54 protein-coding genes and 1 pseudogene (2 of these 55 running past the window's edge) are annotated in these 55,291 nt (G+C 68.1%); 27 read left to right on the top strand and 28 right to left on the bottom strand.

Translation table 11 applies throughout. The features are described from left to right. The 5 genes from OOT46_RS11235 to OOT46_RS11215 all read left to right on the top strand — a co-directional run. A protein-coding gene (locus OOT46_RS11235; RefSeq protein WP_265403689.1) for a ribonuclease P protein component crosses the window boundary here: on the top strand, window positions 1-510 show its 3' portion. It extends 30 nt beyond the left edge of the window; the window shows 510 of its 540 coding nt (coding positions 31-540); the start codon falls outside the window, past its left edge; the stop codon is at window positions 508-510. Between the two features lie 35 nt (window positions 511-545). After that, window positions 546-845, top strand: coding sequence for a membrane protein insertion efficiency factor YidD (gene yidD, locus OOT46_RS11230; protein WP_265403688.1), 300 nt, complete (start codon window positions 546-548; stop codon window positions 843-845). Continuing rightward, the gene (yidC, locus tag OOT46_RS11225) at window positions 842-2,524 is read left to right on the top strand and encodes a membrane protein insertase YidC (RefSeq protein ID WP_265403687.1); all 1,683 of its coding nucleotides are present in this window, start codon (window positions 842-844) and stop codon (window positions 2,522-2,524) included. The genes yidD and yidC overlap by 4 nt, the downstream gene beginning before the upstream one ends. 118 nt (window positions 2,525-2,642) lie before the next feature. Beyond that, window positions 2,643-4,031, top strand: coding sequence for a tRNA uridine-5-carboxymethylaminomethyl(34) synthesis GTPase MnmE (mnmE, locus tag OOT46_RS11220; protein ID WP_265403686.1), 1,389 nt, complete (start codon window positions 2,643-2,645; stop codon window positions 4,029-4,031). Window positions 4,032-4,188: 157 nt separating this feature from the next. Continuing rightward, complete coding sequence (locus tag OOT46_RS11215; protein WP_265403685.1) at window positions 4,189-4,656, top strand: cyclic nucleotide-binding domain-containing protein; 468 nt, start codon at window positions 4,189-4,191, stop codon at window positions 4,654-4,656. A 64-nt stretch (window positions 4,657-4,720) separates the two neighbouring features. On the opposite strand, the gene OOT46_RS11210 is transcribed toward OOT46_RS11215, so the two are convergent. Both OOT46_RS11210 and OOT46_RS11205 read right to left on the bottom strand, forming a co-directional pair. Continuing rightward, complete coding sequence (locus OOT46_RS11210) at window positions 4,721-5,260, bottom strand: adenine phosphoribosyltransferase (RefSeq protein WP_265403684.1); 540 nt, start codon at window positions 5,258-5,260, stop codon at window positions 4,721-4,723. Between the two features lie 194 nt (window positions 5,261-5,454). Beyond that, the gene (locus OOT46_RS11205) at window positions 5,455-7,452 is read right to left on the bottom strand and encodes a monovalent cation:proton antiporter family protein (protein ID WP_265403683.1); all 1,998 of its coding nucleotides are present in this window, start codon (window positions 7,450-7,452) and stop codon (window positions 5,455-5,457) included. Window positions 7,453-7,580: 128 nt separating this feature from the next. On the opposite strand from OOT46_RS11205, the gene OOT46_RS11200 reads away from it, so the two are divergent. The 5 genes from OOT46_RS11200 to OOT46_RS11180 all read left to right on the top strand — a co-directional run bounded on the left by OOT46_RS11200 (window position 7,581) and on the right by OOT46_RS11180 (window position 11,343). Then, entirely contained in the window at window positions 7,581-8,558 is a 978-nt protein-coding gene (locus OOT46_RS11200) for a KpsF/GutQ family sugar-phosphate isomerase (protein ID WP_416136179.1), read from the top strand. 4 nt (window positions 8,559-8,562) lie between these two features. Continuing rightward, window positions 8,563-9,141 carry a KdsC family phosphatase gene (locus OOT46_RS11195; protein ID WP_265403682.1) on the top strand — a complete coding sequence of 193 codons (579 nt, stop codon included), beginning with the start codon at window positions 8,563-8,565 and terminating at the stop codon, window positions 9,139-9,141. Beyond that, window positions 9,138-9,806 carry an LPS export ABC transporter periplasmic protein LptC gene (lptC, locus tag OOT46_RS11190; protein WP_265403681.1) on the top strand — a complete coding sequence of 223 codons (669 nt, stop codon included), beginning with the start codon at window positions 9,138-9,140 and terminating at the stop codon, window positions 9,804-9,806. The genes OOT46_RS11195 and lptC overlap by 4 nt, the downstream gene beginning before the upstream one ends. Before the next feature lie 40 nt (window positions 9,807-9,846). Then, entirely contained in the window at window positions 9,847-10,623 is a 777-nt protein-coding gene (locus tag OOT46_RS11185) for an SDR family oxidoreductase (RefSeq protein WP_265403680.1), read from the top strand. Between the two features lie 75 nt (window positions 10,624-10,698). Then, window positions 10,699-11,343 (top strand): DinB family protein, encoded by a 645-nt coding sequence (locus OOT46_RS11180; RefSeq protein WP_265403679.1) that lies wholly within the window; start codon window positions 10,699-10,701, stop codon window positions 11,341-11,343. Here the strand turns inward: OOT46_RS11180 and OOT46_RS11175 are convergent. Both OOT46_RS11175 and OOT46_RS11170 read right to left on the bottom strand, forming a co-directional pair. Next, entirely contained in the window at window positions 11,330-11,788 is a 459-nt protein-coding gene (locus OOT46_RS11175) for a hypothetical protein (protein WP_265403678.1), read from the bottom strand. The two genes, OOT46_RS11180 and OOT46_RS11175, sit on opposite strands and share 14 nt — an antisense overlap. Continuing rightward, window positions 11,785-12,285 (bottom strand): hypothetical protein, encoded by a 501-nt coding sequence (locus OOT46_RS11170; RefSeq protein ID WP_265403677.1) that lies wholly within the window; start codon window positions 12,283-12,285, stop codon window positions 11,785-11,787. Before OOT46_RS11170 ends, OOT46_RS11175 begins: the two co-directional genes overlap by 4 nt. A gap of 137 nt (window positions 12,286-12,422) precedes the next feature. Between OOT46_RS11170 and fumC the strand changes: the two genes are divergently transcribed. Further along, a complete protein-coding gene (fumC, locus tag OOT46_RS11165) occupies window positions 12,423-13,823 on the top strand; it encodes a class II fumarate hydratase (protein ID WP_265403676.1) in 1,401 nt (466 codons plus the stop codon). A gap of 191 nt (window positions 13,824-14,014) precedes the next feature. On the opposite strand, the gene OOT46_RS11160 is transcribed toward fumC, so the two are convergent. Then, window positions 14,015-14,437, bottom strand: coding sequence for an RNA recognition motif domain-containing protein (locus OOT46_RS11160; RefSeq protein WP_265403675.1), 423 nt, complete (start codon window positions 14,435-14,437; stop codon window positions 14,015-14,017). Window positions 14,438-14,798: 361 nt separating this feature from the next. Here OOT46_RS11160 and OOT46_RS30935 point away from each other — a divergent pair. From OOT46_RS30935 to OOT46_RS11120, 9 genes and pseudogenes are all read left to right on the top strand, one after another. Further along, window positions 14,799-14,993: pseudogene (locus OOT46_RS30935) on the top strand (zinc-ribbon domain-containing protein); the annotation flags it as partial. A 48-nt stretch (window positions 14,994-15,041) separates the two neighbouring features. Beyond that, window positions 15,042-16,073: a hypothetical protein gene (locus OOT46_RS11155; protein WP_265403674.1), complete on the top strand. Its 1,032-nt coding sequence runs from the start codon at window positions 15,042-15,044 to the stop codon at window positions 16,071-16,073. A gap of 51 nt (window positions 16,074-16,124) precedes the next feature. After that, a complete protein-coding gene (locus OOT46_RS11150) occupies window positions 16,125-17,327 on the top strand; it encodes a zinc ribbon domain-containing protein (RefSeq protein WP_265403673.1) in 1,203 nt (400 codons plus the stop codon). Continuing rightward, window positions 17,320-18,159 (top strand): helical backbone metal receptor, encoded by an 840-nt coding sequence (locus OOT46_RS11145; RefSeq protein WP_265403672.1) that lies wholly within the window; start codon window positions 17,320-17,322, stop codon window positions 18,157-18,159. The genes OOT46_RS11150 and OOT46_RS11145 overlap by 8 nt, the downstream gene beginning before the upstream one ends. A gap of 141 nt (window positions 18,160-18,300) precedes the next feature. Next, complete coding sequence (locus OOT46_RS11140) at window positions 18,301-18,759, top strand: GGDEF domain-containing protein (protein WP_265403671.1); 459 nt, start codon at window positions 18,301-18,303, stop codon at window positions 18,757-18,759. 39 nt (window positions 18,760-18,798) lie between these two features. Further along, complete coding sequence (gene tldD / locus OOT46_RS11135) at window positions 18,799-20,262, top strand: metalloprotease TldD (RefSeq protein ID WP_265403670.1); 1,464 nt, start codon at window positions 18,799-18,801, stop codon at window positions 20,260-20,262. 119 nt (window positions 20,263-20,381) lie between these two features. After that, window positions 20,382-20,876, top strand: coding sequence for a hypothetical protein (locus OOT46_RS11130; protein WP_265403669.1), 495 nt, complete (start codon window positions 20,382-20,384; stop codon window positions 20,874-20,876). Window positions 20,877-21,120: 244 nt separating this feature from the next. Further along, window positions 21,121-22,239, top strand: a complete 1,119-nt coding sequence (locus tag OOT46_RS11125) for a 3-deoxy-7-phosphoheptulonate synthase (protein WP_265403668.1) — start codon at window positions 21,121-21,123, stop codon at window positions 22,237-22,239. 433 nt (window positions 22,240-22,672) lie between these two features. Continuing rightward, window positions 22,673-22,987, top strand: coding sequence for an EF-hand domain-containing protein (locus OOT46_RS11120; RefSeq protein ID WP_265403667.1), 315 nt, complete (start codon window positions 22,673-22,675; stop codon window positions 22,985-22,987). Between the two features lie 19 nt (window positions 22,988-23,006). Here OOT46_RS11120 and OOT46_RS11115 read toward each other — a convergent pair whose 3' ends face one another. Beyond that, complete coding sequence (locus tag OOT46_RS11115; RefSeq protein ID WP_265403666.1) at window positions 23,007-23,585, bottom strand: cob(I)yrinic acid a,c-diamide adenosyltransferase; 579 nt, start codon at window positions 23,583-23,585, stop codon at window positions 23,007-23,009. 35 nt (window positions 23,586-23,620) lie between these two features. Continuing rightward, window positions 23,621-24,100 carry a hypothetical protein gene (locus OOT46_RS11110; protein WP_265403665.1) on the bottom strand — a complete coding sequence of 160 codons (480 nt, stop codon included), beginning with the start codon at window positions 24,098-24,100 and terminating at the stop codon, window positions 23,621-23,623. Between the two features lie 275 nt (window positions 24,101-24,375). Here OOT46_RS11110 and OOT46_RS11105 point away from each other — a divergent pair, with 275 nt between their 5' ends. Next, a complete protein-coding gene (locus OOT46_RS11105) occupies window positions 24,376-25,797 on the top strand; it encodes an FAD-binding oxidoreductase (protein WP_265403664.1) in 1,422 nt (473 codons plus the stop codon). Window positions 25,798-25,861: 64 nt separating this feature from the next. On the opposite strand, the gene OOT46_RS11100 is transcribed toward OOT46_RS11105, so the two are convergent. The 12 genes from OOT46_RS11100 to mnmG all read right to left on the bottom strand — a co-directional run bounded on the left by OOT46_RS11100 (window position 25,862) and on the right by mnmG (window position 38,369). Beyond that, window positions 25,862-27,406 carry a SpoVR family protein gene (locus OOT46_RS11100; protein WP_265403663.1) on the bottom strand — a complete coding sequence of 515 codons (1,545 nt, stop codon included), beginning with the start codon at window positions 27,404-27,406 and terminating at the stop codon, window positions 25,862-25,864. Next, window positions 27,403-28,692 (bottom strand): YeaH/YhbH family protein, encoded by a 1,290-nt coding sequence (locus OOT46_RS11095; protein ID WP_265403662.1) that lies wholly within the window; start codon window positions 28,690-28,692, stop codon window positions 27,403-27,405. The genes OOT46_RS11100 and OOT46_RS11095 overlap by 4 nt, the downstream gene beginning before the upstream one ends. A gap of 32 nt (window positions 28,693-28,724) precedes the next feature. Beyond that, window positions 28,725-30,647, bottom strand: coding sequence for a PrkA family serine protein kinase (locus OOT46_RS11090; RefSeq protein WP_265403661.1), 1,923 nt, complete (start codon window positions 30,645-30,647; stop codon window positions 28,725-28,727). A 531-nt stretch (window positions 30,648-31,178) separates the two neighbouring features. Beyond that, the gene (locus OOT46_RS11085; RefSeq protein ID WP_265403660.1) at window positions 31,179-32,078 is read right to left on the bottom strand and encodes a ParB/RepB/Spo0J family partition protein; all 900 of its coding nucleotides are present in this window, start codon (window positions 32,076-32,078) and stop codon (window positions 31,179-31,181) included. A 79-nt stretch (window positions 32,079-32,157) separates the two neighbouring features. Next, complete coding sequence (locus OOT46_RS11080) at window positions 32,158-32,694, bottom strand: RBBP9/YdeN family alpha/beta hydrolase (RefSeq protein WP_265403659.1); 537 nt, start codon at window positions 32,692-32,694, stop codon at window positions 32,158-32,160. Further along, window positions 32,691-33,497, bottom strand: coding sequence for a GNAT family N-acetyltransferase (locus OOT46_RS11075; RefSeq protein WP_265403658.1), 807 nt, complete (start codon window positions 33,495-33,497; stop codon window positions 32,691-32,693). Before OOT46_RS11075 ends, OOT46_RS11080 begins: the two co-directional genes overlap by 4 nt. Before the next feature lie 85 nt (window positions 33,498-33,582). Then, entirely contained in the window at window positions 33,583-34,353 is a 771-nt protein-coding gene (locus tag OOT46_RS11070) for a ParA family protein (protein ID WP_265403657.1), read from the bottom strand. A 5-nt stretch (window positions 34,354-34,358) separates the two neighbouring features. Then, the gene (locus OOT46_RS11065; RefSeq protein WP_265403656.1) at window positions 34,359-34,790 is read right to left on the bottom strand and encodes a type II toxin-antitoxin system VapC family toxin; all 432 of its coding nucleotides are present in this window, start codon (window positions 34,788-34,790) and stop codon (window positions 34,359-34,361) included. 1 nt (window position 34,791) lies between these two features. Further along, window positions 34,792-35,031, bottom strand: coding sequence for a type II toxin-antitoxin system Phd/YefM family antitoxin (locus OOT46_RS11060; RefSeq protein WP_265403655.1), 240 nt, complete (start codon window positions 35,029-35,031; stop codon window positions 34,792-34,794). 61 nt (window positions 35,032-35,092) lie between these two features. Then, window positions 35,093-35,704 carry a LysE family transporter gene (locus OOT46_RS11055; protein WP_265403654.1) on the bottom strand — a complete coding sequence of 204 codons (612 nt, stop codon included), beginning with the start codon at window positions 35,702-35,704 and terminating at the stop codon, window positions 35,093-35,095. A gap of 11 nt (window positions 35,705-35,715) precedes the next feature. Beyond that, on the bottom strand, window positions 35,716-36,396 hold the full coding sequence (gene rsmG, locus OOT46_RS11050; RefSeq protein WP_265403653.1) for a 16S rRNA (guanine(527)-N(7))-methyltransferase RsmG: 681 nt from the start codon (window positions 36,394-36,396) through the stop codon (window positions 35,716-35,718). Beyond that, window positions 36,393-38,369: a tRNA uridine-5-carboxymethylaminomethyl(34) synthesis enzyme MnmG gene (mnmG, locus tag OOT46_RS11045; protein WP_265403652.1), complete on the bottom strand. Its 1,977-nt coding sequence runs from the start codon at window positions 38,367-38,369 to the stop codon at window positions 36,393-36,395. Before mnmG ends, rsmG begins: the two co-directional genes overlap by 4 nt. A 313-nt stretch (window positions 38,370-38,682) precedes the next feature. Between mnmG and OOT46_RS11040 the strand changes: the two genes are divergently transcribed. Continuing rightward, entirely contained in the window at window positions 38,683-38,943 is a 261-nt protein-coding gene (locus OOT46_RS11040; RefSeq protein WP_265403651.1) for a YkgJ family cysteine cluster protein, read from the top strand. 16 nt (window positions 38,944-38,959) lie between these two features. On the opposite strand, the gene otsA is transcribed toward OOT46_RS11040, so the two are convergent. From otsA to OOT46_RS11020, 4 genes are all read right to left on the bottom strand, one after another. Continuing rightward, entirely contained in the window at window positions 38,960-40,348 is a 1,389-nt protein-coding gene (gene otsA / locus OOT46_RS11035) for an alpha,alpha-trehalose-phosphate synthase (UDP-forming) (protein ID WP_265403650.1), read from the bottom strand. An 88-nt stretch (window positions 40,349-40,436) separates the two neighbouring features. Then, window positions 40,437-42,266 (bottom strand): glycoside hydrolase family 15 protein, encoded by a 1,830-nt coding sequence (locus OOT46_RS11030; protein ID WP_265403649.1) that lies wholly within the window; start codon window positions 42,264-42,266, stop codon window positions 40,437-40,439. A 28-nt stretch (window positions 42,267-42,294) separates the two neighbouring features. Beyond that, window positions 42,295-43,107, bottom strand: a complete 813-nt coding sequence (gene otsB / locus OOT46_RS11025; protein WP_265403648.1) for a trehalose-phosphatase — start codon at window positions 43,105-43,107, stop codon at window positions 42,295-42,297. 36 nt (window positions 43,108-43,143) lie between these two features. Continuing rightward, on the bottom strand, window positions 43,144-43,392 hold the full coding sequence (locus OOT46_RS11020; RefSeq protein ID WP_265403647.1) for a DUF2061 domain-containing protein: 249 nt from the start codon (window positions 43,390-43,392) through the stop codon (window positions 43,144-43,146). Between the two features lie 209 nt (window positions 43,393-43,601). Between OOT46_RS11020 and OOT46_RS11015 the strand changes: the two genes are divergently transcribed. Both OOT46_RS11015 and OOT46_RS11010 read left to right on the top strand, forming a co-directional pair. Beyond that, window positions 43,602-44,744 (top strand): SMP-30/gluconolactonase/LRE family protein, encoded by a 1,143-nt coding sequence (locus OOT46_RS11015; protein ID WP_265403646.1) that lies wholly within the window; start codon window positions 43,602-43,604, stop codon window positions 44,742-44,744. Window positions 44,745-44,833: 89 nt separating this feature from the next. Then, the gene (locus OOT46_RS11010; RefSeq protein ID WP_265403645.1) at window positions 44,834-45,853 is read left to right on the top strand and encodes a phytanoyl-CoA dioxygenase family protein; all 1,020 of its coding nucleotides are present in this window, start codon (window positions 44,834-44,836) and stop codon (window positions 45,851-45,853) included. A 10-nt stretch (window positions 45,854-45,863) separates the two neighbouring features. On the opposite strand, the gene OOT46_RS11005 is transcribed toward OOT46_RS11010, so the two are convergent. Both OOT46_RS11005 and OOT46_RS11000 read right to left on the bottom strand, forming a co-directional pair. After that, a complete protein-coding gene (locus tag OOT46_RS11005) occupies window positions 45,864-46,847 on the bottom strand; it encodes a pyridoxamine 5'-phosphate oxidase family protein (protein ID WP_265403644.1) in 984 nt (327 codons plus the stop codon). Between the two features lie 41 nt (window positions 46,848-46,888). Then, window positions 46,889-47,533, bottom strand: coding sequence for a glutathione S-transferase family protein (locus OOT46_RS11000; RefSeq protein WP_265403643.1), 645 nt, complete (start codon window positions 47,531-47,533; stop codon window positions 46,889-46,891). Window positions 47,534-47,684: 151 nt separating this feature from the next. Between OOT46_RS11000 and OOT46_RS10995 the strand changes: the two genes are divergently transcribed. After that, window positions 47,685-48,599: a LysR family transcriptional regulator gene (locus OOT46_RS10995; RefSeq protein ID WP_265403642.1), complete on the top strand. Its 915-nt coding sequence runs from the start codon at window positions 47,685-47,687 to the stop codon at window positions 48,597-48,599. A 9-nt stretch (window positions 48,600-48,608) separates the two neighbouring features. On the opposite strand, the gene OOT46_RS10990 is transcribed toward OOT46_RS10995, so the two are convergent. Beyond that, window positions 48,609-49,091 carry a RidA family protein gene (locus OOT46_RS10990; protein WP_265403641.1) on the bottom strand — a complete coding sequence of 161 codons (483 nt, stop codon included), beginning with the start codon at window positions 49,089-49,091 and terminating at the stop codon, window positions 48,609-48,611. Window positions 49,092-49,214: 123 nt separating this feature from the next. Between OOT46_RS10990 and OOT46_RS10985 the strand changes: the two genes are divergently transcribed. Continuing rightward, a complete protein-coding gene (locus tag OOT46_RS10985; protein WP_265403780.1) occupies window positions 49,215-50,771 on the top strand; it encodes a malonate--CoA ligase in 1,557 nt (518 codons plus the stop codon). A 12-nt stretch (window positions 50,772-50,783) separates the two neighbouring features. On the opposite strand, the gene OOT46_RS10980 is transcribed toward OOT46_RS10985, so the two are convergent. Both OOT46_RS10980 and OOT46_RS10975 read right to left on the bottom strand, forming a co-directional pair. Then, the gene (locus tag OOT46_RS10980; RefSeq protein WP_265403640.1) at window positions 50,784-52,742 is read right to left on the bottom strand and encodes an ATP-binding protein; all 1,959 of its coding nucleotides are present in this window, start codon (window positions 52,740-52,742) and stop codon (window positions 50,784-50,786) included. Window positions 52,743-52,839: 97 nt separating this feature from the next. Then, window positions 52,840-53,604, bottom strand: coding sequence for a sulfite exporter TauE/SafE family protein (locus tag OOT46_RS10975; protein WP_265403639.1), 765 nt, complete (start codon window positions 53,602-53,604; stop codon window positions 52,840-52,842). A gap of 513 nt (window positions 53,605-54,117) precedes the next feature. On the opposite strand from OOT46_RS10975, the gene OOT46_RS10970 reads away from it, so the two are divergent. Continuing rightward, on the top strand, window positions 54,118-55,291 hold the 5' portion of the coding sequence (locus tag OOT46_RS10970; protein ID WP_265403638.1) for an HD-GYP domain-containing protein. The gene runs 113 nt beyond the window's last position; only the first 1,174 of its 1,287 coding nucleotides appear in the window; the start codon lies at window positions 54,118-54,120; its stop codon lies off the right edge, out of view.

Below are 55,291 nucleotides of genomic sequence, written 5' to 3'. Positions count from 1 at the left end.
AAGCAGAAAGCCGACTTCGAGCGGGCGCTGGGCGCCGGCTCGCCGGCTGTCGTGGCGCGCAGCGCGCACTTCGTGGTGCACTTCGTGCCCCCTGCGGACCCGGCCGAAAGGGCGGCGCCGCAGCCGGTTCCCGAGAAGTTGTCAACAGGGCCTGCCCCTGAGCTGCTTCAGGCTGTGGATGTCTCCCCGGTGACAGGCTCCGGAGCGCTGCGCCGGTCGCACCTGGCCCTGGTCGGCACGGTGCTTCCCAAACGCTGGGCGCGCCGCTCGGTCACGCGGTCCCTGCTGAAGCGCCAGGTGTTCGCTGCCTTCGAACGTGTCCTGCCCACCATGCCTTCCGGGGTATGGGTGGTGCGGCTGCGTGCTGCTTTCGATCGCAAGCAATTCCCCAGTGCCGCGTCCGATGCCCTGAGAGACGCCGCGCGCGCCGAGCTCGACGGCCTGCTGAAGCAGGCCGGGCCGCGTGCCGCCCGCTCGTTGAGCTCGAAAGCCCTTGCACCGGCACCTTGAGCCGGCAGCGTGCACCCTCATCTGACGGCCTGGCGATGATCAAGCGAGCACTCATCCTCCTGGTACAAGGCTACCGCCTGCTGCTCAGCCCCTGGCTGGGCGCGAACTGCCGTTTTCATCCGACCTGTTCGGCCTATGCGCTCGAAGCGCTGGAGCGGCACGGGGCGGCGGCCGGCAGCTACCTGACGCTGCGGCGGCTGGGCCGCTGCCACCCCTGGTGCGAGGGCGGGGCCGACCCGGTGCCCGCCGACGCGCCCCGTCTGTTTTCCCGTTTCGTGACACCGGCCGCGAGCGCCGGCGGCACGACCACCTCTAACAGCGAGTCGTCTCCATGACCGATATGCGCCGCACCATCCTCTGGGTGGTGTTCACGATGTCCCTCGTCCTGCTCTGGGACGCCTGGAACAAGCACAACGGCAGGCCGTCGATGTTCACGCCGGCGCCGCCCGCGGTCACGGCTTCGGCACCGCCGCCCGACGCGGCGGGGTCGGCTTCGCTGCCGGCCGCTGCGGGTACGGCCGCGGGCGGAGGCGCCATCGCGGCCCAGGCACCGGCCGTCGCCGCCGAGAAGCTGACGATCACGACCGACGTCTTCCGTGCCGTGATCGATACCCAGGGCGGCAGCGTCACCAGGCTGGAGCTGCTGCGCTACGAGGACCAGGCCGATGCCAAGCAGACGGTCACGCTGCTCGACAGCTCGGCCCAGCGCACCTACCTGGCGCAGAGCGGTCTGATCAACCGGCAGGACGGCGGCGGTCCCTTCCCCAACCACACCACCGTGATGACGGCCCTGCCGGGCGAGCGCAGCCTGGCCGAAGGCAAGGACGAGCTGGCGGTGGTGCTGGAGTCGCCGGTCGTCAACGGCCTGCAGTACCGCAAGACCTACGTGTTCAAACGCGGCAATTACGCCATCGGCGTCAAGCACGAGGTGTTGAACACCGGCGACCAGCCGCGTGAACCGCAGCTCTACCTGCAGCTGGCGCGCACGATGCCCGCCAACGTCAGCAGCGGCGGTTTCTTCTCGAGCTTCACCAGCCCCGCATCGACCTTCACCGGCCCGGCGGTCTACACCGACGCGACGAAGTTCCAGAAGATCGACTTCGCGGACATCGACGCCAACAAGGCCGAGCTGCCGCCGGCGGCGGACAACGGCTGGGTAGCCATGGTGGAACATTACTTCGCATCGGCTTGGCTGAACGTCCAGCCGGCCCAGCGCGAGTTCCGCGTGAACAAGACGGACAGCCTCTACCGCGTCGCGATGGTGCAGTCGCTGCCGACCCTGGCGCCCAAGGCCACGCAGACGGTGGAAACCACCCTGTTCGCCGGCCCGCAGGAAGAAAAGAAGCTGGAGCAACTGGCGCCGGGCCTCGAGCTGGTGAAGGACTACGGCTGGTTCACCATCCTGTCCAAGCCGCTGTTCTGGCTGCTCGACAAGCTGCACACGCTGATCGGCAACTGGGGCTGGGCCATCGTTGCGCTGGTGGTGCTGCTGAAGATCGCCTTCTACTGGCTCAACGCCAAGGCCTACCAGTCGATGGCGAAGATGAAGGTGGTGGCCCCGCGGGTGCAGGAGCTGCGCGAGCGCTACAAGGACAAGCCGCAGCAGATGCAGCAGGAGATGATGCGCATCTACCGCGAGGAGAAGGTCAACCCGATGGGCGGCTGTTTCCCCATCATGGTCCAGATCCCGGTGTTCATCGCACTGTACTGGGTGCTGCTGTCCTCGGTGGAGATGCGCGGTGCGCCCTGGGTGCTGTGGATCACCGACCTGTCGGTGAAGGATCCGTTTTTCGTGCTGCCGCTGCTGATGACGGCCTCGACCTTGCTGCAGACCTGGCTCAACCCGACCCCGCCGGACCCGGTGCAGGCCCGCATGATGTGGATCATGCCGCTGGTCTTCTCGGTGATGTTCTTCTTCTTCCCGGCCGGTCTGGTGCTGTACTGGCTGACGAACAACCTGCTGTCGATCGCGCAGCAGTGGTTCATCAACAAGCGCCTGGGCGTGCTGAAGTAAGCGGCCGCCCCTGAGCGCGCGACGCCCCGCGGCCGCAAGGCCCGGGGCGTCGCTGCTTGAGCCTCTTGTCGCGCAGGGCCCGCCCTGCTCCACAATCCCGACAAAGTCCGACACCACCATGCTGAGCCGCCATCTCGACCCCGTCGTCGCCATCGCCACCGCCCCGGGACGCGGCGCGGTTGGCATCGTGCGCGTGTCCGGCAAGCAGCTGGGCGGCTTCGTCGAGGCGCTGCTGGGGCAGACGCTGAAGCCGCGGCATGCGAGCTACCTGCCTTTCAAGGACGGCCAGGGTCAGCCGATCGACCACGGGCTGGCGCTCTATTTCCCGGCCCCGCACTCCTACACCGGCGAGGACGTCCTGGAGCTGCAGGCGCATGGCGGGCCGGTGGTGCTGCAGTTGCTGCTGGCGCGCTGCCTGGAGGTGGCGAGGCAGCACCTGCCCGCGCTGCGCCTGGCCGAGCCGGGCGAGTTCACCGAGCGGGCCTTCCTCAATGACAAGCTCGACCTGGCCCAGGCGGAGGCGGTGGCCGACCTGATCGACGCGAGCACCGAGGCAGCGGCGCGCTCGGCCAGCCGTTCGCTGACCGGGGTGTTCTCTCAGCAGGTTCACGCGCTGCGCGACGGCATGGTGCACTTGCGCATGCTGGTCGAGGCGACGCTCGACTTTCCGGAGGAGGAGATCGACTTCCTCGAAAAGGCTGATGCGCGCGGGCAGCTGCGCCGGCTGGCGGAGACGCTGGCGGCTGTGCTGGACCGCGCGCGCCAAGGGGCGCTGCTGCGTGAAGGCATCAAGGTGGTGCTGGCCGGGCAGCCCAATGTGGGCAAGAGTTCGCTGCTCAATGCGCTGGCCGGGGCGGAGCTTGCGATCGTGACACCCATCCCGGGCACCACCCGCGACAAGGTCAGCGAGACGATCCAGATCGCCGGCGTGCCGCTGCACGTGATCGACACCGCCGGGCTGCGCTCGGACGAGGCGGCTGCCGACGAGGTGGAGCGTATCGGCATCGCGCGCACCTGGGCCGAGATCGCCGGCGCCGACGCGGTGCTGTTCCTGCACGACCTGACGCGGCTGGGCCAGGCCGACTACGACGCTGGCGATGTCGACATCGCCCGGCGCCTGCCGGCCGGCGCGCGGCTGGTTCACGTGTACAACAAGGTCGACGCGGGGCAGGAGCCGGCGTCGGAACCCGGCGTGCGCCACCTTGCCTTGTCGGCGAAGACCGGCGAGGGTCTCGACGAGCTGCGTGCCTTGTTGCTGGAACTGGCCGGTTGGCACGCGCAGCCCGAAGGCGTTTTCATCGCGCGCGAGCGGCACGTCCAGGCACTGAAACGTGCGGCCGCTCACCTCGACCTGGCCGGCGAACATGCCTCGGCCGCGGACCAGGCGCTCGATCTGTTCGCCGAGGAATTGCGCCTGGCCCACAACGCGCTGGGCGAGATCACCGGTCAGTTCAGCGCCGACGACCTGCTCGGCGAAATCTTCAGCCGCTTCTGCATCGGCAAGTGACCGACCGGCACCCACGGACGCCCGCTTGAGGGGGCCGAGGAGCGCGGCCATTGTGGCTGCGGCAAGCCACGCCTGATAATCGCGCGAGTTGATAGGTACAAGGACGTGCCGGCGCGGTCACGGCTCGCCCGTCAGCGGCGCATGAGGGGGAAGCAAGATGAACTTCGACGAACTGGTCACCGCGATTCATTCGCTCAACACCCAGGACGCCTTCCGCGCGCGCCTCGACGCGCAGCAATGGCGCACGGTGTCGCAGTACCTCACGCGGCACGAGGTGCGCACCGGCGATCAGGTGATCCGCCAGGGCGATCACGACCGCACGATGTACTTTCTCGCCCAGGGCTCGATGCAGGTCTATGTGAGCGGCGGCGCGCCGGGCGCGAGCAAGGTCGCCATCCTGCGGCCGGGTGCCGTTTTCGGCGAGCCCAGTCTGTTCGCCGATGTGGGCCGCAGCGCGAATGTGGAAGCGATGACGCCCGGCCTGATCTGGGCCCTGCGCCTGCCGCGCTTCGAGGAACTGGCGGTGCGTGTGCCGACCATCGCGCTGGAGGTGCTGCGTGCCGCCGGTGCCGTCATGACGGCCCGCATGCAGGCCTCTCTGACCAAACAGATGCCGATGACCTGAGCGCTCGGCGGCACGGCGGGCTGACCGGACCGGGTCGCCGATGCCGCCGCAGCGAAGGCCCGGCTCAGTGGCCTTCGAAGGACAGCAGCGTGAACAGCGGCAGCCCCGCGGACCGCAGCCGTTCCGAGCCCTTCAACTCGGGCAGGTCGACGATGGCCGCGCCCTCGATCACGGTGGCGCCCAGGCGCTCCAGCAGGCGCTTGCCGGCCATCATGGTGCCGCCGGTGGCGATCAGGTCGTCGATCAGCACCACCTTGTCGCCGGCCTTGACAGCGTCGGTGTGCAACTCCACGGTCGCCGAGCCGTATTCGAGCTCGTAGGTCTCCTCGACCGTCGTGAACGGCAGCTTGCCCTTCTTGCGGATCGGCACGAAGCCGACATTGAGCTCGTAGGCGAGCACCGAGCCGATGATGAAGCCGCGTGCGTCCAGCCCGGCAATGACATCGGGGCGGACGTCGAAGTAGCGGTGCACGAACTGGTCGATCAGCACACGAAACACCTTGGGGCTCTGCAGCAGCGGCGTGATGTCACGGAACTGCACGCCGGGCTCGGGCCAGTCAGATACGGTGCGGATGTGGCTCTTGATGTAGGCGCGGTCGTCCATGGTGGGGCTCCGGATCGGGGGAGATGGGGTAAAGCGGGGGAAGCGGAGGAGGCGGCGAGCGGAGCGGCAAGGCCCAGCGTCCGGGCGCAGGCCGCCATTGTCGCGCGAAGCCTCTGCCGCGGGCAGAGCAGCTGCGAGACGCGGGGCTTTTTTCGTTGCCGTCCCGGGCCCGGTGCCCGGTGGTTTGTGCGCGGTCAGCCGGCCAGCAGCTTCTGCTCCGCCAGGGCCAGCGGCTCGGGCAGCCCGGACAGCACCAGGGTGTCGCCGGCCGCCATCACCAGTTGGTCGTCGGGGCGCACGACACCGCCGTGGGCACGCCGCACCGACAGCACATTGACGCCGACCGCGTGCAGCGCGGCATGCAGCAGCGGCTGGCCGCACAAGGAGGAGCCGGGCGGCAGGGTGACCGACTGCAGGCGCTCGTGGCTGAGCTCGTTGCTGGTGTCGTCGTCGGCGCCGTGGAAATAGCCGCGCAGCAGGCTGTAGCGTGCGTCACGCTGGTCCTGCACAACCCGGATGACCCGCCGCATCGGCACGCCGACCAGGGCCAGCGCGTGCGAAGCCAGCATCAGCGAGCCTTCGATTGCCTCGGGCACCACCTCGGCGGCGCCGGCCGCACGCAGCTTTTCGAGGTCGCTGTCGTCGATGGTACGCACCACCACCGGGACCTTGGGCGCATGGTCCTGCACCAGCTGCAGGATCTTCAGTGCCGAAGGCGTGTCGTGGTAGCTCACCACCACCAGGCTGGCACGGGCCAGGCCGGCGGCCATCAGGCTCTGCAGCCGGGCGGCGTCGCCGAACACGACGCTCTGGCCGGCGGCGGCGGCCTGGCGCACCCGGTCAGGATCGAGGTCGAGCGCCATGTAGGGGATCTGTTCGGACTCCAGCATGCGGGCCAGGTTCTGGCCGCTGCGGCCGTAGCCGCAGATGATCACGTGCTGGGCGGTGTTGATGGCGCGCTTGGCGATGCTGGTCATCGCCACGGACTGCATCAGCCAGTCGTTGGCCGACAGGCGCATCACGATGCGGTTGCTGTACTGCACGATAAAGGGCGTGGCCAGCATCGACAGCACCATGGAGGCGAGCACCGCGCTGCGCAGCGCCGGCTCCACCAGCCGGTGGTCGGTCGCGAGGTTGAGCAGCACCAGGCCGAACTCGCCCGCTTGCGCCAGGTAGAGGCCGGTGCGCATCGCGACGCCGGTCGGTGAGCCGAAGGCCTTGGCCAGCGCCGTCACCAGCACGAACTTGAAGACCACCGGGGCCGACATGAGCAGCAGCACCAGCGGCCATTGCTCCAGCACCAGGCGCCAGTCGAGCAGCATCCCGATGGTGATGAAAAACAGCCCCAGCAGGACATCGTGAAAGGGCCGGATGTCGGTTTCGACCTGGTGCTTGTACTCGGTTTCGGCGATCAGCATGCCGGCCACGAAGGCCCCGAGCGCCAGCGACAGCCCGGCATGCTCGGTCAGCCATGCCAGTCCCAGCGTCACCAGCAGCAGGTTGAGGATGAACAGCTCTTCGCTCTTGCGCCGCGCCACCAGGGTCAGCCACCAGCGCATCACGCGCTGCCCGCCGACCAGCAGCACGGTCAGCAGGGCGGCGGCCTTGAGCGTCGCCCAGCCCAGCGCTTGCGCCATGTCCTCGGCGGACGAGCCGAGTGCCGGGATGAGCACCAGCAGCGGCACCACGGCCAGATCCTGGAACAGCAACACGCCCATCACGCGCCGGCCATGTTCGCTTTCGAGCTCCAAGCGCTCGGCCATCAGCTTCACGACGATGGCGGTGGAGGACATCGCCAGCGCGCCGCCCAGTGCCACCGCGGTTTGCCAGGGCAGGGCCCAACGCTGCCCCGCAGCGGCGAAGGCCCAGCTCAGCGCGGCATTGCCGGCGACCGTGACCGCCATGGTCACCACCACCTCGCTCAGGCCGAGGCCGAACACCGCTTTGCGCATGCTCTTGAGCTTGGGCAGGTTGAACTCCAGCCCGATCGCGAACATCAGGAAAACGACACCGAATTCGGCCAGATAGCGGATGCCTGCCGTGTCGCGGGCCAGCGCCAGCGCGTTGGGCCCGATGAGGATGCCGACGGCCAGGTAGCCGAGCATGGGCGGCAGCTTCAAGGAACGGCAGGCGGCCACGCCGAGGACGGCGGCGAGGAGATAGAGCAGGACGAGTTCGAGGGTGGAGGCCATCAAGGAAGCAGTTGCGGGGCGCAGCCGGTGACCTGCCGACGGGGGACAGGGCCGAAGCCTAGAATCTGCGAATCCTAATCGACCGATGGCTCCCTGTGTCTGAACGTACTATCCCTCAAAAACCGCAGATCGCTTTCGACCGGGCACGTGCGGTCGAACTGGCCCGCGATACGCTGGACATCGAGGCCGCGGCCCTCGCTGGGCTGCGGCAGCGCGTGGGCGAGCCGTTTGCGTGCGCGGTGCAGCTGGTGCTGCAGTGCGAGGGCCGGGTTGTCGTGATGGGCATGGGCAAGAGCGGGCATGTCGGCCGCAAGATGGCCGCCACGCTGGCCTCCACCGGAACGCCGGCGATGTTCGTCCACCCCGCCGAGGCCAGCCATGGCGACCTCGGCATGATCACGGCCCACGACCTGGTGCTGGCGATCTCCAACTCCGGCGAAAGCGACGAGCTGACGGCCATCCTGCCGGTGCTCAAGCGGCTCTCCATTCCGCTGATCGCACTGACCGGACGGGCCGAGTCCACCCTCGCGCGGCACGCGGAGGTGGTGCTCGACACCTCGGTGGCCAAGGAGGCCTGCCCGCTGAACCTGGCGCCGACCGCCAGCACGACGGCGCAGATGGCCCTGGGCGACGCCCTGGCCGTCGCGCTGCTGGACGCGCGCGGCTTCAGGGAAGAGGACTTCGCGCGTTCGCACCCGGGCGGTGCGCTGGGACGCAAGCTGCTCACGCATGTGCGCGACGTGATGCGCAGCGGCGCCGCCGTGCCCAAGGTGCTGGCCTCGACCGTGTTCACCGAGATGATGCGCGAGATGTCCGCCAAGGGGCTGGGTTCGACTGCGGTGGTCGACGACCAGGGGCGGGTGATCGGCATCTTCACCGACGGCGACCTGCGTCGCCAGATCGAAGGGGGTCGGGACTTGCGCAAGCTCAAGGCGTCCGAGGTGATGACGCCCAACCCGCGCCAGGTGCGCGAGGACGCGCTGGCCGTCGAAGCGGCCGACCTGATGGAGGAGGCCCGCATCACCTCGGTGCTGGTGACCGACGCCGACGGTCTGCTCGTGGGGGCCTTGAATTTCAACGACCTGATGCGCGCGAAGGTGATCTGACGGCATGCGCCTCCTGCAACCCCACCTGAGTTTTGCGCCCGAGCTGCTGCTGCAGGCCCAGGGCGTGCGAGCCGCGGTGTTCGACGTCGATGGCGTGCTGACCGACGGGCGCATCTACATCGCCGAGGCCGGCGAGATCTTCAAGGCCTTCCATACACTGGACGGCCACGGCCTGAAGCTGCTGGCTCGCGGCGGCATCGTTCCGGTGGTCATCACCGGACGCGATTCGCCGGCGGTGCGGCGGCGTGTCGCCGACCTCGGCCTGCCGCACGCCTATTACGGCGTGCACGACAAGCTGGCGGTGGCCGAGCGGCTGCTGGTCGAGCTGAAGCTGGGCTGGGATGAACTGGCGGTGATGGGCGACGACTGGCCGGACCTGCCCCTGATGGTGCGTGCCGCCTTCGCCTGTGCACCAGCCGGTGCGCATGTGGAGGCGCGCGCCGCGGCCCACCATGTCACGGAAGCCGCTGGAGGTCATGGGGCCGCGCGCGAATTCTGCGACCTGCTGCTGAGTGCCCAGGGCCGCTATGCCGGCCTGCTGCAGAGCCACCTCGAAACGCTGGACGACGGACGCACTGCATGAGTGGACGGTCGGAGCGTGTGGTGCTGGCGCCGGCAGCGCCGAGGTCGGGAGCGCCCACCGGCTCGGAGATGCGCTGGCGCGACCAGCTCTGGAGTTATCTGCCGCTGCTGGTGCTGGCACTGCTGGCCGGGGCCACCTGGTGGCTGGTCAAGCACACGCCGGTGCCGGACGGCCCGCGTGCCGAGTTGCCGATCCGGCACGAGCCCGACTATGTGATGAACCGCTTTTCGGTGCAGCACTTCACGGCCGCCGGGCGGCCCCGCAATGTGCTCGAGGGGCGCGAGCTGCGCCACTATCCCGACACGGACACGCTGGAGATCGACGAGGTGCGCATGCGCTCGGTCGACGAGCAGGGTCGGGTGACGCTGGCGACGGCCGATCGGGCCTTGTCGAGCGCCGATGGCAGCGAGGTGCAGCTGTTCGGTGGTGCACGGGTGGTGCGCGAGGCGCATGGTGCTCAGGACGTGGCCCAGAATCGCCGCATGGAGTTCAGCGGCGAGTACCTGCACGTCTACACCGAGCAGGAGCGGGTGGAATCGCACTTGCCGGTGACCTTGCGGCAAGGTGACATGGAGGTGCGGGGTGCGTCGCTGCGCTACGACCACCGGAAGCAGGTGCTCGAACTCAAGGGTGCCGTGCGCGGCACCTTGCCGCCCCAGCGCTGAGGTGCTTCCCGGCCTGTTTTTTCCTATGACACGAACATCGATGACAGCCCCTCTCGTTTACATCACCGGCGCCTCCAGCGGCATCGGCCAAGCGCTGGCGATGCGCTACCACGCGGCGGGCTACCGGCTTGCGCTGGTGGCACGGCGTGCCGCGGAGATCGAGGCCTGGTGCCGCGCACAGGGCTTCGATGCGCAGCGGTGGGCGGTCTATGCCGCGGACGTTCGCGACGTCGAGAGCATCGTGACGGCGGGCAAGGCTTGTGTGGCCCAACAAGGCGTGCCCGATGTCGTGATCGCCAACGCGGGCATCAGCGTCGGCATCGACACGGCGCAGTACGCCGATCTGGAGGTGATGCGGGCGACCTTCGAGACCAACAATCTCGGCATGGCGGCCACCTTTCATCCCTTCATCGACCCGATGCGCGCGCGGGGATCCGGCGTGCTGGTGGGCATCGCGAGCGTCGCAGCAATTCGAGGGCTGCCTGGGCACGGCGCCTACTGCGCCAGCAAGGCCGCGGTGGTGAGCTATTGCGAAAGCCTGCGCGGCGAGCTGAGGCCGTCGGGCGTGCGCGTCGTGACCATTGCGCCGGGCTATATCGACACGCCGCTGACGCGCGGCAACCGCTACTCGATGCCCTTCCTGCTCAGCGCGGAGACCTTTGCCGAGCGTGCCTTCCGGGCCATCAGCGCGGGCGCGAGCTATCGTGTGATTCCTTGGCAGATGGGGATCGTCACCAAGCTGCTGCGCGTGCTGCCCAACTGGCTGTTCGACCGAGCGCTCGCGGGGCGGGCTCGCAAGAAGCGTCAAGGCGAGTGACACGGCCGCGGCCCCGACGGGCTTGAGGTCATCGGCCGGCTGCTAGGCCGGCGTGCGCCGGGCCGGCAGAATCGGTTGACGTTCTCACTGCCGGGCGCCGCCGTGACCAGCCTGCCGCACTTTCTGTGGACCTGGGCCTGCAACAACCGCTGGGCCAACCATCGCCTGCTGCAAGCCTGTGGGCAACTCGGTCAGGATGCGTTCACCGCCCGGCGCACCGGTTTTTTCCCGTCTATTGCCGCGACCCTGAACCACATCGTGACGGTGGACTGGTACTACGTGGACGCGATGGAGCGCTCCTTGCGTGGCCAGCCGCCCAACGAGGCATGGCGGGCCTATTTCGACCCAGAGCAACCGTTCAGCACCTGCCCGGCCCTGGCGGCGGCGCAACAGGCGGTAGACGAGCGCTTGATCGCCCTGTGCCGATCCCTCGACGAGGCCAGCGTGACCTCGACGGTGAATGTGCCCCGGGAAGGACGTCTCTGCCCGGAACGGATGCACCGCTTGCTGGCGCATCTGTTCGAGCATCAGATCCACCACCGAGGGCAGGTGCACGCGATGCTGGCCGGTACCAGCGTGGCGCCGCCTCAGCTGGACGAGTTCTTCTGTGAGAGCGACGCGGAGGTGAGGAAGGGGGACTTCGGGGTTTTGGGGTGGAGTGAAGAGATGGTGTGGAAAGAGGGCACGGTGCCGGGAACTGATGCCGTCAAAGACAGATGAGGCTGCCCGGAATGAGAGTCCAGCTGTCTTTCGTGAACCCCGCGCGAATGGAGGCGCTTGCGACGACTCCACCTTTCCGGTCGCTGTCGACGGTATGCAAGGAGCACGCCCAAGCTGGCGCCGGCTTCCCGGGCGCAGCTTCGAGAACCTCGGTTTTGCACGATCCACTCAAAACCGTTTTGTAGTGGGGCTGGTCGAGACCGTCTCCTAACACGAGGGCCAGTGCCTCGCGAAGCGTACGCGTTTCGTTCTCGCCGCCATGGCTGCATCCTGTACCTTTCAAAGGCAGCGTCGCGTTCTCAAGGAAGAGTTGAACGATCTGCGCTCCACGAGGTGGCGTGTCGGCCTTGATCGTCACCGGAGTTCCCCACACCGGGTTGACGCTCTGCGCCGACCCGGCGAGAGGTGCTACCAGCAGAGGCACCAGCAACCAAACGTGTTTCACAGGAAGTCTCCGTAGAAGAACTGAACAGTGCTCCCGGCCGTTCTGTAGGCGTGGGTGAACTTGCGTACGAAATCTGGAAGGGGATCCACGGTGATCTTGTCGCTGAGATTGCTGTAGTGCCACACCCGTCCGTCAATGAAGATGCCGATGTGTTTCTGACGCTGAGTACCCATCATGATCCGGTGGCCTGCTTGCGTGATGTTGCTCGACAGCGTGACATAGAGGAGGCAAGACGACAGGTGCAGCGGCTTGTCGTCCCATTGCCCGGTGTGTGAGGCGGCATTGAACAAGCTGTTCACTCGGATGGTCGCGCCCCTTTCCGAACGTTTTTTATCGGTGAACTTAAGGTTCTTGCAGGTCTCGGCAAACTCATAACCCAGCATATGGCTCACAAAGTGAGCGCAGTGATTCTCCCCATTCATCTGCCCCAGACTGAACGGGCACAGGTGACTGATGTGCTTGCCGAGCACTTCGTTGAGCGGCTGTGTCAGCTGCATGGTCGACCTCCCTGGTCGGTGTTGTGATTCGGCGTTATCGTAGTGAGCCGCCACTCCCTGGGATCGAAGGCCAGGGGTATCGGCTTGTGCCGGTATGCGACTGAACGTTGGAAGTACTTGGTCCACGGAGCTAGCCCATGTCTCTTGCCACCCGCATCGAAACCGACTCCATGGGGGCCGTCGAGGTCCTGGCCGACCGCTACTGGGGTGCACAGACCCAGCGGTCCATGCACCATTTCCCAATCGGAGTGTCGCGCTTCAAATTCCAGCGCCCGGTGATCCGTGCCCTGGGCCTGCTGAAGAAGGCGGCGGCCCAGGCCAATGCAGAGCTCGGGGAGTTGCCGGAGGACATCGCGCAGCTGATCGTTCGGGCCGCCGACGAGGTCATCGAAGGGCGCTTGGACGAGCACTTCCCGCTGGTGGTATTCCAGACCGGCTCCGGCACGCAGTCGAACATGAATGCCAACGAGGTCATCGCCAATCGCGCCATCGAAATGGCCGGTGGGGTACTCGGCAGCAAGCAGCCGGTGCACCCGAATGATCACGTCAACCGCGGCCAGTCGTCCAACGACACCTTTCCCACCGCGATGTATGTCGCCACGGTCGAGCAGTTGCACCTGCGGCTCTTCCCGGCCGTCAGCGCCTTGCGCAACACCCTGGCCGCGAAGGCCCACGAGTACCGCCATCTGGTCAAGACCGGCCGGACCCACCTGCAGGACGCGACGCCCATCACCTTGGGGCAGGAGATCGGCGCGTGGGTCGCCCAGCTCGACTTCGGCCTGGCGGCGGTGCGTAGCAGTCTGAGCGGCCTGCAGGAGCTGGCAATCGGCGGCACGGCGGTGGGCACCGGCCTCAACGCCCACCCGCTGTTCGGTGATCGGGTCGCCGAACGCCTGTCGGAGCTGACCGGACGGCCTTTCCAGTCGGCGCCGGACAAGTTTTTCGCCCTGTCGGCGCACGACGCGCTGGTGCAGACCTCGGCGGCTCTGCGCACGCTCGCAGGCGGCCTGATGAAGCTGGCCAACGACGTGCGCTGGCTGGCGAGCGGCCCGCGTGCCGGGATTGGCGAGCTGCGCATCCCCGAGAACGAACCGGGCTCGTCCATCATGCCGGGCAAAGTCAACCCGACCCAATGCGAGGCGATGACGATGGTTTGCGTGCAGGTCTTCGGCAACGATACGACCGTGGCGTTCGCCGGCACCCAAGGCAACTTCCAGCTGAACGTCTACAAGCCGGTGATGGTGCACAACGTGCTCGAAAGCATCGACCTCATCGCCGATGCCTGCCTGGCGTTCGATGCCTACTGTGCCCAGGGGCTGGCGCCCAACGAGGCGGTCATCGACGAGAACCTGGAGCGCAACCTGATGCTGGTGACGGCCCTGAACCGGCACATCGGCTACGACTTGGCGGCCCAGATCGCCAAGCGGGCCCATCACGAAGGGCTGACGTTGCGGGAGGCGGCCCTGGCGACGGGGAAGGTGAGCGCCGAAGACTACGACCGCTGGATCAATCCGCTGGAGATGACGCGTCCCGGGTGAGGCAGGCATCGAGAGGCACGGCTTCGGCCCTGCCCATCGCGCTGCTGCCGCCGGCCCAGGAAGCAGCGCGTCGACCCGCCAGTCTGAGGGCTGCAGCGGAAAGCGTCAGGGCATGAAAAAAGCGACGGGGTCTTCACCACGTCGCTTTTTCTTGAGCAGCACCACCGAGGCAGTGCTGTCCGGATCAGGGCTCAGTAGCCGCCGCGGCCACCGCCGCCGAAGCCACCTCGGCCGCCGCCACCGCCGCCGCCGAAGCCGCCACGGCCACCACCGCCACCACCACCGCCGAAGCCGCCTTCACGACGGCCACCGCCGCCGAAACCGCCGCCGCCACCGCGCGGGCCGCCGAAGCCGCCCGGACGCTCTTCACGGGGGCGGGCTTCGTTGACGACGATGGCGCGACCCGACAGGGCTTGGCCGTTCATGCCGTTGATGGCGGACTGAGCTTCAGCGTCCGAACCCATTTCAACGAAGCCGAAACCCTTGGAGCGGCCGGTGTCGCGGTCCATCATGACCTTGGCAGAGGTCACAGCGCCGTATTGGGAAAACGCCTCGTTCAGATCTTCGTCGCGCACGGAATAGGCCAGATTGCCTACATAAAGCTTGTTGCCCATGAGAGAGCTCCTTTCAATACACAGTCAGTCACTTGGAGCTTCTACCCATCATGAACCACTCAGATCCAGGCGCCGCATCCAGAACAGGGAACCCATTATGTGGGAGGAGGGGGGGGATGTGCGCATGATGTGTGAAAAAGTGTTGTTTAGCGCTGGTTTAGTGGTCGTTTTCTCGCGGCAAAATCTCCCTTTTTGCTCGAATCCCCTCCGCCTCACCGTGGTTGGTGATTGAAGAGCCGCTCGGTATCATCGCCCCGCCCGTCTTGCCGCCCCGGTGCGGCCCTCAGAACGAAGACGAAACGCGCCCTCCCGGTGCGGTCGAATTGTCGGCTCGGCCGTGCGGGTGCTCCAGGAGGACCAGATGAGTTTGACTTGCCCGAAATGCGGTACGGACAACCGTGACAACGCCCGCTTTTGCCGGGGCTGCGGCGCGTCTCTTGCCGGAGTGGCAGCGGGTGCCGCTGCGCCGGCACCCGAGCCCGTTTCGGCCACCACGCCACCTCTGAAGCCTTGCCCTGCCTGCGGCACGCCGAACGACGCGGCGTCTCTGACTTGTCGTGCCTGCGGCGCCAAGATGCAGGGCGACGCGAGCGAAGCGAACGCCATGGACGATCTGCTGGGTCTGGGACTCGATACGCCGGCAACGCCCCCGGCGCCGCTGCCGCAGACGCCGAAGCCGTCCGACGTGGACCTTGGCTTGGACCCTTTGTCGACGCTGCCGCCCATGGCACCCCCGCCGCAGGCGCCGGCTTCGTCTGCCCCGGCCTTTCCCGACCCGCTGGATCTGATCCCGCCGACGGTGCCGATGGCGCCGCCGTCCGCCGCCGTGGCTCCCGTCCCGGCGGAACCGATGAAGACGGCGCCGGCCGTCACGCCGGCGGGCGCCGACACGGCAGCTGCCTCCGTTCCTGCCGAACCGAGCGGCGCCACGGCGACCGTCCCAGGCGGGACTTCCAGCCGCAAGAAGCACGCGACCGTGCTGTATCTCGTGCTGGCGCTTTTGCTGGTCGGTGCCGCCATCTGGCTGCTGGTGAGGAACCCGATGGCGCCCGAACCGCCTGCGGCGCCGGAGACGGCCGCCATTCCGCCGGCTCCCGTACCGGCTTCAGCACCGCCGGCACCGGTCGAACCGGTTCCCGCGCCGCCTCCGCCGGTGGCGGCTTCCGAAATCCCGCTGCCGGAGCCGGTGGCGAGTGCTCCGGAACCCGTGGCGCCCAGCGTGCCTGCCGAGCCGCCGGCGGCCGCAGCATCGGCCGCGTCCGGCGATCCGCTGGCTTCCTTGTCCGGAGGGGATGACGCGGCGAAAAAGGCTGAGGCGGAGGCCAAGGCAAAGGCCAGGGCGGAGGCGCGCGCCAAGGCGCGAGCCAAGGCAGAAGCTGAGGCGAAGGCACGTGCCGAATCCGCCCGCAACGCCAAGGCCGCGGAGATGTCACGTCAGACGGCAACCCAGCCGGCTGCGCCCGCACCCGCACCGGAGCCGGCCGCGCCGTCGGAGGTGTGCGCGGGGCGGGTGTTCATCTCAGCACTGATTTGCCTCAAGAGCGAGTGCCAGAAGCCGGTCAACGCCCGCCATCCCCGGTGTGTCGAGTTCCTCGAGCAGGAGCGTCGTCGCCAGGAGCAGAACCAGTTCCGTTGAGTTGCTGGCCCGGCCTTTGCTGGAGCGACCGGACGGCCTTGACTTCAAACCATGTCCATCAGTCAGAAGATCCGTTCCGCAGACGCGTTGTTGAGTTGCCTGGATGCCGTCCGCAACGGTCCTGCGCTGGGCTTGCTGCTCGGCACCTTCTCAATCTCGGGCCTGCTGCTCGCTATGACCCAGCAGGCGGCAGCCCGCGGGCAGGACTTCGCGGCGCTCATCTACGGGCTGCTGGCGCTCGGCGCGGCGTTCTATGGCGGCAATGCGGCCGGCATCGTCGTGATGGACGATGCCAAGGGCCGCCCGCGGCGCGCCGTCGGGGAGGCCCTGAAAGTCGCACTGCGCACGGCGCACCGGTTGCTAGGCGTGCTGGCATTGACGGCGCTAGCGTATGCGGTGGGCGGTTTGTTGGTGGCGTTGGTGCTGCTGGTGTGCAAGACGCCCGTGTTCGGGCCGCTGGTCTTCACGCTGGTCCTGCCGCTCGCCGTGGTGGCCTGCGGGCTGGCGCTGCTGGCCCTGCCGACCGTCATCATGCCGCTGGCAGCGCCCGCCGTCTGGGACGGCGCCAGCACCATGCAATGTGCCAGCCGGCTGTTCGTCATCGGCCGCGAGCGCCTGCTGGGGGTGGTGGTGATGATGCTGATCGTCAGCGTGCTGGCCTGGCTGGTGGGCGCGATGGTGATGTTCGTGGTGCAGACCGGCGGGCATGCGGTGGCCCGCCTGGCGGCGGCGGTGCTGGGCGCCGACGTGGCGCTCGGCCAAATGATGGCGGGCCTGTTCGGCGTCGGCCTGCGCAGCCTGACGAGCGCCGGTGTGCCGGTCAGCAGCCCCTACGCCGTCGCGGCGCTGATCGGCGGGGGTGTGGTGTTCGCCGTCAGCCTCGTGCTGCCGAGCCTGGTCTATCTGCGCGGCGCCTGCGCGGTCTACCTCGCCCATGTGGACGCCGCGCTGGCGCACGAACAGCCGGCCGCGTTCCGGCAGACCGATGCACAGCCCGCCACGCCGACGGCGCCCGTGCGCGTTCCTGCGCCGCGCGGCATCCTGGCTCCGCCGCCCCAGCCCAGTGGCCTGGACACGACGATCACGATGGCCCGCTCACCGCTGGCCACCGACCGACCTTCGACGCGCCCCCTGGATGTCGACCTCCTGCTGGACGACCTGCAGGTGCCGACCTGCGCCGTCTGCGGTCATGTGGTGCAGCGCAACGACCGCTTCTGCGGCGTATGCGGCGCGCCCCAGCCCGCGCATGAGTGAGGTCGGCACGGGCCCTGCGCAGAGCCCGCGCATCGCATCGCTGGTGCCCTCCGCCACCGAACTCCTGGTGGCGCTCGGTCTGGGCCCACACCTGGTAGCGCGTACCGGTTTTTGTATTCACCCGCGCGAGCAGGTGGCGGGCATTCCCAAGGTCGGCGGCACCAAGAGCGTCAACCTCGCCAAGTTGCGCCGTCTGGCGCCCACGCATGTCGTCGTCAACGTCGACGAAAACGAATGGCCCGCGGTGGAGGCGCTGCAGGAGTTCGTGCCGCACGTGGTGGTCACCCATCCCTGCTCGCCCGAGGACAACGTCGCGCTGTACCGGCAGCTGGCCGACACCTTCGGTGCGCTGCCCGGGGTACGCCATCGGGCCGAGGCTTTGACGCAGGCGCTGCAGGAGCAGCTGGCGCTGACCGGCCCGGCCGACGCGCGTCCTCGCCGAGCCGTGCTTTACTGCGTGTGGCGGGAGCCGTGGATGACCGTGGCACGCGATACCTACATCTCGCGGCTGCTGGCCCTGGTGAACTGGCAAACCCTGCCCGCCATCGAGGGGGGGCCCCGGGGCGCTGCCCGTTATCCGACCTTCGACTGGTCGGCAGCTTGGTTGTCGGAGGTGGACGAGGTCTTGCTGAGCAGCGAGCCCTACCGATTCGACGCCTCGCACCGGGACGGGGTGGCGGCGCTGCTGGCTGCGGCCGGCCACCGAGCCGGTGTCCGCATGGTGGACGGGGAGCTGTTGAGCTGGTGGGGCAGCCGCGCCGTCGACGGGGTGCGGTACCTGCGCAGCCTGGCTGCCGATCGCAGAATGAATGATGTGTCCCTGCCACCATGAAACTCGATCCGCAGACGCTGTTCCTCACGATGTGGCCAACGTGACGCTCACGACCTTGGCGCTGTATGTCGGTGTGAGCTGGAGTCGCGCGCGCGGGCGCATACGGGCGTAGAGCGCGGCCTTGCGGTTGGAGTCGGTGGGTTGGGCGCTGCTGATGGCTTCGTACGGCATCCCGCCGGAGGAGTTCGCCACGGTGGGCGCCGGCATCCTGCTCACTTCAAGCAGATCAACGACACCCGCGGCCACTCCAGCGGGGATCGTGCGCTGGTGCTGTTCAGCCAGGCTTTGCAGCGGGGGCTGCGGCCCTCGGACCTGGCCGGCCGTTATGGCGGGGAGGAATTTTGCGTGGTGCTGCCGATGTCAAAGCTGCAGGCGGCCGAGGCGGTGGACCCCCGGCTGCGCGAGGTGGTGGCGGCGCAGGTGTCGCCGGCGCTCGGCTTCCCGCTCGGCTTCAGCGCGGGGGCGACCGAATTGACGGCCCGCGATGCAGGCCTGGGTGAACTGGTGGCCCGCGCGGACCGGGCGCTGTACCGCGCCAGGCACGCCGGACGGGGCCGGCTCGTGGTCGATCCGGCCTCTCCCGCAGGGCCGCTGTCCTGACGGTCGCACAGGCTTGGAGGGGCGGCCTACAATGCCCCGATGATCTCGCGCGAACCCACCCTCGAAAGACTGGCGATTGCGAAATCGCTGCTGCTGGACCCGTTTGGCCTCGACGAGGCCAAACTCGCGCAGGCGCTGCGCGTGATCGGCGAGCACCGCATCGACGATGCGGACCTCTACTTCCAGTACACGCGCAGCGAAGGCTGGAGCCTGGAGGAGGGCATCGTGAAGTCGGGCAGCTTCGGCATCGACCAGGGTGTCGGCGTGCGGGCCGTGGCGGGCGAGAAAACCGCCTTTGCCTACTCGGACGACATTTCGCTCGACGCCTTGCTGGATGCCGCCCGCACCGTGCGGACCATCGCCGCCAGCGGCCAGAGCCGGCGCGTCAAGGTGAACAGCGCCCCTCAGGTGGCAGGCAGCCGCACGCTGTACGGGCCGATGGATCCGATCGCCACGCTCGACAGCACCCAGAAGGTGGCCTTGCTGGAGCGGGTCGAGAAGCTGGCTCGCGCCCGCGATCCGCGCGTGGTGCAGGTGATGGCGGGCCTGATGGGCGAGTACGACGTCGTGATGGTCGCACGGGCCGACGGCACCCTGGCCGCCGACGTGCGCCCGCTGGTGCGTCTGTCGGTGACGGTGATCGCCGAGCAGAACGGCCGTCGTGAGGTCGGCTCGGGGGGCGGCGGCGGTCGCTTCGGGCTCGGCTACTTCCACGATTCGGTCATTGAGGCTTATGTCAACGACGCGGTCAACGCGGCGCTGACCAATCTCGAGAGCCGGCCCGCGCCGGCCGGCGAGATGACCGTGGTGCTCGGCCCGGGGTGGCCCGGCGTGCTGCTGCACGAGGCGGTGGGTCACGGCCTGGAGGGCGACTTCAACCGCAAGGGCTCGAGCGCGTTCTCCGGCCGCGTCGGCCAGCGTGTCGCCGCCAAGGGCGTGACGGTGCTCGACGACGGCACCTTGCCGGACCGGCGGGGTTCGCTCAACGTCGATGACGAGGGCAACGCGTCGCAGCGCAACGTGCTGATCGAGGATGGCATCCTGCGCGGCTACATCCAGGACGCGATGAACGCGCGCCTGATGAAGGTGAAGCCGACCGGCAACGGGCGCCGCGAAAGCTATGCCCATGTGCCGATGCCGCGCATGACCAATACCTACATGCTGGCCGGCGACAAGAGCCGCGACGAGATCGTGGCCAGCATCAAGAAGGGCCTGTACGCGACCAACTTCGGCGGCGGCCAGGTCGACATCACGAGCGGCAAGTTCGTGTTCTCCGCGAGCGAGGCCTACTGGGTGGAAAACGGCCGCATCCAATACCCGGTCAAGGGCGCGACCATCATCGGCAACGGCCCCGACGCGCTCACCCGCGTCAGCATGATCGGCAACGACCTGCAGCTGGATACCGGTGTCGGCACCTGCGGCAAGGAAGGCCAGAGCGTGCCGGTCGGCGTGGGGCAGCCGACACTGCGCATCGATGCGCTGACGGTCGGCGGCACGGCCTGAGCGCCGCGACTGAGAGCTTTCTCACGGCGGCGGCGGCCGGGCAGCGGCGCGGCTTGCGAGTCCGTACACGACCGGCTACGCTGACGCGACCACGCGATATGACGGCGCGTGGTCGGCCGATGTCTGACGAAACCCCGCCGCCCTCGCCGCCCCGTGTGCCGCCCGACCCGGCGGTCCTCGAGCGAGCCGAGCGCATCAACTCCGACCTGATGAAGTTCGTGCGCCAGGTGCGCACGGCCTCGGGCCCGGTGCGCGCCAAGCTTCAGCAGGACATGCGGGCGCGGCTGGAGGCCGAGCGCATGGTGCTGCTCGGCGGGCAGCAGGTCATCCCCGAAACCCTGCGCCACTACGCCGTCACCTTCACCGAGGTGCAGTGGCTGCTCGACGTCTGGATCGAGGCCACCGAGCGGGAGCGTGACGACCAGGAGTCGCGCCATGACTTCATCGATGTCGCCACCCGCATGCTGGGCGAGCTGGAGGTGTTGCGCCAGCCGGACCCGGCCCTCGATCCGCCCGGCCGCAAGCCGGGCTGGTGGGCTGCCATCACCCGGGGCCTGCGCCCCGGCGAGCCGGCCGAACGTCTGCCGCCGCCGGAACCCGACATCCTGATCTGAGCGTGGCCCGGTGCAGCGGGGATGCCACGCGGGGCTTGACGGAGTCTCAACGGTGCGTGCTACATTACTGTCCATGTCTCGCGCTTTCGCCTTCTTTTACTTTTGGTTCTCGCACCGCACCGGCGGAGGAGAGGCCAGCGCGTAACCGAAGACGAGCGAACCGAATCCAAGAAACCGCCGGGTCCCCCCGGCGGTTTTTTTTCGTCCTATCCCTCGCACACCCACCTTCAGGAGAACTCGTCCCATGAACGCCAAGTCCACCAGCGCCGTCGAGGGTTGGTATGCGCCCGTCGATAAAACCTCCCAGACCGACGACGAAAGGATCAAGGACGTGACCCCGCTGCCACCGCCGGAGCATTTGATCCGCTTTTTCCCGATCCGCGGCACGCCGGTCGAGACCTTGGTGGGCGAGACGCGTCAACGCATCCGCAGAATCATGTCGCACCAGGACGACCGGCTGCTGGTGGTCATCGGCCCGTGCTCGATTCACGACCCGGTCGCTGCTGTGGACTACGCCCGGCGCCTGCTTGCCCAGCGCGAGAAATACGCGGGCACGCTGGAGATCGTGATGCGCGTGTACTTCGAGAAGCCGCGCACCACGGTGGGCTGGAAGGGGCTGATCAACGACCCCTACCTCGACGAAAGCTTCCGCATCGACGAAGGGCTGCGCATTGCGCGCCAGCTCCTGATCGACATCAATCGCGTCGGTGTGCCGGCGGGCAGCGAGTTCCTCGACGTGATCTCGCCGCAGTACATCGGCGACCTGATCGCCTGGGGCGCGATCGGGGCCCGCACCACCGAAAGCCAGGTGCACCGCGAGCTCGCCTCGGGCCTGTCGGCGCCGATCGGCTTCAAGAACGGCACCGACGGAAACATCAAGATCGCCACCGATGCCATCCAGGCGGCCGGTCGCCCGCACCACTTCCTTTCGGTGCACAAGAACGGCCAGGTGGCCATCGTCGAGACCAAGGGCAACAAGGACTGCCACGTGATCCTCCGTGGCGGCAAGGCGCCGAATTACGACGCGACCAGCGTCGCAGCGGCTTGCCAGGATCTCGAAGCCGCCAAGCTGCCGGCCACCTTGATGGTGGACTGCTCGCACGCCAACTCCAGCAAGCAGCACAAGCGCCAGGTGGCGGTTGCGCGGGACATCGCTGACCAGGTGGCTGCCGGCTCGCAGCGGGTGTTCGGCGTGATGGTGGAAAGCCACCTGAACGATGGCGCCCAGAAGTTCACGCCGGGTAAGGACGATCCTCGTGAGCTCGCCTACGGCAAGAGCATCACCGACGCCTGCATCGGCTGGGACGATTCCCTTGAAGTGCTGGAGATCCTCTCCGAGGCGGTCAAGCGCCGCCGCGGCTGAGCCGACGGTCGACCTGGCTCGGGCGAGCCGACAGCGTGCGTGTTGCGTGCAGAAGGCTGCATGTAAACGCGGTAAGGGGCGGCAAGAAGGCTGGTGTGGCCTCCCACCGCGTAGTGCAATGACCCTCATGCAGTTCCGGTGAGACCCGCCGCGGCGATGCCCGCTGGCTCTTGAACTGGCCAATTTCCCTCAGCAGAGCCCACGTCGAGTGGGATCCGCCCGCCCTGATCCTTCGGATCTCGGCGGGTTTTTTTTGCCCGGACCACATGCCGGGCGGCGGCGAAGCAGGAGAGTGGGTGGATGCTTTCGCTCGGTGTCACGCGCCAGGCCGCGGCTGTAACGCGGGTAAGGTCGCGAAAAAACGCTGGTACCGCCTGTCCTGGCTCGCTTCAATGGCAGGGTGTTCTATCCATTACCGAATTGAGGAAGGCTGATGTCTTGTTCTTCCACTCCCGCCTTCGACCGCAGCATGGTCGAGCAGGCTCGCCGCGTGTTGCTGGTGACGCTCGGTGCGCTCGCCCTGGGCGCGCATGCACAGCCCGCCGGCAATGCGGCCCCGGCGCCCAAGGACTCGTCCATCACCGCCTTGTTCCTCCGGGTGGACACCAACAGCGACGGCAAGCTGAGCCGTGAGGAAGCGGCGCGGCTCCCCGCGATCTCGATGCGCTTCGACGAGCTGGATGTCGATACCGACGGTGCACTGAGCGCCACCGAATTCCACACGGGCGCGACCGCCCCGGTGCGCTGAGCGCTGGGGAGCGCCGGGTTCAGTCGACGTCCGCCCGGCGCAATCTCTCGCTGTTCCAGTAGACGTCGTCGCCGCCGCGGCCATCGAGGTTGGCGCGGTTGAGGACGCGCGCCAGCACGAACAGCAGGTCGGAGAGGCGGTTCAGGTAGTGGCGCGCCGCGTCGCGCACCGGCTCCGCCGTCCCGAGTGCCACCACCGAACGTTCGGCACGCCGCGCGATCGTGCGCGCGACGTGGGCGAGGGCGGCGCTGCGGGTGCCGGCGGGCAGAATGAATTCCTTCAGCCGAGGCAGGGTGGTGTTGTAGTGCACCAGTGCGCCATCCAGCCCCGCGACAGCGCTGGTCTTGAGCAGCTCGTGCCCGGGCATCGACAGCTCGCCGCCGAGATTGAACAGCTCATGCTGGATCAGCACCAGCAAGTCGCGCACGTCATCCGGGAGCGGCTCCGCAAGCAGAACGCCGAGCTGCGAGTTCAGCTCGTCGATGTCGCCCATCGCGTGGACACGCAGGTCGTCTTTCCGCACCCGGCTCCCGTCGCCGAGACCGGTGCTGCCGTCATCGCCAGTGCGGGTGGCGATTTGAGTGAGTCGATGGCCCATGGGCCCGATCGTAGTCGATCGAGCCGGCCGCCGGATCACGGCGCCGAGAAACGCCGGCCGGGCGCTGGGCCCTTGAAGCGACATTTCGGGCAGTACAGATAGAACTGCCGTCCCGGGGCGATGAAAAGCGAGCCGCCGAGATCTTCGCCGACCATCCACTGGCCGGTGGACCCGCCGGCGAAGTCGACCTTGCCCCGGGCGAAACAGGCGGTCCAGTTGATGGTGTGCGAGAAGTCCCGCTCGGAGATGCGCCGTGCCGAGCGCAGAAACAGCCGCACGTCCTGCTCCTTGAGCTGGAAACCGCTGCAGTCCTCCGGCCCGCCTTCTGCGGCTTTTTTCGTTCCGCCGTTGACCTCGATGTCGATGTCCGTGATCGGAGGGAGGATCAGGCGGTAGGTGGCGGGCTCGAGCTCGTCGCCGGGCAGCACGTCCGGCTCACCGTCGGCATACGTGCCCTGCAGGCTCATGCCCAGGAAGAGGACACCGAGCCGGCCGGCGGATCTGCACGCTTTCATTGCCATATCGCGTGGGCCAGGCAGCCGGAGACGTGGATCGCCAAGGCGAGCGTGTTCGCCAACATTCATGGATGCCTCCCTCGGGAATGGTTGGATACGAACTGCCGGCCTTAAAGCTGGTGAAGTCTAGGCAGGGAAAGTCCGTCGTCCAGGCCTTCCATCGGAAGGATATGTTGTGCTTTATGCGCCCTGTTCAGGCCGCATAGGCGGCCTCGCGGCCTTGAGCCGGGGCCGTCCTAGAATGACCCGGACCAGGCCGACCCGGACGGACAGCCATGAGCACCTCCCTCCCCAGCTTCCTCGCCTCGCAAACCGCCCCGCGCCTCGCTCCCCCGGCCATGTTGGACGCCCTCAGGGCCCGTTTCGGGGAGCGCTGCTCGACCGCTTTGGCGGTGCGCGAGCAGCACGGCCGCGACGAGTCGCCCTTCGACGTGTCGCCGCCCCAGGCGGTGGTCTTTGCCGAGTCGTCCGAGGACGTGGCCTTTGTCGTCAAGCTCGCGCATGAGCACGCGGTGCCCGTCATTCCCTATGGCGTCGGCTCGTCGCTCGAAGGTCATCTGCTCGCCGTGCAGGGCGGCATCAGCATCGACCTCGGCCGCATGAACCAGGTGCTGTCCATCAATGCCGAGGACCTGACCGCGACCGTGCAAGCCGGCGTTACCCGCATGCGCCTCAACGAGGAGATCCGGCACACCGGCCTGTTTTTCCCCATCGATCCGGGCGCCGATGCCACCATCGGCGGCATGTCAGCCACCCGGGCCAGCGGGACCAATGCCGTGCGCTACGGCACCATGCGCGAGAACGTGTTGGGCCTGTCGGTGGTGACGGCGAGCGGCGACATCGTGCGCACCGGCACGCGCGCCCGCAAGTCCAGCGCGGGCTATGACCTGACCCGCCTCTTCGTCGGCAGCGAGGGCACGCTCGGCGTGATCAGCGAGATCACCGTCCGTCTGTACCCCCAGCCCGAGGCCATCTCGGCCGCCGTCTGCAGCTTCCCGAGCCTGGCTGCCGCGGTCGATACCACCATCACCGTGATCCAGAGCGGCGTGCCCATCGCCCGCTGCGAGCTGCTCGATACGAACGCCGTGCGGGCCGTGAACCGCCACGACCGGCTCACGCTGCGCGAAGGCCCGATGCTGCTGATGGAGTTCCACGGCACGCCAGCGGGCGTCGCCGAGCAGGCCGAGGCGGTGCAGCAGATCGCGCGCGGGTTCGGCGGCGAGGACTTCGAGTGGGCGACCACGCCGGAGCAGCGTACCCGGCTCTGGACCGCGCGCCACCATGCATTTTTCGCCGCGCTGCAGATGAAGCCCGGCTGCCGGGCCGTGACCACGGATACTTGCGTGCCGATCTCGCGGCTGGCGGAGTGCCTGCTCGACACGGTGGCCGACGCCGATGCCTCGGGCCTGCCCTACTTCCTCGTCGGCCATGTCGGCGACGGCAACTTCCACGTAGGCTATCTGATCGATCCGCACAAGCCCGAGGAACGTGAGCTGGCCGAGCGGCTGAACCGGCAGGTGGTCGCGCGCGCGATCCGGCTGGAAGGCACCTGCAGCGGCGAGCACGGCATCGGGCTGCACAAGATGGGCTTCCTGGTGGACGAGGCCGGCGCCGAGGCGGTCGCACTGATGCGCACGCTCAAGCAGGCGCTCGACCCGAAGAACATCATGAACCCCGGGAAGATCTTCGCGTTGTAGTGGGCCGCCCGGCAAGGAATCGAAAAATGCCGGGCGCGCGGCCCGGCGTTGCAGCGGGGTGAACTCAGGCCTTCGGCGCCGACACCGTCCACTGCCGCTGCACATGGCCGCGGCCGTCCACGCTTTCCAGGTGCACGTCGAAACCCCACAGGCGAGCGACGTGCTTCAGCACCTCTTGCGAGTCGTCGTTGAGGGGTCGGTTGTTGTGCTGGGTATGACGCAGGGTCAGCGAGCGGTCGCCGCGCAGGTTGACGCTCCAGACCTGGATGTTGGGCTCGCGGTGGTTCAGGTCATACTGCCGCGACAGGGCCTCGCGCAGCTCGCGGTAGCCGCTGTCGTCGTGGATCGCCGCCACTTCCAGCTCCGGCTCGTGCTCGTCGTCGCGGATCGAGAACAGCCGGAAGTCGCGCATCATCTTGGGCGAGAGGAACTGGCCGACAAAACTCTCGTCCTTGAAGTTGCGCATTGCATAGTCCAGCGTCGTCAGCCAGTCGCTGCCGGCGATGTCGGGAAACCAGCGACGGTCTTCTTCGGTCGGGTTGTCGCAGATGCGCTTGAGGTCGGTGTACATCGCGAAGCCAAGCGCATACGGGTTGAGCCCGCTATAGGCCCGGTGTCCCACCGGCGGCTGGTAGATCACATTGGTGTGCGACTTGAGGCACTCCAGCATGAAGCCGTCGGCCAGCTGGCCGCGGTCGTACATCGTGTTCAGCAGCGTGTAGTGCCAGAAGGTCGCCCAGCCTTCGTTCATCACCTGTGTCTGGCGCTGCGGGTAGAAGTACTGCGCCACCTTGCGCACGATGCGCACGATCTCGCGCTGCCAGGGCTCCAGCAGCGGCGCGTTTTTCTCGATGAAATAGAGCAGGTTCTCCTGCGGCTCGGCCGGGAAGCGCTTGGCCGCCTCCTCTTCCTCGCCGCTCTTGTCGCTGCGGCGCGGCAGGGTGCGCCAGAGATCGTTGACCTGCTGCTGCAGATAGGCTTCGCGCTCGGTGCGCCGCACCTGCTCCTGGGCCAGCGAAAGCTTCTGCGGCCGGCGGTAGCGGTCCACGCCGTGGTTCATCAGCGCATGGCAGGAGTCGAGCAGGTCCTCGACGGTGTCCACGCCATGGCGCTCCTCGCACTCGGCGATGTAGTTCTTGGCGTAGACCAGGTAGTCGATGATGGACGACGCATCGGTCCACATGCGGAAGAGATAGTTGCCTTTGAAAAAGCTGTTGTGCCCGTAAGCGGCGTGCGCGATCACCAGGGCCTGCATCGCCATCGTGTTCTCTTCCATCAGGTAAGAGATGCAGGGGTCGGAATTGATGACGATCTCGTAGGCCAGGCCCATGAAGCCGCGGCGGTAGTTCTTCTCGGTCGCGATGAACTGCTTGCCGTAGGACCAGTGGCGGTAGATCACTGGCATGCCGACGGACGCGTAGGCGTCCATCATCTGCTCGGCGGTGATGATCTCCAGCTGGTTCGCATAGGTGTCGAGCTTGTAGCCCTCGGCGGTGCGCGCGATGGCGTTGTGGTAGGTCTCGATCAGGTCGAAGGTCCAGTCCGAGGGGCTGGGCAACGGTTCGCGGGCGCGCCCGATGAGGTCCGGCTGGAGGGTCTCAGTGCTCATGTAGGCGCTCCCTCTTTCTTGAACAGGTCGCGGAAGACCGGATAGATGTCGGCCGCGTCCGAGACCTTGCGCATCGCGAAGTTCTTGTGCCGCTCGATCAGCTGGGTGTATTCCTCCCAGAGGTTCTGCTCGGCCTCGGCCACCTGGACATAGGCGTAGTAGCGGCACAGCGGCAGGATCTGGTCGGACAGCAACTCGCGGCAGCGGCCGCTGTCATGGTGCCAGTTGTCGCCGTCGCTCGCCTGCGCGCCGTAGATGTTCCACTCGCCGCTCGGGTAGCGCGAGCGGATGATGTCCTGCATCAGGGTCAGCGCGCTCGACACCACCGTGCCGCCGGTCTCGGTGGCGTGGAAGAACTCGTCCTCGCTGACCTCCGCGGCCTGGGTGTGATGGCGGATGAAGACCAGCTCGATCTTCTCGTAGTGCCGGGTCAGGAACAGGTACAGCAGCATGAAAAAGCGCTTGGACATGTCCTTGCGCGCTTCATCCATGGAGCCGGAGACGTCCATCAGGCAGAACATCACCGCCTTGGCACTCGGCACCGGCACGCGCACCCGGTTGCGGTAACGCAGATCGATCGGGTCGAGGTAGGGAATGCGCTTGAGCCGCGCGCGCAGCTCGGCGATCGTGGTTTCGGTCTCGCGGATCTCGCGCGCCACCAGAACGTCGGTGGGGTGCGGATGGCGCAACAGGTGCTCGAGGTGCTGTTCCAGGTGGCGCAGCTCACGCCGCGCTTCGCCGCCGAGCGCGATGCGCCGGGCCAGCGCCCCGCGCATCGAGCGCACCACGTGCAGGTTGTTGGGCGTGCCGTCGCTGGTGAAGCCGGCACGGTGGCTTTTCCACTCCGGTACTTCGGCAAGCTGGGTGCGGATCAGATGCGGCAGGGCCAGGTCTTCGAAAAAGACCTGCATGAACTCTTCCTTGCTGAGGTGGAAGACGAAGTCGTCGTCGCCCTCGCCGCTGTCGCTTGCATTGGAGCCGCCACCCTGGCCACCGCCGCCCTGGGGCCGCTCGATGCGGTCGCCCTTGACGTATTCCTTGTTGCCGGGGTGCACGTATTCGCGCTGGCCGCCCTGGCCGTGCCCGAACACGGGTTCGGAGACATCACGCCGCGGTAGCGTGATGTCCTCGCCTTGCTCCAGATTGCGGATGCCGCGACCGCTCACTGCCCGTCGCACCGCGTCGCGGATCTGGTCGCGGTAGCGACGCAGGAAGCGCTCACGGTTGCCGATGGACTTGTTCTTGCCCGACAGCCGCCGATCGATGATCTGTTGGAGCATGGGCATGGTTGATTTCCTGCAACTCGTCTAGGAACCCGTCAGGAGCTCTTGCGCACCCGCAGGTACCACTCGCACAACAGCCGCACCTGCTTGGGCGTGTAGCCCTTTTGCACCATGCGATTCACGAAGTCCTCGTGCTTCTTCTGCTCGTCGGCGCTCGACTTGGCGTTGAAGCTGATGACCGGCAGCAGCTCTTCCGTGTTGGAGAACATCTTCTTCTCGATCACGGTGCGCAGCTTCTCGTAGCTGGTCCACAGCGGGTTCTTGCCAGCGTTGTTGGCGCGCGCACGCAAAACGAAGTTGACGATCTCGTTGCGGAAGTCCTTGGGGTTGCTGATGCCGGCCGGTTTCTCGATCTTCTCGAGCTCGGCGTTGAGCGAAGCGCGGTCGAAGATCTCGCCGGTGTCGGGGTCGCGGTACTCCTGGTCCTGAATCCAGTAGTCGGCGTAGGTGACATAGCGGTCAAAGATGTTCTGGCCGTACTCCGAGTAGCTCTCCAGGTAGGCTGTCTGGATCTCCTTGCCGATGAACTCGGCATAGCGGGGCGCCATCAGCTCCTTGATGTAGGAGGTGTACTTCTGCTCGGTTTCGGGCGGGAACTGCTCGCGCTCGATCTGCTGTTCGAGCACGTACATCAGGTGCACGGGGTTGGCCGCGACCTCGGTCGAGTCGAAGTTGAAGACCTTGGACAGGATCTTGAACGAGAAGCGCGTCGAGATGCCGCTCATGCCTTCGTCCACGCCCGCGTAGTCGCGGTACTCCTGGATGGACTTGGCCTTGGGGTCGGTGTCCTTGAGGTTCTCGCCGTCGTAGACCTGCGCTTTGCTGAAGATGCTCGAGTTCTCGGGCTCCTTCAGGCGCGTCAGCACCGAGAACTGCGCCATCATCTTCAAGGTGCCGGGGGCGCAGGGCGCCTGGGCCAGTGAGGAGTTGCGCACCAGCTTCTCATAGATCTTGATCTCTTCACTGATGCGCAGGCAGTAGGGCACCTTGACGATGTAGATGCGGTCGAGGAAGGCCTCGTTGTTTTTGTTGTTGCGGAAGGCCTTCCACTCGCTCTCGTTGGAGTGCGCCAGGATCACGCCGTCGAAGGGGATGGCGCCGAAACCTTCGGTGCCCTTGTAGTTGCCTTCCTGCGTAGCGGTCAGCAGCGGGTGCAGCACCTTGATCGGCGCCTTGAACATCTCGACGAACTCGAGCAGGCCCTGGTTCGCGAGGCACAGGCCGCCGGAGTAGCTGTAGGCGTCGGGGTCGTCCTGGGCAAAGGTTTCGAGCTTGCGAATGTCAACCTTGCCGACCAGGGAGGAAATGTCCTGGTTGTTCTCGTCGCCCGGTTCGGTCTTGGCGATGCCGGTCTGGCGAAGGATCGACGGGTAGCGCTTGACCACCTTGAACTGGCGGATGTCGCCGCCGAACTCCTCGAGCCGCTTGACGGCCCACGGCGAGAGAATGCGCTGCAGGTAGCGGCGCGGGATGCCGTATTCCTTCTCGAGGATGCCACCGTCCTCGTCGGGATCGAACAGGCCCAGCGGTGACTCGTTCACCGGCGAGCCCTTGATGGCGTAGAACGGCACATGCTCCATCAGCTGCTTCAGCCGCTCGGCGATCGAGCTCTTGCCGCCGCCGACGGGACCCAGCAGATAGAGGATCTGCTTCTTTTCCTCCAGCCCCTGGGCTGCATGGCGGAAGTAGGACACGACCTGCTCGATCGAGTCCTCCATGCCGTAGAACTCCCGGAACGCCGGGTAGATCTTGATGACCTTGTTCGCGAAGATGCGTGACAGGCGCGGGTCGTTGCGCGTGTCGACCACTTCGGGCTCGCCGATGGCCTTGAGCATGCGTTCCGCCGCCGTGGCGTACGCCAGGGGGTCACGCTTGCAGATGTCGAGGTACTCCTGGAGCGTGAGTTCCTCTTCCCGGGTGCGCTCGTAGCGAGCGGCGAAGTTGCTGATGACGTCCATCGCAGACCTCCTAATCCCTTTCCGACTCAGCGGTCGACCCATCTTCGGGCGTCGCGCATTGCCATGGTTTCAGCATGGGCGAAAACTGCCTGTGCGCATGCCTTGTACAAAAGGCGAAACACCTGTCTGTTCCCCGACTCTACTGTGCAAGGAGCGTGCCCTCGCCGGTATCGTGCCGCACGTGCGTGCAATGCAGCGTACGTCTGACCGAAGGAGAGCACAGGCGCGCCGAAAGTTCCACGGGGTATTTGCGGTCATCCGCATCTACATGTGACATCCTGCGCGCGCTTGAGAGCGCTCACGTGACCGCAGGGAAGTCGATGTGGGTGCGGCAAGACAGCGGCTGCCGTGGGCTGGTGCGGCTCCGGCACTGAGCCGTGACGCGGGCCGACACCGTGGGAGAGACCGGCATGCCTGGTCGGGCAGCGAGCAGGGCCGCGCACTGGCCCCCTTGTTGTAGGGGGTGCGCGGCGGCTGCCTGTGGCGCCGGAGTGACGCCGGGGAGCGTGACGAAGGGCTTTGGTCGCGGCTCTACTTCGCCGAAAGACCGAGCTTGTCGAGCAGTCCGTTCAGCTCTTCCAGCGAGCCGAAGCCGATCACGACCTCGCCCTGCTCGCCGCGCTTGGTGCGCTTCTTGACGCGGATCTCGACAGGGGCGGTGAGGTGATCGGAGAGCTCTTCCTCGATGCGTGCGATATCGCGCGACTTGTCCTGCTTCACACGCAGCAGCGGCGACTGACGTGCGTGGCCGGCCTTGGTGACCAGCTTCTCGGCTTCGCGCACGCTGAGCTTGCGTGCGACGATTTCGTTGGCGCTGAGGATCTGCTGGGCCGCGTCGAGCGGCAGCAGGGCCCGAGCATGGCCCATGTCGAGGTCGCCGGCCATCAGCATCTGCTGGACCGGTTCGGCCAGATGGAGCAGGCGCAGCAGGTTGGAGGCGGCGCTGCGCGAGCGCCCGACCGCCTGGGCTGCCTGTTCGTGGGTGAGTCCAAACTCACTCACCAGGCGTTGCAGGCCTTGCGCCTCTTCCAGCGGGTTGAGGTCCTCGCGCTGGATGTTTTCGATCAGCGCCATCGCCGCGGCGGCCTCGTCGGGAACCTCCTTGACGAGCACCGGCACCTCGGCGAGGCCGGCCAGTTTCGCGGCACGCGAGCGGCGTTCGCCAGCGATAATCTCGTATTTCCCGGCAGCCAGCGGCCGCACCAGGATGGGCTGCATGATGCCCTGTGACTTGATGCTCTCGGCCAGCTCGTAGAGCGAGCCTTCGTCCATGCGGGTGCGCGGCTGGTACTTGCCGGGTTGCAGCTGCTCGAGTTTCAGCGTCGAGGGCTGGCCGTCGCGGCTTGCGGCGGCGGCACCGGTGTCGCTGACCTTCGGGCCGAGCAAGGCTTCGAGGCCGAGGCCCAGGCCTTTGGGTTTTTTGGTGACCATGGTGGCGTTCGTTCCTAGGCGTTATCTGGAGCCCGTGTCCGGCGTTGCGGCCGGGTCCGGGACGGGCAGTGCGTGGGCTTCAGGCGCGGCCCAGCGAATCGAGCAGGGCGCGTCCTTCGGGCCAGTCGCCCAGCCCCGATTCGCTGTTGATGTGACCTCTCGGCCCCACACTCAGCAGGGCCGCGCCCCACTGCGTCGCCATCTCGGCGGCGCGCTGGGGAGCGCAGAACGGGTCGTCGGTGCTGACCACGGCGGTGGCCGGAAAGGGCAGGCGCTGGCGCACGATGGGACGCCACGAAAAAAGCTGGGGCGGCATGTCGTCGCGCTCGGTGTCGGGTGGGGCGACCAGCAGGGCACCGCAGACCCGGCCGGTGTGGCGGGAGTGGGCAGCCCAGGCGGCCGTCAGCTGGCAGCCCAGGCTGTGCGCGACCAGCAGGGCCGGCCGCTGATCCGCCAGCAGCACCTCGTCCAGCCGCGCCATCCAATCGCCGCGCTTGGGCCAGTCCCAGTCGTCCTGCATCACGCGCTGGTCGCCGTAGAGGCGTTCCCAGCGGCTTTGCCAATGATCGGGACCTGAGTTCTGCCAGCCGGGCAGCACAAGGATGCGGAGGGTCATGGTGAGCGGGGTTCGGCAGGGCGGGGCAACTCGGCGGCGCCGCGGTAGTGATAGGCGTAGCCGTCGCGAAAGCCGATGCGATGGTACACGGCCCTTGCCGGCGTATTGTCGGCGTCGACCTGGAGATAGGCCGTGCGGGCACCGTCGGCCACAGCGCGTCGCAGCAGTTCCAGGCACAGGCGCGAGGCCCAGCCATGATTGCGTGCTTTTGGGGCCGTGTAGACGTCGTAGAGCCCCACCAGCAGGCCTTCGACGACGTATTGCCCGCAGACTGCGATCTCGCCGTCGCCGTCGCGCAGCACGAAGCCGCGATAGGGCACCGGCGAGAGGGCGAGCCGCTGGGCATGCGCTTCGCGGTGCCCAGGCGGCGAGCCACGCAATCCGCCGACGATCTGAGCGTAGGCCTGCGGACCCACCGGCTCCAGTGTCACGGCCGGCCCGGAGGGCAGGGCCTGCGCCAGTTCGGGCAGCACCATCACGCGGGTGTCGTCGAAACGCGGCAAGCCCAGCGCGGCGAGGCTGTCGTCCAGCCCGGCGGGCTCGGCGAAGGGCGTGATGCGCACCATCAGGGGCAGGCCGGCGGCTTCGTACACCGCGCGGCACAGCGCCAGCTTCTCGGCCACCGGCAGGCGCCCCGCGGCAATCGGGTTGACGCAGCGGGCGCGCTTGGCCTTGCCCGCCGAATAACGCAGCAGCCAGCCGTCGACCAGGCGCTGCTGAGGCGTGCCGGCGGCGTTCAGGCCGGCCTCTTCGATACGCGCAAGCAGGGCAGTCGGGAAAAGGGTCGTGGAGGGTCGGGTCATGCTCGGTCCGAAGTGGGGCGGGGCCGGAGCGAGGGCCCGTCGCCGGTCCCGGAGGGCCATGTGCCTGGGTGCACCGGCCCGCCGTTCAGAGGGTCTCGATGCGGGCCACCATCTCGCGCGCGAAGTCGACATAGGACTGGGCTCCCTTGGAGGCCGGGTCGAACACCACCCCCGGTTGCCCGTAGCTCGGGGCTTCCGCCAGCCGCACATTGCGCGGGATCACGCTGTGGAACACCTTGTCGCCGAAGTGCTGCTTGAGCTGCTCGCTGACCTGGCTCTGCAAGGTGATGCGCGGGTCGTACATCACTCTCAGCAGGCCGATGATCTTCAGCTCCGCGTTCAGGTTGGCGTGCACCTGCTTGATGGTGTTGACCAGGTCGCTCAGCCCTTCCAGCGCGAAGTACTCGCACTGCATCGGCACGATGACACCGTGGGCCGATACCAGGCCGTTCAGGGTCAGCATGGACAGGCTGGGCGGGCAGTCGATCAGGACGAAGTCGTAGTCGGCATCGGCGGCGTCCAGCGCCGCCTTCAGCCGGCGTTCCCGGCGCTCCTGGTCGACCAGCTCGACCTCGGCGCCGGCCAGCTCCCGGTTGGCGCCCACCACGTCGTAGCCGCCCACCTCGGAACGGGTCTTGGCTTCGCGGATGCTGACGGCTTCGAGCAGGACCTCGTAGACGCTGTTGGGCAGGGCGCGCTTGTCGACGCCCGAGCCCATGGTCGCGTTGCCCTGAGGATCGAGGTCCACCAGCAGCACACGCTGTCCGACCTGGGCCAGCCCCGCGGCCAGGTTGACGGCGGTGGTCGTTTTGCCGACGCCACCTTTCTGGTTGGCAATGCAGAAGATCTTGGCCATGTGCTTCAGAGGTCGAGAAGGGTCACGCCCAGGGCCGCGGCTGCCTGGCGCAGCATTGGGTCGCGGGTCGCGAGGGGCAGGCGACGTCGCATTGCGAGGTCGAGGTAGGCGGCGTCATAGGGACTCAGCCGGGTTTCGCGTGCCAGGTAGAGCACTTCGCGGCGGCCGCGTTCGGCCGGTGCAGCGTCGGTCTCCACCGGTATGGCATCGAGCAGGGCCAGGAATTCGGTCGCACGGGCTTCGGTGAGTCGCTCACGCCGCTGTGCCCGGTCCAGCAGCTGGGCCACCTCCAGGTGCCATTGCAGCGGCACCGCGACGCCTTGCACGCTGGACTGCTGCAGCAGCTGGTCGGCCGCGTCCGAGGCTTCGTCCTCGAAACACCAGGCCAGCACCAGCGAAGCGTCCAGCACACAGACGGGCGAGGAGGGCAACGGCATCTCAGCGACGCCCTTCGTCACGCAGGCGTCGAGGGTCTTCTTCGAGACAGTGTCCGGCCCTCAGCGCACGCGCGCGGGCCAGCATGTCCACCGGATCGCGCGAGGGAGGGGCGATGGGTGCGAGCCGGGCGATCGGGCGGCCGTGGCGGGTGATGACGATCTCCTCGCCTTGCTCCACCCGCTCCAGCAGAGCCGACAAGTGGGTTTTGGCTTCGAAGGCGCCGACTGTGCTGCTGTCCATCAAACTGGTTGGGAAAACTGGTTGGATTTTCCGCCTCGCCGCTTCCCATCGTCAAGGCGCATCACTGCGTGGTCAGCTTGATGCCGAAACCGACGAGGAAAATACCGGCCACCCGCTCCATCCACTTCGTCAGGCGCCGGTTGCTTTTCAGGCGGCTGGCCAGCGCGTCGGCGCAGGCGCACAGGGCCAGGCAGTAGACCAGCGAGATCACGGCAATCGTGGCCGCCATCGCGGCGAACGTCGGCAGGCCCTGGTGGGTGGCGGGATGGATGAAAAGCGGGAAAAAAGCCATGTAGAAGACGATGGCCTTCGGGTTGAGCAGGGTGATCAGGAAGGCCTGCCGGAAGTAGCCGCTGATCTGCAGCGGCAGGGCAGTGGCGGCGCCCCCGCGTGCGCGGATCAACTTGAGGCCCAGCCAGCAGAGGTAGAGGGCGCCGCCGTACTGGACGAGCCGGAAAGCCGTCGGATGCGCGCTGAGCAGAGCGGCGACGCCAGCCACCGCCAGCCAAAGCAGGACCTGATCTCCGGCGATGACACCGAAGGTCGCGGCCGCGCCGCCCCGAAAGCCCCCTTGGCCCGTGGAGGTCAGCAAGGCCAGCGTACCGGGGCCGGGCAAGGCAAGAAATAGAACGATGGCGGCGCAGAAGGCGCCGTAGTCCGAAATGCCGAACATGAAAGCTCCGTTCAGGAGAGGGTGGGAGAACTTGAAGGGCGGATCCAGACGATACAGCGCTCCGCCTCGAGTTCCGGCACCTTCAGGTGTTCCACGTGAAACACCGACACCGAGGGCGGCAGCGCCACCATCTCATCCTCCGGCAGCTTGCCCTTCATCGCCATCCAGACGCCGTCCGCTGCGAGGTGGTCGACGGTCCAAGTCACCATGTCGCGCAGCGAAGAGAAGGCGCGCGAGACCACGACATGGGCGTTGGCCGGCTTCATCTCTTCGACGCGCGAGTGTTCGGCCCGGAGGTTGGCCAGCCCGAGTTCGGCGGCGACTTGCCGGACGAACGTGACCTTCTTCGCCACCGCATCCACGCAAACCACCTCGATGTCCGGCCGGCAGATCGAGATCACTACGCCGGGAAGCCCACCGCCGCTGCCGACGTCGAGCACTCGGATGGAGCGCCCTTCCGTCTGTCGCCGCAGGGGCGACAGCACCGCCAGGCTGTCCAGCAGGTGCTGGGTCAACATGTCGCGGGGATCCCGGATGGCCGTCAGGTTGTAGACCTTGTTCCACTTCTCCAGCAGACCCAGGTAGCGCAGGAGCCGAGCGGCCTGGTCCTCCGTCACGTTGAGGCCGAGCGCGGCGGCGCCGCTCCGAAGTCGCTGATCGAGCACCGCCTCGGCGGCAACCTGTCGGCTCATACCGAAGCCGCGCCGGCCGGAAGGGCGGCGTCCTGGGTGTCGGTGAAACCTTTAAATCGGCCCTTTTTCAGGTGCACCAGCAGGAGCGAGATGGCCGCAGGGGTCATGCCCGAAATCCGGGAGGCCTGACCCAGCGTCTCAGGGCGGTGTCGGTTCAACTTCTGCCGCACTTCGTGGCTGAGGGCCGTCACCTGCATGTAGTCCAGCTCGGCGGGCAATTTGAGGTCCTCGTAGTACGCGGCACGGGCGACTTCCTCGTTCTGTTTGTCGATGTACCCGGCGTACTTGATAGCAATCTCCACCTGGTCCACCACCGCATCGGCCAGTGCTTCGCCGAGCTCGTCGATGAGCGTTTCACGTGAAACATCGACATCAGGGCGGGCGATGCGAGCGACTTCGGAGAGCTGCGGGAAAGACACCGCCGGTCGTCGCAGCAGATCGGCAAGGCTGTACTCGCGCTCCAGTGCCTTGCCGAGAAGGCGTTCAGCATCGGCGGCCGACAGGATTCCCGGATGCACCCAGGTCGACTTCAACTTCTGTGTTTCACGTGAAACAGCATCTCGCTTCCGGTTGAAGGCGTCCCAGCGCACGTCGTCGACCAGTCCCAGGCGGCGGCCCGTCTCGGTCAGTCGCAGGTCCGCGTTGTCTTCTCGCAGCTGCAGCCTGAACTCGGCGCGGCTGGTGAACATGCGATAGGGCTCCGTGACCCCCTTGGTGATGAGGTCGTCGACCAACACTCCCAGGTAGGCTTCCTCGCGCCCGGGCACCCAGGGCTCGCGGCCTTGTACCTGCAAAGCCGCGTTGACACCGGCGAACAGACCTTGCGCGCCGGCCTCCTCGTAGCCCGTCGTGCCGTTGATCTGGCCGGCGAAAAAGAGGCCGCCGATTGCCTTGGTCTCGAAACTGGCCTTCAGCTCGCGAGGGTCGAAGTAGTCGTACTCGATCGCATAGCCCGGACGCAGGATGTGCGCCTGCGCCAGGCCGGGCATCGAGTGCACTGCGGCGAGCTGGACGTCGAAGGGCAGGGAGGTGGAGATGCCGTTGGGGTAAAACTCGTTGGTCGTCAGCCCTTCGGGCTCCAGGAAGATCTGGTGGGAGTCCTTGTCGGCGAACCGGTTGATCTTGTCCTCGATGCTGGGGCAGTAGCGCGGCCCCACGCCCTCGATGACACCGGTGAACATCGGGCTGCGGTCGAAGCCGGAGCGGATGATCTCGTGGGTGCGCTGGTTGGTGTGCGTGATCCAGCAGGGCACCTGCCGGGGGTGTTGCGCCGCGGATCCGAGGAAGCTGAAGACCGGCACCGGGTCCAGGTCGCCCGGCTGCTCGGTCAGGCGCGAGAAATCGATCGAGCGTCCGTCGATGCGCGGCGGCGTGCCCGTCTTGAGCCGGCCCTGTGGCAGCTTCAGCTCCTTCAGACGCCCCGACAGCGAGACCGCCGGCGGGTCGCCCGCACGGCCGGCCGCGTAGTTCTGCAGACCCACATGGATCTTGCCGTCGAGGAAGGTACCGGCCGTCAGGACCACCGCCTTGGCGGCGAACCTCACGCCGACCTGCGTCACGGCGCCGACCACCCGGTCGCCTTCGACCATCAAGTCGTCCACCGCTTGCTGAAACAGCCACAGATTGGGCTGGTTCTCGAGGCGCCGGCGGATCGCGGCCTTGTAGAGGATGCGATCCGCCTGCGCGCGGGTGGCACGCACCGCCGGGCCCTTGGAGCTGTTGAGGATGCGGAACTGGATGCCGGCCTCGTCGGTCGCGGCGGCCATCGCGCCGCCCAGCGCGTCAATCTCCTTGACCAGGTGGCCTTTGCCGATACCGCCGATCGAGGGGTTGCAGCTCATCTGGCCGAGGGTCTCGATGTTGTGGGTGAGCAGCAGCGTGGCGCAGCCCATGCGGGCTGCTGCAAGCGCCGCCTCAGTGCCGGCATGGCCACCGCCGACGACGATGACATCGAAAGTTTTGGGGTAGAGCATCTCGAACCTCGACAGCTGCCCGGGCGGGCGCAGAGGACACCCGCAGGGCGCGGGCAAACCAGCGATTTTAGGAGGGGGGTGTGGAGAAGTCACTCCATAGGGTCGGGCCGGTGGCGCGCCCACGCCTCCCGCACCCCTCGCTTGTGCACTATGTGGTGCGGCGCGGCGCCAAGGCAAGACCACGGAGGCGTTGAAACGATCCGGGCGAGCAGCGTTTCACGGGGTCGCGAGGCACACGGACCCCCGGCATGGCAGGCGCCGGGCAGAGCGGCTACAGTGGTCGCCGCCCCCCGAGCCCAGCTGCCCTTCCATCATGCAATGCCGCCCCCGATGCGCCGCCTGCTGCATCGCTCCGTCCATCAGCACCCCGATCCCCGGCATGCCGGACGGCAAGCCCGCCGGGGTGCCCTGCATCCAGTTGACCGAGGACCTGCGCTGCCGCCTGTTCGGCCGGCCGGAGCGGCCGGCGGTGTGCGGATCATTGCGACCCGATCCCGACATGTGCGGGGACAGCCGCGAGCAGGCCTTGCGCTGGCTGGGCCACGTCGAGGCCAGCACCCGGCCGGGCGTCTGAGCCAGGGTTGCCGGCTTCAGGCCGGCACCTTCTCCAGCGCCGTGAGGAAGCTGCGCCGCCACCAGTGCACGTCATGGGTGCGGATGCTCTCGAGCAGCTTGCGGTGGCGCGTCTGGCGCTCCTCCAGCGGCATCTGCAGCGCCTGCTGGATGGCCTGGGCAGTGCCCTGCACGTCGTAGGGGTTGACCAGCAGCGCCTCGCGCAGCTGCTCCGCGGCGCCGGCGAAACGTGACAGCACCAGCACACCCGGGTCGGCCGGGTCCTGGGCCGCGATGTACTCCTTGGCCACCAGGTTCATGCCGTCGCGCAGCGGCGTGACCAGCGCCACCCGCCCGATGCGGCACAGTCCCGGCAGGCGTTTGCGGGCCACCGTGCGGTGGATGTAGCGCACCGGCATCCAGTCCAGCTCGCCGTAGTCGCCGTTGATCTGGCCGCACAGGTGTTCCAGCTCATGGCGGATGTCGGCATAGGCGTCCACGCTTTCGCGTGTGGGCGAGGCGATCTGGATCAGCGTGGCGCTGTCGCGGTTCTCCGGATAGCTGGCGAGCAGTTCCTGGAAGGCGCGGATGCGCTGCGGCAGGCCCTTGGAGTAGTCGAGCCGGTCGATGCCGATCAGCAGGCGCCGTCGCGAGTACTGCTCGCGCATGGTCTCGTAGGTCTCGCGAGCGTCCTTGCCCTGCGTCAGACGGGCGAATTCGTCGACGTCGATGCCGATCGGGAAGGCGCTGACCCGCAGGGTGCGGTTGAAGGCCCGCCAGAGGTCGTCCCCCAGCTCCTCGGCACCGGCCTCCGACTGGACATAGCGTGAGAAGTGGCTGACGTCCGCATGGCTCTGCAGGCCGACCAGGTCGTAGGCGAACAGGGCGCGAATCAGCCACTCGTGGCCGGGCAGGGCGGCCAGGATCAGCGGCGGCGGCAAGGGGATGTGCAGGAAAAAGCCGATGCGGTTGCGGCAGCCCATCGCGCGCAGCTCGGCGGCCAGCGGGATCAGGTGGTAGTCGTGCACCCAGAGGATGTCGTCGTCCTTCAGCAGCGGCATCAGCTTGCGGGCGAACATCTGGTTGACGCGCCGGTAGCCCGCCAGCGAACTGGTGTTGAAGTCCGCCAGATCGAGCCGGTAGTGGAACACCGGCCACAGCACCCGGTTGGAATAGCCCAGGTAGTAGCTGTCGTGGTCCTCGCGCGAGAGGTCGACGGTGACCAGGGTCACGTTGCCCGCCTGGTGCGTGTGCACCTCGCCTTCCCCGGGTGTGCCGCCATCGCTGGTCTCGACGATCTTGCCGCTCCAGCCGAACCAGAGGCCGCCGGTGGCGTTGAGCGTCTCGCCCAGGGCCACCGCCAATCCGCCGGCGGCCGCCTTGCGCGGATCGGCCAGCCGGTTGGAGACGACGACTACGCGTCCCATAGAGTTCCTCCTCAAAAAGTTGGCGTTCCCCGCCGGATACAGGTCCGGCAGGGAGCGGGAAGGGCAGGCGCGGATGCCATGGGCACGCTCAGATCTGCGTGTCCCAGGGCACCGACAGGCGCACCGCCCCGTTGATCAGTCCCACCATCGAGTAGGTCTGGGGAAAGTTGCCCCACATCTCGCGCGTCACCGGATGGGTGTCCTCGGACAGCAGGCCCAGGTGGTTGCGGGCGTCCAGCATCGCTTCGAAGATCTCGCGCGCCTGTTCCTTGCGGCCGATGCGCGCCAGCGCGTCGATGCGCCAGAAGGTGCAGATGTTGAAGGCCGTCTCGGGCTTGCCGAAGTCGTCCGGCGCCTCGTAGCGCCGCATGTAGGGTCCGTCGCACAGGGTCCGCTCCAGGGCGTCCACCGTCGCGACGAAACGCGGATCGCGGGGGTCGATGAAGCCCACCTCGGCCATCAGCAGCGCGCTGGCGTCCAGGTCCTGGCCGCCGAAACTCTCGGCGAAGGCCTGGCGCCGCTCGGACCACGACTCCCTCAGGATGCGCTCGCGAACCAGGTGGGCCCGCTCATGCCAGAAGCGCGCCCGGTCGCCCAGCCCGAAGCGGGTCGCGATCTTGCCGAGCCGGTCGCAGGCGGCCCAGCTCATCAGTGCCGACGATGTGTGCACGCGGGCCCGCGTGCGCAGCTCCCACATGCCGGCATCCGGGCGGTCGTAGACCTGGAAGGCCTGCTCGCCGACGCTCTCGAGCTGCTGGAACTCGGCCAGTCCGGCCGGTCGCAGCAGGCGGCGATCGTGGAAAGCCTGGGCTGCTCCGAGGATGATGTTGCCGTAGACGTCGTGCTGGAAGTGCTCGTGCGCCTGGTTGCCGACCCGCACCGGGCCCATGCCGCGGTAGCCAGGCAGGTGCGGCACCACGCCCTCCTGCAGGTCCAGCTCCAAGCCGATGCCGTAGAGCGGCTTGATGTGTCCGCCGGCGGCCTGCGAGACCACATTGCCCAGCCAGCGCAGGTAGTCCTCCATCGTGCCGATCTCGGACAGGCTGTTGAGCGCCCGCACGACAAAAAACGCGTCACGCAGCCAGCAGTAGCGGTAGTCCCAGTTGCGCTGGCTGCCCGGTGCCTCTGGGATGCTGGTGGTCATCGCGGCGATGATCGCGCCGGTGTCTTCGAACAACGAGAGCTTGAGCGTGATGGCCGCGCGTATCGTGGCCTCCTGCCATTCCAGCGGGATGTGCAGGCGGCTGCTCCAGATGCGCCAGTAGGAGGCCGTGTCCTGTTCGAAGGAGCGCGCCACCTCGCGGATGCCTTCCATCAGCGTCTCGTCCGGCCCGAGGATGAAGTCCATCGGCCGGTCGGCGACGAAATACGACTCGGCAAAGATGTAGCTCAGCGGCGCGTTGGTGGTCAGGCGCAGTGTCTGGTTGGGGCCGACGTAGCGGATGTGGTGGCTGCCCTGAGTCACGGTGGGCCGGGTGGCGCCCCAGTCGAAGCGCGGCCGCATCACCACCCGCACGCGCGGCGCGCCCGAGATCGGCTTGACGCGCCGGATCAGGGTCAGCGGCCGGAACATGCGGTTGCGACTGATGAAGCGCGGCGCGAAGTCCACCACCTCGATGCCCTGGCCGGCCGTGTCGTAGAGCCGCGTGCGCAGGATGGCGGTGTTGGGTTCGTAGAACTGCTCGCTGCGGGCGAAGGACTCCAGCTCGAAGCTCCACAAGGCGCCCTGGTCCGAGGGGTCGATCAAGGCATTGAAGACCGGATCGCCGTCGAAACGCGGCAGACAGCACCAGACGATGCGCGCATAGCGGTCGACCAGGGCGCTGTAGCCGCAGTTGCCGATCACGCCGCAATCGAGCGAGGACGGGGAGGGAAGGCTGGAGGCGGGGGCCGCTGGGTGGGACGGGGGGACGTTCATGAAAAGAGGGGCTCCCGGAGGGTGTTGTTCAAGGATCGGTGCTCGCCACCGCGGGGGCGGCTCCGGTGCTCGCCAAGGCCCGGGCAGCGTCCGCCAGCCAGGCGCGCAGCGCCGCGGGTGTGGCCATGCGGTGGCGGGCAGCGGTCTCGCCGTCGCCCACCTTGATGGTATGGCCGCCGGCGGCATGCACCGCGACGAAGCCGGCCTCGTCCGTCACGTCGTCGCCTGCGAACACCGCCCTGCGTCCGAGGAAGGGCGGCTCGCGCAGGAAGGCCTCGATCGCATGGCCCTTGGTCGCGCCTTCAGGCTTGGCTTCCAGCACCATCTTGCCATGCAGCAAGGCGAGCCCGGCCGATGCCCGGACCGCGCCTTCCATCACCTCTACGCAGCGCGCCGCAGCCTGGGGCGCCTGCCGGTAATGCAGCGCCACCGCGGCCGGTTTGCGCTCCACGATCAGGCCCGGGATTTCGCGGGCCAGCGCCTCCGCCCGCGCCTGCACGGGGTCGAGCGGGGGTGGGTTGACGCGCTGCACAGAGCCGTCGGCGCAGCGGCGCTCGGCCCCGTGCACGCCCGCCAAGGGCAGCCGCAGCGGATCCAGCAGCGCATCGAGCTGGGCCATCGGTCGGCCCGAGACGATGGCGAGGGCGCCCTGCAGGCTCTGCTGCAGTGAGCGCAGGGTCGCGATCAGCTCGGGGGCGACGAGCACCTCGTCGGGCCGCTCGGCCAAGTCAGCCAGCGTGCCGTCGAAGTCGAGGAAGAGGGCCGTGTGGGCGTCCAGCGCCAGCGGGGCGGGAGGGTCGAGGGTGGAAGGGCAAGAGGGGGGAGGACAGGCTCGCTGCATCGCCCCGACGATAGGCGAAAACCCCTTGTTTCGCAGTCAGACACCCACCGACGCCGTGCGGCCCAGGCGGCCCAGGCGGCCGCGCAGGCCCTCGCGCCATTCACGCAGGCGCGCCACCAGCGGCGGGTGGCCCCAGTACTTGTCGAAGAAGTAGTGGGCCACCGTGTTGCACAGCGGCTCGATCACAGTGATCGCGCCGCTGATGGCGACGCTGCCAGTCAGCAGGTAGCTCACCGAAAACGCGATGCCGAGGTGCATGACGCCGAAGCTAGCTGTTTTTGCCATGACGGGCTCCTTGAAACAGTGGGCGGAAAGCGGCGCCCGATCAGTCGATAGTTTGCTACTACCTGACTTAAAAAGATAATTAGTTGAGTTGATGATTCACATAGGCAGCACCACGTGCCGCCCCGCCTGTCCGGCGGGGCAGGGTGGCTCCCGGGGTGGGGCCGGGCCTTCGTCCCCAATAATCCGCACTCTCACGACAGGAGCTGGTGATGCGCCGAGGTCTGCTGACGTTCGCCGGAGTGGCCGCGGCCGCGACCGCGTATCTGCTGGGCTGGCCGGTGCCTGCCGACCCGGTGGCCTGGCAGCCGCCACCGACGCCGGGTTATGCCGGGCCGCATGCCGTCAATGACAGGCTGACGCGGCTGCAGCATCTCGATCTCGGCAGCGAAGTCGGTCCGGAGCATGTGGTCGCGCGGCCGGACGGCTGGCTCTATGTCGCCGTCGCGAGCGGCAAGATCCTGCGCCTGCGTCCCGACGGCTCGGCTCGGGAGGTGGTCGTCAACACCGGGGGCCGGCCCTTGGGCTTCGACTTCGATGCCGAGGGCGCGCTGGTGATCGCCGACCCGCTTTACGGCGAGCACGGGGCCTTGCTGAAGGCCGGCGGCAGCGGTCCTTCTGCCCGGCTGCAGGTGCTCGCCGACCGGGTCGACGGCGACCCGCTGCGTTATGTCGATGCCGTGGTGGTCGCCCGCGACGGCAAGATCTACTTCACCGATGCTTCGCGCCGCTTTGGTCCCAAGCAGTGGGGTGGCACCTTCCCGGCCAGCGTGCTGGACATCCTCGAACACCAGTCCACCGGCCGCCTGCTGGAGCACGACCCGGCCACCGGTCGCACCCGGGTGCTGGTGGCGGGCCTGTGTTTCCCCAACGGGCTGGCGCTGTCGCAGGACGGCTCCCACCTGTTTCTCAACGAGACCGGCGAATACCGCGTTTGGAAGGTCTCGGTGCAGGCCGACCGGCTCGATGCCCGGCAGCTCGCCGCCGGTTCGCCGCAGGCCCAGGTGCTGCTGTCCAACCTGCCTGGCTACCCGGACAACCTGATGCGCGGCCGCGACGGCCGCCTCTGGGTCGGACTGGCCAAGCCCCGCGGCGCCTTCATCGACAACAACGCCCAGCGGCCCTGGCTGCGACGCCTGGCGCTCCGGCTGCCGAAGGCGCTGTGGCCGGTGCCGCCGGCCTACGGCCATGTGTTCGCCTTCGACGAAAGCGGCCGCGTGCTGGCCGATTTGCAGGACCCCTCGGGTGTCTATCCCGAGACCACCGCCGTCACCGAGACGGAGGATCGGCTCTATATCCAAAGCCTGCATGCCAAAACGCTCGGCTGGCTGGACCGAAAATCGGCGGGACTCTGAAACCTCTGTTACCGTAGCGGGGGCCCGCCGCATCCGGCCGGCCCTGTTTTGTCTTCCGCTCCGGCATGAGCCTCCCTTTGAAAAATATCGTGCTTGCCCCCCTGTGGGCGCTGTCGCTGCTGACGCCGGCGAAGTCCTTCCGCGACAACCCCCTGATCGGCTCGGCCCGTCTCAATGCCTGGGGCCTGCACGAACGGCGCCTGCGTGCGGCCCACGCGCTGGCCGCCTGGCGTCGCGCGCGACTGGCGCCGCTGGTGAGTCCCGAGGACCGCGCCGCCTTCGATCGCGACGGCTTTGTCGTCAAGCGCGACGTGCTGCCTGCGGCCGTCTTCGAGCGCTTGCGCGAGCGCGTGCTGGCCCACCGTGCCCCGGCGCGCGAGATGGTGCAAGGCGACACCATCACCCGCCGCATCGCGCTCGACCGGCCTTTCCTCGATGCGCTGACCGAGGTCCGCGAGGTGATCGCAGGCCCGCTCTGGCACGGCCTGACCCGCTATGTCGGCAGCTTCGACCAGGAGCCCGTCAGCTATGTGCAGACCATCCTGTCGCAGGTGCGGGCGGCGCCGCCGGACCCGCAGACCCACCTGCACGCCGACACCTTCCATCCGACCGTCAAGGCCTGGTTGTTTCTCACCGACGTGCAGGCCGACGCGGGCGCCTTCTGCTACGTGCCGGGTTCCCACCGGCTGAGTCCCGAACGGCTGGCCTGGGAGCGCGAGCTGAGCCTGGTCGCCGCGCGCCATGCCGATCGCTACACGTCGCGCGGCTCCTTCCGCATCACGCGTGACGGGCTGGCCGCGCTGGGGCTGCCCGAGCCGCGGCTGTTCGACGTGCCGGCCAATACGATGGTGGTGGCCGACACCTTCGGTTTTCATGCGCGCGGGCCCGCGGTGCGTCCCTCGGTGCGCATCGAGCTGTGGGGCTACGGGCGGCGCAATCCCTTCCTGCCCTGGACCGGGTTGGACCCGCTGTCCTGGCCGGGCATCGCCGAGGCCCGCACGCCGGTCTACTGGCGTGCGATGGACCTGCGCGAGCGCTGGGGCGGCAAGCGCAGTCCCTGGCGCGATGCCGGGCACATCACGCCGGACGCGCCACCGGTGCTGCGTTAAGCAGCGGGCCTCAAGCCGCCGCTTCCTTCAAGGCCTGCAGCTGCGGCGCCCACTGTGCCGCCGACCAGCTCAGCGGCAGCGCACCGGGCCGCCACACGCCTTGCTCGACATGAAAGCGCAGCAGGCTTTGCGCACCGGGCCGTGTCTCCACCTCGGGCCCGTCCCAGACGATCTCGGTGCGGCCGGTCAGCTGCAGCAGGCCGCCGCTGTCGAAGTCGGGGAACAGCAGGCCGGCATGCGGCCACAGCAGCAGGTTGCCCAGGGTGTTGAAGAGGAAATTGCCGCGGTAGTCGGGCAGGCTCAGCACGCTGCCTCGGCCGTCGCCGGCGATCGCGACAAAACCCGGCCGGCCGCCGCGGTGTGACACGTCGGCCCCCGCACCCGGGGCTGCCGAGGCGATGAACAAGGTGTCCGCGCGCTGCACCAGCGCCTGGGCCTCGGCGGACAGGCGAGGGCCCTCGGGCCGCGCCGGTGCGCGACGCGCCTGGCCCTCGGCGGCACTCAGCCAGCGCGGCTCGCGCGCCTGGATGTACTGCGGGCAGTTGCCGAAGCTCTCGCGCACCGCCACCGTGAAACCCGACCCGTCGAGCCGCGCGACACGGCCGTTCATGCGGTTGCGCCGGCGTGTCTCCAGCTGGATGCCCAGCAGCCCCAGCCTGGCATCCACCGCGAGCTGACCGGAGAGCGGGTCGTCGGCCTCGGGCAAGGCCTGGACACGCAGGCACCGTGCGTCGGGGCTGCTCACGAAGCCGGCCGGTCCGCACAGCAGCGAGGCCCACGGCCGCCCGAACCCGTCGACGCTGCCGGCGACCAGCAGGGGGAGCTGCGCGAACAGCTCGCGGTGCTGCGCCGGCATGAAGTCGCGGATCACCTTGCGGCCGACCTGCTCGATGCGCTCGCGCAGGCCCGCGCGCGCCTGCAGCGCCATCTCGCCGGCATGGAAGGGCGACTCTTCGCCCGGCCAGCCGGGCAGGGAAGCAGGGGACGTGGACATGCAGGACTTTCGAAGCGTGACGACGCCAAGGACCGGGCGGGTCAGGCGAGCGCCGGAGAGCGCCGCATGCCGACAAAGCCGGGCAGGGCCTTGATACGGGCCAGCCAGGCCTGCAGGTGCGGGTAGGGCGCCAGCGGGACACCGCCTTCCGGCGCGTGCGCGGTGTAGCTGTAGAGCGCGATGTCGGCCAAGGTCGGCGACTCGCCCGGCACCAGCCAGGGCTGCGCGGCGAGTCGCGTGTCGAGCTGCTGGAACAGCTGGGCGGCGAGCTCGCGCGAGCGCGGATCCAGGGGCCGGCCGAACAGCGCCGAGATGCGCGCCTGAGCGGGCCCCGCGGCCAGCGGGCCGGCGGCGATGCTGAGCCAGCGCTGCACCTCGGCCGCGGCCAGCGGCTCGCGCGGCAGCCAGCGGCCGCTCGTGTCGTAGCGCAACGCGAGGTAGACCAGGATGGCGTTGCTGTCCGCCACGGTGGCTTCGCCGTCCTCGATCACCGGCACCTGGCCGAAAACATTGCGGGCCAGGAACTCGGGCCGCTTCTGCTCGCCGCGCAGCAGGTCCACGTCGATCGGCTCCACGGGCAGGTCCAGCAGCGAAAGAAACAGCTCGGCGCGGTGCGCGTGGCCGGACAGGGGATGGCGGTAGAGGCGGATCGGACGGGTGGGGCGGGACGCGACAGCGGTGTTCATGGAAAAGTCTCCTCCTTGGGACGGGGCGCCGGCCGCGCCTGCAGGGCAGGGGGACCGGCGACGGGTGGGTGTGCACACCTTAGTCATTCCCGACTGGAGACAGAATCACCGCCGTTGACATTTCACTGTTTCACCAGCTGAAATACCGCTCATGGACCGACTCGAAACCATGGAGGTGTTCGTGGCCGTGGCCGAGGCCGCCGGCTTCGCTGCCGCGGCCCGCCGCCTGCGCCTGTCTGCCCCGGCCGTCACCCGTGCGGTGGTTGCGCTGGAGCAGCGTATCGGCGCACGGCTGCTGCACCGGACCACCCGCAGCGTGCGCCTCACCGAGGCCGGCGAGCGCTACCTGCTGGACTGCAAGCGCCTGCTGGCCGAGTTGGAAGAGGCCGACGCCTCGGCCCGCGGCGCCTATGCCGAGCCGCAGGGCCAGCTCGCCGTCACCGCCTCCAGCCTGTTCGGGCGGCTGCATGTCGCGCCGCTTCTGTTCGACTTCCTCGACGCCCATCCGCGCCTGCGGGTGCGCAGCTTTTTCGTCGACCGCGTCGTCAACCTGGTCGACGAGGGGCTGGACATCGCGGTGCGCATCGCCCACCTGCCCGACTCCTCGCTGACCGCGGTGCCGGTCGGCGCCGTGCGGCGGGTGGTGGTGGCAACGCCTGCCTACCTCGCCGCGCGTGGCGAGCCGCAACGGCCGGCCGATCTCGCGCAGCACGACGCCATCGGCAGCTCGCAGACCGGCGGCCGCGATGCGCCCTGGCTGTTCGGCCCGCCCGACGCAGGGCGCGAGCGCGAGGCGGTGCAGCCGCGCGTGCGGCTGGTGGTCAATGCCGGGGAAGTGGGCATCGCCGCGGCCCTCGCCGGGCGGGGCCTGACCCGCGCCCTGTCCTATCAGGTGGCCGCCGACGTGCAGGCCGGCCGGCTGCAGATCGTGCTGGCCGGCCACGAGCCGCCGCCCATCCCGGTGCACCTCGTGTATGCCGAAGGGCGCCGGGCCGCCGCCAAGGTGCGCGCTTTCATCGACTTCGCCGCACCGCGGCTCAGGGCGGCGCTCGCGGTGCCCGGCTGAGAGAAGCGCTCAGCGCGCCAAGGCAAAAACGAAGTCGAGCTCGACCGCCGCGTTTTTCGGCAGCTGGTACACGCCGACCGAGGTCCGCGTGTGTCCGCCGGACGGCGCAAAGGCGCCGTAGAGCAGCGCCGACGCCGCGTCGGCCACTTCGCTCTGCTGGGTGAAGCCGGCCGAGCTCTGCACATAGACCGTCATGCGCAGCACCCGGGCCACCCGGCTCAGGCAGCCCAGCCGCGCCTGCAGGATGGCCAGGGCGCGCAGGGTCGAGACCTCGGCGGCGTGGCGGGCCTGATCGAGTGACACGTCCTCACCGACCCGGCCGGTCACCACGATACGGCCCTGCACCCGGGGGATCTGACCGCTCACCCAGATCTGGCCCTCGTGTTCGACGGCCACTTCGTAGTGGGCGCCGGGACGTATCTCGTCCTCGAAGGTGATGCCGCGCTCGGCCGTCTGCCGGGCCAGCCAAAGCTTTCTTGTGCTCGCTTCCATGCGGGTACGCTCCCTGCGTTGTGTCGTGAACGCATCATCAGCCCGATCGGCGAGGTGGATCAAGCCCAGGTCGGGCGTTTCACGTCAGACAATGCGCCCTTTCCGTCCGAGCCCGACACGACGATGCCCACCACCTTCGACGACCGCGACCTCGACCTCAATCTCTACACCGCGCTGCGGGCCGCCTGGCCCGACACGCCGGACACCACCGCCATCGAGACCGACACCGGCCTGCACTACAGCTGGAGCGACCTCGAGCGCGGTAGCGCGATGATGGCCCACCTGCTTGCCTCCCTGGAGCTGCCGGACGGCTCGCGTGTTGCCGTGCAGGTCGACAAGTCGGTCGAGGCCCTGATGCTCTACCTCGCGACGCTGCGGGCCGGCCTGGTGTATGTGCCGCTCAACAACGCCTACCAGCTGGCCGAGCTGGAGCATTTCATCACCGATGCCGAGCCCGCCGTCGTGGTCTGCGCAAGCCGCAACTTCTCCGCCGTCAGCAAGCTGGCCTTCTCGCGCGGCACCGCCTTCGTGTTCACGCTGGACGACGACCGCAGCGGCTCGCTGCTGGAGCGTGCCTCGCACCACAGCGACCGCCACGAGGTGGTCGCGCGGCGGGCTGCTGACCTGGCCGTGATCCTCTATACCTCGGGCACCACCGGACGCAGCAAGGGCGCGATGCTCACCCACGGCAACATGCTGAGCAATGCCCGCACGCTGCACCACTACTGGGACTGGCGGCGCGAGGACGTGCTGATCCACGCCTTGCCCATCTTCCACATCCACGGGCTTTTCGTCGCGATCCACGGCGCCCTGTTGTCGGGCAGCCGCATGCTCTGGATGTCGAAGTTCGACGCCGCCGCGGTCGTGGCCCGGCTGCCGCGCGCGACGGTCTTCATGGGCGTGCCGACACTGTATGTGCGCCTGCTTGCCGAGCCGGGCCTGACCCGCGAGGCCTGCGCCGGCATGCGGCTGTTCATCAGCGGTTCGGCGCCGCTGCTGATCGACACCTTCGAGAGCTTCCGGGCGCGCACCGGCCACACCATCCTGGAGCGCTACGGCATGAGCGAGACGGTGATGCTGACTTCCAACCCGTGCCGCAGCGAAGACGGCGAGCGCCGCGGCGGCACGGTGGGCCGGCCGCTGCCCGGCGTGCAGCTGCGGGTGGTGGAGGCCGGCTCGGGCCGGCTCTGTGCGCCGGGCGAGATCGGCGCGATCGAGGTGCGCGGGCCCAATGTCTTCGCCGGCTACTGGCGCCTGCCCGAAAAGACCGCCGAGGAGTTCAGCGCCGACGGATGGTTCAGGACCGGCGATGTCGGCCGCTTCGACGACGCGGGCTACCTCAGCATCGTCGGCCGCAGCAAGGACCTCGTCATCAGCGGCGGCTACAACGTCTACCCGGCCGAGGTCGAGGCTTACCTCAACGAGATCGACGGCGTGGCCGAGTCCGCGGTGATCGGCGTGCCCCATCCGGACTTCGGCGAGGCGGTCGTCGCGGTGGTGGTGCCGCGTCCGGGAGCCAGCCTGCACGAGGCCGATCTGGTCGGCGCGCTGAAAGAGCGCATCGCGGCCTTCAAGGTGCCCAAGCGTGTGATGTTTTGCGCCGAACTGCCCCGCAACACCATGGGCAAGGTGCAGAAGAATCTGCTGCGGCAGCAGCACCAGGGGCTGTTCGCCGCCTGAGCGGGCCGTGCCTCAAGCGCCGCGCGGACGCTCGCGCTCGGGATGGCGCGGCAGCGCGAAGTAGAAGGTCGCGCCTTCACCGGGCCGGCCCTCGGCCCAGACGCGCCCCTCATGGCGGTCGACGATACGCTTGACGATGGACAGGCCGACACCGCTGCCGGGGAATTCAATCGCCGAGTGCAGGCGCTGGAACGCCGTGAACAGGCGATCGGCATGGCGCATCTCGAAACCCACGCCGTTGTCGCGCACCCAGAACACGTGCTCACGGGCATCGGTGCGCGCGCCGACCTCGATCTGCGGTTCACGCACCCCGCGGGTGAACTTCACGGCATTGGTCAGCAGGTTCTGCCAGACCTGACGCAGCAACACCGCATCCCCCTCGACCGGCGGCAGGGGTTGAACCTCCACCTTCCAGCGGCCCGGCACGGCGGTCGCGCGGTCGGCATCGCTCAGCACATCGGCCACGACCGCGCGCACCAGCACTTCCATCTCGAAACGCTGGGTCTGCAGCGGCTGGTAGTCGACGCGCGAGAGCGCCAGCAGTTCGTCGACCAGCTCGCCGAGGCGGTCGCACTCGGCCGCCATCAGCGACAGCATCTGCTGCGAGCGTTCGTCCAGCCGCACGCCGTTCAGCTCGGTCACCATGCGCGCGGCGGCGCCGATGGCGGCGAGCGGGCCCTTCAAGTCGTCCGAGACGCTGCGCGAGAAGGCCTGCAGGTCGGCATTGGCGCGCTCCAGCGCCTCGGTGCGGTCTTCGACGCGCTGCTCCAAGGTCTCGTTGAGCGTGACCAGCTCGCGCTCACGTTCACGCAGCTGCCTCACCAGCTCGCCCAGCGCACGCGACAGCAAAGCCACCTCGTTGTGGCTGAAGGCCTCGTCTTGTGGTGTGTCGCCGTGACGGCTCAGCAACTGCGCGTCGCGGGCGACCTTGCGCAGCGGCGCCGCGAGCCGCCCGGCCAGAGACCAGCCGGACAGCGCGAAGGCCAGCGTGCCGATCACGCCGAAGCCCCAGATCTGCCACTGCAGGCGTTGAGCCGCGGCGACCGCAGTCTCCAGCGGCTGGCGCACCACCACGGTCCAGCGCAGGCCGGGGTAGTCGTAGCGGCCGGGGCCGAAGTGGGCGGCGCTCAGGTACTCGCGGCCGTCGCTCCAGGTCTCGGTGCCCCAGCGGCGCTCGGAGAGCCGCTCGATCTGCCCGCGCGTGAGCGTCACCGGCGGCCGGCCCTTCGGGCCCAGCAGCAGCTCGCCCTTGGCATTGAGCACCACCACCTCCGCCTTGCGCGCCAGCTCGATGGGCGCCAGCACCTGGTTGCCGAGCTGCTCGGCCCATGTCCAGCTGAGGTGGGCCCCCAACACGCCCAGCACCTCGTCGCCCTGCATGATGGGCGCGGCCACGTCGACCAGGCGCAGCGGCTCCTTGCCGGTGGAGGGCAGCAGGCTGGCCAGCAGCACGGCATCGTGCACGTCGCCGACATAGGGGCCCTCGCGGCCCTCCACGAACCAGGGCCGCTGCGACACGTCGCGCCCTTCGAGCATGCCGCTGGTGGCCGCGAGCACGATGCCGCGCGTGTCGGTCACGCCGATCCAGGCGTAGTGGTGGTGGGACAGCTGCAGCTGCTCCAGCACGGCACGCCACTGACGTGCGTCGAGGCGGCTGCCCTGCAGATGCACCAGGTTCGCGATGTTCTGGATCTCGCGGTAGCGCTCGGCCATGTCGGCCTCGAGCGTCGAGGACAGGTGGCGCGACAGCTCCGCAAGCGATTCGCCAGCGTCGGCGCTCACCTGCCGGCGCGCCGAGACACCGGAGGCCCAGCCCACCAGCAGGAACAGGACCAGCGCCAGCGTGCCGAAACCCAGCCCGATCCTGACCCGCGTGCTGAGGCCGCTGGGGGACGGGGGGCGGGGCTGGGCGGCTGAGCGGGCATCGCGATGTTCAGGGCCGTTGAGCCGGCTCACTGTACCTGCAACCACGCCGGCTTGAGCAGGCTCCTTACGTCTTGTGCGAGAAGCTGCGGGCCCTGGTCGCAGAGGCGCGACAACACCTGTCAGACCTGACCGTGTTGTGGCGTCAAAGCCGGAAAAATGCGTCGTAGCCGGTCTTCACGATCAGCGCGGCCACCACGACGATAAAGACGCCGCGGACGAAGCCGGCTCCGTGCTTGAGTGCCAAGCGGGTGCCGACCAGACTGCCGAGGATGTTGGCCACCGCCATCGCGATCGCGTAGTGCCACCAGATGTGGCCCTTGGCGATGAACAGGCCCAGCGCCGACAGGTTGGTCGCGGTGTTGAGCAGCTTGGCACTGGCCGAGGCGTGCAGGAAGTCGTAGCCGAGCAGGCGCACGAAGAGGAAGACGAAAAAGCTGCCGGTGCCGGGGCCGAAAAAGCCGTCGTAGAAGCCGATCGCCACGCCGATCAGCGAGGCCACCCCGGCCTCCTGGCGACCGGCATAACGGCGTGTGTGTTCACGCCCCAGGTCCTTGCGCACGAGGGTGTAGAGCAGCACCAGCAGCAGGATCACGGGCAGTGCCTTGCGCAGCCCGGTGGGCGACACCAGGGTCACGGTCCACGCGCCCAGCGCCGCGCCGACCAGGGCGGCGAGCGCCGCTGGCAGCAGTGCCGACCACACCATCTCGACGCGCTTGGCGTACTGCAGCGTAGCCCACGCGGTGCCCCAGACCGCGGCGCCCTTGTTGGTCCCGAACAGGGTCGCCGGGGCGGCGTTCGGGAACACGCCGAACAGCGCCGGCACGAGGATCAGGCCGCCCCCGCCGACGATGGCATCGACAAATCCGGCAAACAGCGAGGCAAGCGTGGCAACGACAAGTTCGAACATCGTGGAGCGATGGGCGGGCGCGGGACGCGAGAGGAGGGGATGAGGCCGCGTCGAGGGGCAGCAGGGCCCGGGATGCGGACGCACAAAAACGAAGGGCGCCGACTGTGGTCAGCGCCCCCGCAATTGTGACATCCGTTGTGCGTCACAGAGTCTCTTGTACTGCTTCTCTGTGTCTCCTCAGACCCCCGCTCTGTGCGAAACACCTGGCAGGCCGGGCTCGCAGCGAGTGTCGAGACTGTAGGGCGACGCCGCTTGCGCCGCACTAGGGGTTTTCCTGCCCCGTTTTTGTGCACGCTGCCCGGATCACCGCGCCCGGCAAGGCGCCCGGCTATGCTGGTCGGCTTTCCCCGTCGCTCCTCGCGGCGCCTGTGATGATCACCGTCCACCGCCTGACAACTTGCGCTCGCAGCGAAGTGCGACTTCCGTCTCGCTTCCCGCGCTTTATCGTCATGGCGGCTTGCCGATAAACGAACAGGTCCTGTCACGCCCGGACGTATCGCCGGGTTCCTGTTCATGAATGAATTCGCCGACGTCAACCGCCACTACCTCGACCGCGTGATGGACGCCTCCAAAAACAGCGAGGTCGAAGCCACCGAGGACATCGTGGCGGGCAACGGCATGAAGCTGCTCAGCAAAGGCGCACGCATCGACGAGCGGGTGCGCGAGCGCCTGCTCGAATACAAGCTGCGCAAGCCGCTCGAAAGCAGTCTGAAGGTGGCCGGCGGGCCCGACCCGGCGCTGCTGGTGCGCTGCGGCGAGCGCCTGCTGGAGGAACACAGCACCCTGCAGGCCCTGCGCACCTCGCGCTCGCTCGCCGCGCTGGACTGCCTGCGCGCCTTCCCGGCGATCGAAACCCTGCACACCTTGCTGGCCCTCTACGGCGGCTCCGACCCGCGCAAGCTCGACCATGCCGTCGCTGTCAGCCTGCTGGCCATCTCGCTGCACCAGCAGCTCGGCCTGGAGAGCGAGTCCGCGCTGAAGGTGGCCGCGCTCTCCGGCCTGTTCCACGACGTCGGCGAGCTCTACATCGATCCGGCGGTTTTCAGAGCCGGCGGGGACATGCCGCTGGACCAGTGGAAGCAGGTCTGCGTGCACCCGCTGGTCGCGCACCGGTTGTTGAGCGCGGTCTCGCAGCTCGACAAGGCGGTGGCCATGGCGGTGCTGCAGCACCATGAACGTCTGGACGGCTTTGGCTACCCGATGGGGTTGCAGGACGCTGCCGTCACCAAGCCGGGCTGCATCCTGGCTGCCAGCGAGCTGCTCGCCGGCTTGAGCGAAGCCAGCCGGACACCGCTGCACAGTGCCCGGGTGGCCCTGAAGCTGGTGCCGCGCGAGTTCGACCGGAGCATCGTCGACGTGGTGTCCTCCAGCCGGGTCGCGATCGAGCAGGAGCTGGACCGGATCGAGCTGCCGACCTGGCACGACACCCTGGAGGAAGTGCACCGGGTGGTGTCGGGGCTGCACTCGGTCGAGCACTGCCGCCCGGAGTACACGACCCGGCTCGATCGCGTGCAGGGCCCGGTGCGGGTGACCTTCCTGGCAGCCGGCATGCGCTACGAGCGCATCCGCATGGCGTTGGCGAGCGCCGGCGTCAACACGCGCGATGCCGGCGAGCTGCGCCGGCTGATCTCCGACGGCCCCGCGCCCGGCCTGCACCTCGAGCTCACGCTGGTGCTGCGCGAGATCC

The sequence above is a fragment of the Aquabacterium sp. A7-Y genome, assembly GCF_026153205.1.
GTDB lineage: Bacteria > Pseudomonadota > Gammaproteobacteria > Burkholderiales > Burkholderiaceae_C > Caldimonas.
Note: the sequence above shows the minus strand (reverse complement) of the source record. Positions and strands in the feature narration are given on the sequence as shown.

Coding starts and splice junctions, on each gene's coding strand:
- OOT46_RS11095 (WP_265403662.1), bottom strand. CDS start 28,692: ATGCCCATGCTCCAACAGATCATCGATCGGCGGCTGTCGGGCAAGAAC.
- OOT46_RS10975 (WP_265403639.1), bottom strand. CDS start 53,604: ATGTTCGAACTTGTCGTTGCCACGCTTGCCTCGCTGTTTGCCGGATTT.
- OOT46_RS11030 (WP_265403649.1), bottom strand. CDS start 42,266: ATGAACGTCCCCCCGTCCCACCCAGCGGCCCCCGCCTCCAGCCTTCCC.
- OOT46_RS11005 (WP_265403644.1), bottom strand. CDS start 46,847: ATGTCCACGTCCCCTGCTTCCCTGCCCGGCTGGCCGGGCGAAGAGTCG.
- OOT46_RS11120 (WP_265403667.1), top strand. CDS start 22,673: ATGTCTTGTTCTTCCACTCCCGCCTTCGACCGCAGCATGGTCGAGCAG.
- mnmE (WP_265403686.1), top strand. CDS start 2,643: ATGCTGAGCCGCCATCTCGACCCCGTCGTCGCCATCGCCACCGCCCCG.
- otsA (WP_265403650.1), bottom strand. CDS start 40,348: ATGGGACGCGTAGTCGTCGTCTCCAACCGGCTGGCCGATCCGCGCAAG.
- OOT46_RS11170 (WP_265403677.1), bottom strand. CDS start 12,285: ATGCAGCTGACACAGCCGCTCAACGAAGTGCTCGGCAAGCACATCAGT.
- OOT46_RS11130 (WP_265403669.1), top strand. CDS start 20,382: ATGTCTGACGAAACCCCGCCGCCCTCGCCGCCCCGTGTGCCGCCCGAC.
- OOT46_RS11090 (WP_265403661.1), bottom strand. CDS start 30,647: ATGGACGTCATCAGCAACTTCGCCGCTCGCTACGAGCGCACCCGGGAA.
- OOT46_RS11205 (WP_265403683.1), bottom strand. CDS start 7,452: ATGGCCTCCACCCTCGAACTCGTCCTGCTCTATCTCCTCGCCGCCGTC.
- rsmG (WP_265403653.1), bottom strand. CDS start 36,396: ATGAGCCGACAGGTTGCCGCCGAGGCGGTGCTCGATCAGCGACTTCGG.
- mnmG (WP_265403652.1), bottom strand. CDS start 38,369: ATGCTCTACCCCAAAACTTTCGATGTCATCGTCGTCGGCGGTGGCCAT.
- OOT46_RS11110 (WP_265403665.1), bottom strand. CDS start 24,100: ATGAAAGCGTGCAGATCCGCCGGCCGGCTCGGTGTCCTCTTCCTGGGC.
- OOT46_RS11015 (WP_265403646.1), top strand. CDS start 43,602: ATGCGCCGAGGTCTGCTGACGTTCGCCGGAGTGGCCGCGGCCGCGACC.
- OOT46_RS11160 (WP_265403675.1), bottom strand. CDS start 14,437: ATGGGCAACAAGCTTTATGTAGGCAATCTGGCCTATTCCGTGCGCGAC.
- OOT46_RS11125 (WP_265403668.1), top strand. CDS start 21,121: ATGAACGCCAAGTCCACCAGCGCCGTCGAGGGTTGGTATGCGCCCGTC.
- OOT46_RS10990 (WP_265403641.1), bottom strand. CDS start 49,091: ATGGAAGCGAGCACAAGAAAGCTTTGGCTGGCCCGGCAGACGGCCGAG.
- OOT46_RS11040 (WP_265403651.1), top strand. CDS start 38,683: ATGCAATGCCGCCCCCGATGCGCCGCCTGCTGCATCGCTCCGTCCATC.
- OOT46_RS11105 (WP_265403664.1), top strand. CDS start 24,376: ATGAGCACCTCCCTCCCCAGCTTCCTCGCCTCGCAAACCGCCCCGCGC.
- lptC (WP_265403681.1), top strand. CDS start 9,138: ATGAGTGGACGGTCGGAGCGTGTGGTGCTGGCGCCGGCAGCGCCGAGG.
- OOT46_RS11060 (WP_265403655.1), bottom strand. CDS start 35,031: ATGGACAGCAGCACAGTCGGCGCCTTCGAAGCCAAAACCCACTTGTCG.
- yidD (WP_265403688.1), top strand. CDS start 546: ATGATCAAGCGAGCACTCATCCTCCTGGTACAAGGCTACCGCCTGCTG.
- yidC (WP_265403687.1), top strand. CDS start 842: ATGACCGATATGCGCCGCACCATCCTCTGGGTGGTGTTCACGATGTCC.
- OOT46_RS10995 (WP_265403642.1), top strand. CDS start 47,685: ATGGACCGACTCGAAACCATGGAGGTGTTCGTGGCCGTGGCCGAGGCC.
- OOT46_RS11080 (WP_265403659.1), bottom strand. CDS start 32,694: ATGACCCTCCGCATCCTTGTGCTGCCCGGCTGGCAGAACTCAGGTCCC.
- OOT46_RS11185 (WP_265403680.1), top strand. CDS start 9,847: ATGACAGCCCCTCTCGTTTACATCACCGGCGCCTCCAGCGGCATCGGC.
- tldD (WP_265403670.1), top strand. CDS start 18,799: ATGATCTCGCGCGAACCCACCCTCGAAAGACTGGCGATTGCGAAATCG.
- OOT46_RS11100 (WP_265403663.1), bottom strand. CDS start 27,406: ATGAGCACTGAGACCCTCCAGCCGGACCTCATCGGGCGCGCCCGCGAA.
- fumC (WP_265403676.1), top strand. CDS start 12,423: ATGTCTCTTGCCACCCGCATCGAAACCGACTCCATGGGGGCCGTCGAG.
- OOT46_RS11000 (WP_265403643.1), bottom strand. CDS start 47,533: ATGAACACCGCTGTCGCGTCCCGCCCCACCCGTCCGATCCGCCTCTAC.
- OOT46_RS11195 (WP_265403682.1), top strand. CDS start 8,563: ATGCGCCTCCTGCAACCCCACCTGAGTTTTGCGCCCGAGCTGCTGCTG.
- OOT46_RS11065 (WP_265403656.1), bottom strand. CDS start 34,790: ATGCCGTTGCCCTCCTCGCCCGTCTGTGTGCTGGACGCTTCGCTGGTG.
- OOT46_RS11115 (WP_265403666.1), bottom strand. CDS start 23,585: ATGGGCCATCGACTCACTCAAATCGCCACCCGCACTGGCGATGACGGC.
- OOT46_RS11155 (WP_265403674.1), top strand. CDS start 15,042: ATGGACGATCTGCTGGGTCTGGGACTCGATACGCCGGCAACGCCCCCG.
- OOT46_RS11145 (WP_265403672.1), top strand. CDS start 17,320: ATGAGTGAGGTCGGCACGGGCCCTGCGCAGAGCCCGCGCATCGCATCG.
- OOT46_RS11150 (WP_265403673.1), top strand. CDS start 16,125: ATGTCCATCAGTCAGAAGATCCGTTCCGCAGACGCGTTGTTGAGTTGC.
- OOT46_RS11070 (WP_265403657.1), bottom strand. CDS start 34,353: ATGGCCAAGATCTTCTGCATTGCCAACCAGAAAGGTGGCGTCGGCAAA.
- OOT46_RS11215 (WP_265403685.1), top strand. CDS start 4,189: ATGAACTTCGACGAACTGGTCACCGCGATTCATTCGCTCAACACCCAG.
- OOT46_RS11020 (WP_265403647.1), bottom strand. CDS start 43,392: ATGGCAAAAACAGCTAGCTTCGGCGTCATGCACCTCGGCATCGCGTTT.
- OOT46_RS11210 (WP_265403684.1), bottom strand. CDS start 5,260: ATGGACGACCGCGCCTACATCAAGAGCCACATCCGCACCGTATCTGAC.
- otsB (WP_265403648.1), bottom strand. CDS start 43,107: ATGCAGCGAGCCTGTCCTCCCCCCTCTTGCCCTTCCACCCTCGACCCT.
- OOT46_RS10985 (WP_265403780.1), top strand. CDS start 49,215: ATGCCCACCACCTTCGACGACCGCGACCTCGACCTCAATCTCTACACC.
- OOT46_RS11085 (WP_265403660.1), bottom strand. CDS start 32,078: ATGGTCACCAAAAAACCCAAAGGCCTGGGCCTCGGCCTCGAAGCCTTG.
- OOT46_RS11075 (WP_265403658.1), bottom strand. CDS start 33,497: ATGACCCGACCCTCCACGACCCTTTTCCCGACTGCCCTGCTTGCGCGT.
- OOT46_RS11055 (WP_265403654.1), bottom strand. CDS start 35,704: ATGTTCGGCATTTCGGACTACGGCGCCTTCTGCGCCGCCATCGTTCTA.